Origin of the sequence: Streptomyces sp. Root1310 (assembly GCF_001426425.1) — a bacterium.
Taxonomy (GTDB): Bacteria; Actinomycetota; Actinomycetes; order Streptomycetales; family Streptomycetaceae; genus Streptomyces.
The window spans coordinates 1-57,047 of the sequence record NZ_LMEQ01000031.1; the positions used below are offsets into that span (position 1 = coordinate 1).

At 72.6% G+C, this 57,047-nt stretch carries 51 protein-coding genes and 1 pseudogene (1 of these 52 running past the window's edge); 33 read left to right on the top strand and 19 right to left on the bottom strand.

The features are described 5' to 3' along the window. The 6 genes from ASD48_RS30700 to ASD48_RS30725 form a co-directional block, all read left to right on the top strand. The coding region (locus ASD48_RS30700; protein WP_199876056.1) for an alpha-glucosidase C-terminal domain-containing protein at positions 1-327 on the top strand (327 nt) is incomplete at its 5' end. 28 nt (positions 328-355) lie between these two features. Continuing rightward, entirely contained in the window at positions 356-1,717 is a 1,362-nt protein-coding gene (locus tag ASD48_RS30705; protein ID WP_057605071.1) for a hypothetical protein, read from the top strand. Between the two features lie 5 nt (positions 1,718-1,722). Further along, on the top strand, positions 1,723-3,927 hold the full coding sequence (gene glgB / locus ASD48_RS30710) for a 1,4-alpha-glucan branching enzyme (RefSeq protein WP_057605072.1): 2,205 nt from the start codon (positions 1,723-1,725) through the stop codon (positions 3,925-3,927). Positions 3,928-3,984: 57 nt separating this feature from the next. Beyond that, positions 3,985-5,073, top strand: a complete 1,089-nt coding sequence (locus tag ASD48_RS30715) for a glutamate--cysteine ligase (protein WP_057605073.1) — start codon at positions 3,985-3,987, stop codon at positions 5,071-5,073. Positions 5,074-5,487: 414 nt separating this feature from the next. Next, on the top strand, positions 5,488-7,392 hold the full coding sequence (locus ASD48_RS30720) for an AMP-dependent synthetase/ligase (RefSeq protein WP_057605074.1): 1,905 nt from the start codon (positions 5,488-5,490) through the stop codon (positions 7,390-7,392). A gap of 206 nt (positions 7,393-7,598) precedes the next feature. Then, entirely contained in the window at positions 7,599-8,045 is a 447-nt protein-coding gene (locus ASD48_RS30725; RefSeq protein ID WP_057605075.1) for an ATP-binding protein, read from the top strand. Between the two features lie 55 nt (positions 8,046-8,100). Here ASD48_RS30725 and ASD48_RS30730 read toward each other — a convergent pair whose 3' ends face one another. Beyond that, complete coding sequence (locus ASD48_RS30730) at positions 8,101-8,559, bottom strand: ATP-binding protein (protein WP_057605076.1); 459 nt, start codon at positions 8,557-8,559, stop codon at positions 8,101-8,103. Continuing rightward, complete coding sequence (locus ASD48_RS30735; protein WP_057605077.1) at positions 8,556-8,927, bottom strand: hypothetical protein; 372 nt, start codon at positions 8,925-8,927, stop codon at positions 8,556-8,558. The genes ASD48_RS30730 and ASD48_RS30735 overlap by 4 nt, the downstream gene beginning before the upstream one ends. A 287-nt stretch (positions 8,928-9,214) precedes the next feature. Here ASD48_RS30735 and ASD48_RS30740 point away from each other — a divergent pair, with 287 nt between their 5' ends. From ASD48_RS30740 to ASD48_RS30760, 5 genes and pseudogenes are all read left to right on the top strand, one after another. Then, positions 9,215-10,009 carry an RNA polymerase sigma factor SigF gene (locus tag ASD48_RS30740; RefSeq protein WP_057605078.1) on the top strand — a complete coding sequence of 265 codons (795 nt, stop codon included), beginning with the start codon at positions 9,215-9,217 and terminating at the stop codon, positions 10,007-10,009. A 299-nt stretch (positions 10,010-10,308) separates the two neighbouring features. Next, positions 10,309-11,312: HAMP domain-containing protein (locus ASD48_RS44935; protein ID WP_242432788.1), on the top strand; the 1,004-nt coding region annotated here is incomplete at its 3' end. Position 11,313: 1 nt separating this feature from the next. Further along, a pseudogene (locus ASD48_RS30750) lies at positions 11,314-14,749 on the top strand (HAMP domain-containing protein); the annotation flags it as partial. Positions 14,750-14,896: 147 nt separating this feature from the next. Next, the gene (locus ASD48_RS30755) at positions 14,897-17,254 is read left to right on the top strand and encodes a SpoIIE family protein phosphatase (RefSeq protein WP_242432806.1); all 2,358 of its coding nucleotides are present in this window, start codon (positions 14,897-14,899) and stop codon (positions 17,252-17,254) included. A gap of 225 nt (positions 17,255-17,479) precedes the next feature. Next, a complete protein-coding gene (locus tag ASD48_RS30760; protein WP_057605080.1) occupies positions 17,480-17,869 on the top strand; it encodes an STAS domain-containing protein in 390 nt (129 codons plus the stop codon). Between the two features lie 177 nt (positions 17,870-18,046). Here ASD48_RS30760 and ASD48_RS30765 read toward each other — a convergent pair whose 3' ends face one another. Beyond that, positions 18,047-18,520 (bottom strand): MarR family transcriptional regulator, encoded by a 474-nt coding sequence (locus ASD48_RS30765; protein ID WP_199876080.1) that lies wholly within the window; start codon positions 18,518-18,520, stop codon positions 18,047-18,049. A 108-nt stretch (positions 18,521-18,628) separates the two neighbouring features. On the opposite strand from ASD48_RS30765, the gene ASD48_RS30770 reads away from it, so the two are divergent. The 6 genes from ASD48_RS30770 (at position 18,629) to ASD48_RS30795 (ending at position 24,459) form a co-directional block, all read left to right on the top strand. After that, positions 18,629-19,795 (top strand): PP2C family protein-serine/threonine phosphatase, encoded by a 1,167-nt coding sequence (locus tag ASD48_RS30770; RefSeq protein WP_057605542.1) that lies wholly within the window; start codon positions 18,629-18,631, stop codon positions 19,793-19,795. Between the two features lie 75 nt (positions 19,796-19,870). Then, the gene (locus ASD48_RS30775) at positions 19,871-20,770 is read left to right on the top strand and encodes an STAS domain-containing protein (protein WP_057605082.1); all 900 of its coding nucleotides are present in this window, start codon (positions 19,871-19,873) and stop codon (positions 20,768-20,770) included. Beyond that, positions 20,767-21,174 (top strand): STAS domain-containing protein, encoded by a 408-nt coding sequence (locus tag ASD48_RS30780; RefSeq protein ID WP_020126259.1) that lies wholly within the window; start codon positions 20,767-20,769, stop codon positions 21,172-21,174. The genes ASD48_RS30775 and ASD48_RS30780 overlap by 4 nt, the downstream gene beginning before the upstream one ends. Next, on the top strand, positions 21,171-21,617 hold the full coding sequence (locus ASD48_RS30785; protein ID WP_057605083.1) for an anti-sigma regulatory factor: 447 nt from the start codon (positions 21,171-21,173) through the stop codon (positions 21,615-21,617). Before ASD48_RS30780 ends, ASD48_RS30785 begins: the two co-directional genes overlap by 4 nt. Continuing rightward, on the top strand, positions 21,614-22,720 hold the full coding sequence (locus ASD48_RS30790; RefSeq protein WP_057605084.1) for an ATP-binding SpoIIE family protein phosphatase: 1,107 nt from the start codon (positions 21,614-21,616) through the stop codon (positions 22,718-22,720). The genes ASD48_RS30785 and ASD48_RS30790 overlap by 4 nt, the downstream gene beginning before the upstream one ends. After that, on the top strand, positions 22,717-24,459 hold the full coding sequence (locus ASD48_RS30795) for a GAF domain-containing SpoIIE family protein phosphatase (protein ID WP_057605085.1): 1,743 nt from the start codon (positions 22,717-22,719) through the stop codon (positions 24,457-24,459). The genes ASD48_RS30790 and ASD48_RS30795 overlap by 4 nt, the downstream gene beginning before the upstream one ends. A 7-nt stretch (positions 24,460-24,466) precedes the next feature. Here ASD48_RS30795 and ASD48_RS30800 read toward each other — a convergent pair whose 3' ends face one another. Further along, the gene (locus ASD48_RS30800) at positions 24,467-24,964 is read right to left on the bottom strand and encodes a MarR family transcriptional regulator (RefSeq protein ID WP_242432789.1); all 498 of its coding nucleotides are present in this window, start codon (positions 24,962-24,964) and stop codon (positions 24,467-24,469) included. A gap of 228 nt (positions 24,965-25,192) precedes the next feature. On the opposite strand from ASD48_RS30800, the gene ASD48_RS30805 reads away from it, so the two are divergent. Then, positions 25,193-26,569 carry an NAD(P)/FAD-dependent oxidoreductase gene (locus tag ASD48_RS30805; protein ID WP_057605087.1) on the top strand — a complete coding sequence of 459 codons (1,377 nt, stop codon included), beginning with the start codon at positions 25,193-25,195 and terminating at the stop codon, positions 26,567-26,569. A gap of 29 nt (positions 26,570-26,598) precedes the next feature. After that, on the top strand, positions 26,599-28,845 hold the full coding sequence (locus ASD48_RS30810; protein ID WP_063887528.1) for an FUSC family protein: 2,247 nt from the start codon (positions 26,599-26,601) through the stop codon (positions 28,843-28,845). A gap of 18 nt (positions 28,846-28,863) precedes the next feature. Here the strand turns inward: ASD48_RS30810 and ASD48_RS30815 are convergent, their stop codons facing one another. The 5 genes from ASD48_RS30815 to ASD48_RS30835 all read right to left on the bottom strand — a co-directional run bounded on the left by ASD48_RS30815 (position 28,864) and on the right by ASD48_RS30835 (position 32,086). Continuing rightward, on the bottom strand, positions 28,864-29,295 hold the full coding sequence (locus ASD48_RS30815; protein WP_020126252.1) for a hypothetical protein: 432 nt from the start codon (positions 29,293-29,295) through the stop codon (positions 28,864-28,866). A gap of 28 nt (positions 29,296-29,323) precedes the next feature. Continuing rightward, positions 29,324-30,160 (bottom strand): DUF1206 domain-containing protein, encoded by an 837-nt coding sequence (locus ASD48_RS30820; protein WP_057605089.1) that lies wholly within the window; start codon positions 30,158-30,160, stop codon positions 29,324-29,326. A gap of 144 nt (positions 30,161-30,304) precedes the next feature. Beyond that, positions 30,305-30,559: a DUF5133 domain-containing protein gene (locus ASD48_RS30825; protein WP_057605090.1), complete on the bottom strand. Its 255-nt coding sequence runs from the start codon at positions 30,557-30,559 to the stop codon at positions 30,305-30,307. 43 nt (positions 30,560-30,602) lie between these two features. Beyond that, positions 30,603-31,424, bottom strand: coding sequence for a SigB/SigF/SigG family RNA polymerase sigma factor (locus ASD48_RS30830; RefSeq protein ID WP_057605091.1), 822 nt, complete (start codon positions 31,422-31,424; stop codon positions 30,603-30,605). A gap of 221 nt (positions 31,425-31,645) precedes the next feature. After that, positions 31,646-32,086: an ATP-binding protein gene (locus ASD48_RS30835; protein ID WP_057605092.1), complete on the bottom strand. Its 441-nt coding sequence runs from the start codon at positions 32,084-32,086 to the stop codon at positions 31,646-31,648. Positions 32,087-32,278: 192 nt separating this feature from the next. On the opposite strand from ASD48_RS30835, the gene ASD48_RS30840 reads away from it, so the two are divergent. From ASD48_RS30840 to ASD48_RS30850, 3 genes are all read left to right on the top strand, one after another. Then, entirely contained in the window at positions 32,279-32,509 is a 231-nt protein-coding gene (locus ASD48_RS30840; protein ID WP_057605093.1) for a hypothetical protein, read from the top strand. A 112-nt stretch (positions 32,510-32,621) separates the two neighbouring features. Continuing rightward, positions 32,622-34,109: an ornithine decarboxylase gene (locus ASD48_RS30845; protein WP_057605094.1), complete on the top strand. Its 1,488-nt coding sequence runs from the start codon at positions 32,622-32,624 to the stop codon at positions 34,107-34,109. 271 nt (positions 34,110-34,380) lie between these two features. Beyond that, a complete protein-coding gene (locus ASD48_RS30850; RefSeq protein WP_057605095.1) occupies positions 34,381-34,836 on the top strand; it encodes a cyclic nucleotide-binding domain-containing protein in 456 nt (151 codons plus the stop codon). 13 nt (positions 34,837-34,849) lie between these two features. Here ASD48_RS30850 and ASD48_RS30855 read toward each other — a convergent pair whose 3' ends face one another. Together ASD48_RS30855 and ASD48_RS30860 are read right to left on the bottom strand one after the other, a co-directional pair. Next, positions 34,850-36,154 carry an MFS transporter gene (locus ASD48_RS30855; RefSeq protein WP_057605096.1) on the bottom strand — a complete coding sequence of 435 codons (1,305 nt, stop codon included), beginning with the start codon at positions 36,152-36,154 and terminating at the stop codon, positions 34,850-34,852. 127 nt (positions 36,155-36,281) lie between these two features. Continuing rightward, complete coding sequence (locus tag ASD48_RS30860; protein ID WP_057605545.1) at positions 36,282-36,896, bottom strand: LysE/ArgO family amino acid transporter; 615 nt, start codon at positions 36,894-36,896, stop codon at positions 36,282-36,284. A 77-nt stretch (positions 36,897-36,973) separates the two neighbouring features. Between ASD48_RS30860 and ASD48_RS30865 the strand changes: the two genes are divergently transcribed. Beyond that, on the top strand, positions 36,974-37,876 hold the full coding sequence (locus tag ASD48_RS30865) for a LysR family transcriptional regulator ArgP (RefSeq protein WP_057605097.1): 903 nt from the start codon (positions 36,974-36,976) through the stop codon (positions 37,874-37,876). Here the strand turns inward: ASD48_RS30865 and ASD48_RS30870 are convergent. After that, complete coding sequence (locus ASD48_RS30870) at positions 37,866-38,573, bottom strand: TetR/AcrR family transcriptional regulator (protein WP_057605098.1); 708 nt, start codon at positions 38,571-38,573, stop codon at positions 37,866-37,868. The genes ASD48_RS30865 and ASD48_RS30870 overlap by 11 nt on opposite strands. Positions 38,574-38,800: 227 nt before the next feature. On the opposite strand from ASD48_RS30870, the gene ASD48_RS30875 reads away from it, so the two are divergent. Together ASD48_RS30875 and ASD48_RS30880 are read left to right on the top strand one after the other, a co-directional pair. Then, a complete protein-coding gene (locus ASD48_RS30875) occupies positions 38,801-40,015 on the top strand; it encodes a saccharopine dehydrogenase C-terminal domain-containing protein (protein ID WP_057605099.1) in 1,215 nt (404 codons plus the stop codon). A gap of 103 nt (positions 40,016-40,118) precedes the next feature. Continuing rightward, the gene (locus ASD48_RS30880) at positions 40,119-40,370 is read left to right on the top strand and encodes a WhiB family transcriptional regulator (protein ID WP_057605100.1); all 252 of its coding nucleotides are present in this window, start codon (positions 40,119-40,121) and stop codon (positions 40,368-40,370) included. 284 nt (positions 40,371-40,654) lie between these two features. Here the strand turns inward: ASD48_RS30880 and ASD48_RS30885 are convergent, their stop codons facing one another. The 4 genes from ASD48_RS30885 to ASD48_RS30900 all read right to left on the bottom strand — a co-directional run bounded on the left by ASD48_RS30885 (position 40,655) and on the right by ASD48_RS30900 (position 45,514). Next, positions 40,655-42,526, bottom strand: a complete 1,872-nt coding sequence (locus ASD48_RS30885) for a HAMP domain-containing sensor histidine kinase (RefSeq protein ID WP_057605101.1) — start codon at positions 42,524-42,526, stop codon at positions 40,655-40,657. Continuing rightward, positions 42,523-43,221: a response regulator transcription factor gene (locus ASD48_RS30890; RefSeq protein WP_057605102.1), complete on the bottom strand. Its 699-nt coding sequence runs from the start codon at positions 43,219-43,221 to the stop codon at positions 42,523-42,525. Before ASD48_RS30890 ends, ASD48_RS30885 begins: the two co-directional genes overlap by 4 nt. Positions 43,222-43,238: 17 nt before the next feature. Then, positions 43,239-43,994 carry a L,D-transpeptidase family protein gene (locus ASD48_RS30895; protein ID WP_057605103.1) on the bottom strand — a complete coding sequence of 252 codons (756 nt, stop codon included), beginning with the start codon at positions 43,992-43,994 and terminating at the stop codon, positions 43,239-43,241. A gap of 101 nt (positions 43,995-44,095) precedes the next feature. Further along, a complete protein-coding gene (locus ASD48_RS30900) occupies positions 44,096-45,514 on the bottom strand; it encodes a M1 family metallopeptidase (protein ID WP_057605104.1) in 1,419 nt (472 codons plus the stop codon). A gap of 161 nt (positions 45,515-45,675) precedes the next feature. On the opposite strand from ASD48_RS30900, the gene ASD48_RS30905 reads away from it, so the two are divergent. Next, the gene (locus ASD48_RS30905; RefSeq protein WP_057605105.1) at positions 45,676-46,035 is read left to right on the top strand and encodes a DUF488 family protein; all 360 of its coding nucleotides are present in this window, start codon (positions 45,676-45,678) and stop codon (positions 46,033-46,035) included. Positions 46,036-46,218: 183 nt separating this feature from the next. Here the strand turns inward: ASD48_RS30905 and ASD48_RS30910 are convergent, their stop codons facing one another. Together ASD48_RS30910 and ASD48_RS30915 are read right to left on the bottom strand one after the other, a co-directional pair. Next, the gene (locus tag ASD48_RS30910) at positions 46,219-47,892 is read right to left on the bottom strand and encodes an FAD-binding dehydrogenase (protein ID WP_057605106.1); all 1,674 of its coding nucleotides are present in this window, start codon (positions 47,890-47,892) and stop codon (positions 46,219-46,221) included. A 28-nt stretch (positions 47,893-47,920) separates the two neighbouring features. Next, a complete protein-coding gene (locus tag ASD48_RS30915) occupies positions 47,921-48,565 on the bottom strand; it encodes a TetR/AcrR family transcriptional regulator (protein ID WP_057605107.1) in 645 nt (214 codons plus the stop codon). A 205-nt stretch (positions 48,566-48,770) separates the two neighbouring features. Here ASD48_RS30915 and ASD48_RS30920 point away from each other — a divergent pair, with 205 nt between their 5' ends. The 4 genes from ASD48_RS30920 to ASD48_RS30935 are packed head-to-tail and all read left to right on the top strand — an operon-like array spanning position 48,771 to position 52,706. Then, positions 48,771-49,400, top strand: coding sequence for an alpha-ketoglutarate-dependent dioxygenase AlkB (locus tag ASD48_RS30920; protein ID WP_057605108.1), 630 nt, complete (start codon positions 48,771-48,773; stop codon positions 49,398-49,400). Between the two features lie 55 nt (positions 49,401-49,455). After that, positions 49,456-50,661: an acyltransferase family protein gene (locus tag ASD48_RS30925; protein WP_057605109.1), complete on the top strand. Its 1,206-nt coding sequence runs from the start codon at positions 49,456-49,458 to the stop codon at positions 50,659-50,661. 50 nt (positions 50,662-50,711) lie between these two features. Further along, a complete protein-coding gene (locus ASD48_RS30930; RefSeq protein WP_057605110.1) occupies positions 50,712-51,461 on the top strand; it encodes an MBL fold metallo-hydrolase in 750 nt (249 codons plus the stop codon). Positions 51,462-51,470: 9 nt separating this feature from the next. After that, positions 51,471-52,706, top strand: a complete 1,236-nt coding sequence (locus tag ASD48_RS30935) for a DUF4032 domain-containing protein (protein ID WP_057605111.1) — start codon at positions 51,471-51,473, stop codon at positions 52,704-52,706. Between the two features lie 15 nt (positions 52,707-52,721). Here the strand turns inward: ASD48_RS30935 and ASD48_RS30940 are convergent, their stop codons facing one another. Next, positions 52,722-53,594: a universal stress protein gene (locus tag ASD48_RS30940; RefSeq protein ID WP_057605112.1), complete on the bottom strand. Its 873-nt coding sequence runs from the start codon at positions 53,592-53,594 to the stop codon at positions 52,722-52,724. Between the two features lie 61 nt (positions 53,595-53,655). On the opposite strand from ASD48_RS30940, the gene ASD48_RS30945 reads away from it, so the two are divergent. The 3 genes from ASD48_RS30945 to ASD48_RS30955 form a co-directional block, all read left to right on the top strand. After that, complete coding sequence (locus tag ASD48_RS30945) at positions 53,656-54,012, top strand: VOC family protein (protein ID WP_057605546.1); 357 nt, start codon at positions 53,656-53,658, stop codon at positions 54,010-54,012. Between the two features lie 145 nt (positions 54,013-54,157). After that, positions 54,158-55,834 (top strand): FAD-dependent oxidoreductase, encoded by a 1,677-nt coding sequence (locus ASD48_RS30950; RefSeq protein ID WP_057605113.1) that lies wholly within the window; start codon positions 54,158-54,160, stop codon positions 55,832-55,834. Next, positions 55,831-57,047, top strand: the 5' portion of a protein-coding gene (locus ASD48_RS30955) for an ATP-binding protein (RefSeq protein WP_057605114.1). 277 nt of this gene lie beyond the right edge of the window; only the first 1,217 of its 1,494 coding nucleotides appear in the window; it begins with the start codon at positions 55,831-55,833; its stop codon lies off the right edge, out of view. Before ASD48_RS30950 ends, ASD48_RS30955 begins: the two co-directional genes overlap by 4 nt.

Below are 57,047 nucleotides of genomic sequence, written 5' to 3' on the forward strand. Positions count from 1 at the left end.
ATCCGCAAGCAGAACCCCGCCTTCGGCCTCGGGACCTACACCGAACTCCAGTCCTCCAACCCGGCCGTCCTCGCCTTCCTGCGCGAGGCCCCCCTGACGGCCGACGGAGGGGACGACGTGGTGCTGTGCGTGCACAACTTCTCGCGCTCCGCGCAGCCCACCGAACTCGACCTGCGCCGGTTCGACGGCCGCCACCCCGTCGAGCTGTTCGGCGGGGTCCGCTTTCCCGCCATCGGGGAACTGCCCTACCTGCTCACTCTCGCGGGACACGGCTTCTATTGGTTCCGGCTCACCAGAGCCGCGTCCCGGATCGGCCGCCGCCTGTGAGCGAGCGCCGGGGAAAGGATGGGTCACCGTGACGAAGACCGCACCCCTGCGACCGAGCAGCGCGAGCGGCGTCCGCACCGTCGGGCCGCTCGCCGCGCTGCTGTGCGAATGGCTGCCGCGGCAGCGCTGGTTCGCCGGCAAGGACCGGCCCCTCACCGACCTGCGCATGCTGTCGATGACCGAGCTGTACCCGGGCTGTCTGCATCTGCTCGTGCACGCCGATCAGTCGGGCGTCCCGACTCCCGGGGGCACTCCCCCGGCCGGCGACTGCTACCAGCTGCTGCTCGGCGTCCAGGAACACCTGTCGCCGCGGCTGGGACGGGCACTGATCGGCAGGGTGGAGGACGGGCCGATGGCCGGCCTGACGGTCCACGACGCGCTGCAGGACCCCCGGTCCGCTCATCTGCTCCTGGAGCGGATGCGGCATCCCGGCACGCTGGGGCCGCTGTGCTTCGAGTCCGACCCGTCCGTGTCGCTGCCCCCGGGGCTCGCGCCGCGGCTGCTGGAGGCCGAGCAGTCCAACACCTCGCTGGTGTACGGGGACGCGTTCATCCTGAAGATCTTCCGGCGTATCCAGCCCGGGGTGAACCCCGACCTGGAGGTACCGGTCGCGCTGGCCGGGCAGGGGTGCGGGCGGGTGCCCGCGCCCGTGGCCTGGTTCCGCACGACGCATCCGCAGGAGGCGACGCTCGGTGTGCTCCAGCCGTTCCTGCCCGACGCCTCGGACGGCTGGACGCTGGCGCTGCGCGCCCTCGCCCGCGGGGAGGACTTCACGGCGGAGGCCGAGGAACTGGGCCGGGCCACGGCGGACGTCCACCTGGCGCTGGCCGCCGCGCTGCCGGCCGGTCCGGACGCCGAGGACGGGCGGACGGCGGCGGCGATGACGGAGCGGCTGGAGGCGGCCGCGCACCATGTGCCGGCGCTGCGCCCGTTCGTGCCGGGTCTGACCACCGCCTTCGGCGCGCTCGCCGTGTGCGACGCCGGCCCGCCCGCCCAGCGCATCCACGGGGACCTGCACCTCGGGCAGGTCCTGCGCGCCGGACGCGACTGGTTCGTCATCGACTTCGAGGGCGAACCGTCCCGTCCGCTGGCCGAGCGGCGCAGCGCCCACTCCCCGGTCCGGGACATCGCCGGGATGCTGCGCTCGTTCGACTACGCCGCCCGCCAGCGCCGTCCGTGGCGGCCGGAGTGGGCGCGCCGCTGCCGGGAGGCCTACTGCGCCGGCTACGCGGCCCGCGCGGGCTGGGACCCCCGCAAGAAGCATGCCCTGTTGCGTGCCTACGAGACGGACCGAGCCGTGTACGAAGTGCTGTACGAGGCCCGTAACCGTCCCGACTGGCTGCCCGTACCCATGGCGGCGATCGAACGACTCGCCGTCCGAGGAGGCTGACCCCTGTGGCCCTGCGTGACACCTCTCCGCCCGAGTCGGCCGGTCCCCGCCCGCGCACGGCGCCCGCGCTCGATCCGGCCGACCGTGGGCGCCTGCTCTCGGGCGCGCACCACGATCCGCACGCCCTGCTGGGCGCGCACCCGGTGCCGGGCGGAATCGTCTTCCGGGCGCTGCGGCCCTTCGCGGACGCCGTGAGTGTCGTGATCGACGGCGATCCCACCCCGCTGGTCTCGGAGGGCGACGGTCTCTTCTCCGTCGTCCTGCCGCTCGACGCGGTGCCCGCGTACACGCTGCTGGTGTCGTACGAGGGCACCGAGAACAAGGTGGACGACCCCTACCGTTTTCTGCCCGCCCTCGGCGACCTGGATCTGCATCTCATCCGGGAGGGGCGGCACGAGGAGCTGTGGAAGGCGCTCGGCGCCGAGCCGATGGCCCACCAGGGTGTGACCGGCACCCGGTTCACCGTGTGGGCGCCGAACGCCCAGGGGGTGCGCGTCGCCGGGGACTTCTGCTTCTGGGACGGGACCGCCTTCCCCATGCGGTCCCTCGGCTCGTCCGGCGTGTGGGAGCTGTTCCTGCCCGGTATCGGCGAGGGCACCCGGTACAAGTTCGAGATCACCTCGCGTCACGGCCACCGCTTCCTCAAGGCCGACCCGATGGCCCGGCGCGCGGAGGTGCCGCCGGACACCGCGTCGATCGTCCACGCCTCGCACTACGAGTGGGCGGACGAGGAGTGGATGGCGCACCGGGGCGACGTCCCCGTGCATGTGGCGCCGTTCTCCGTGTACGAGGTCCATCTGCCCTCCTGGCGACCGGGACTGACGTTCCGTGAGCTCGCCGAGGAGCTGCCGCCGTACGTCAAGGACCTCGGCTTCACGCATGTGGAGTTCATGCCGGTCGCCCAGCATCCGTTCTCCGGTTCCTGGGGCTACCAGGTCACCGGGTTCTACGCGCCGGCCTCGCGCCTGGGCAGCCCCGACGACTTCAAGTTCCTGGTGGACGCCCTGCACCGGGCCGGGATCGGTGTGATCGTGGACTGGGTGCCGGCGCACTTCCCCAAGGACGACTGGGCGCTGGGCCGGTTCGACGGGGAGCCGCTGTACGAGCCCGGCGACTCCCGGCGGGCCGAGCACCCGGACTGGGGCACGTACGAGTTCGACTTCGGGCGCGTCGAGGTGCGCAACTTCCTGGTGGCGAACGCCACTTACTGGTGCGAGGAGTTCCACGTCGACGGGCTGCGGGTGGACGCCGTCGCCTCCATGCTCTACCTCGACTACTCGCGGGACTCCGGACAGTGGTCGCCCAACGTGTTCGGTGGCCGGGAGGACCTGGACGCCATGGCGTTCCTCCAGGAGATGAACGCGACGGTCTACCGCCGCAACCCGGGGGTCGTGACGATCGCGGAGGAGTCCACCGCGTGGGAAGGGGTGACCCGGCCGACCGACAGCGGCGGTCTGGGGTTCGGGCTGAAGTGGAACATGGGCTGGATGCACGACTCGCTGGAGTACATCGCCAAGGAGCCGGTGCACCGCAAGTACCACCACAACGAGATGACCTTCTCGATGGTGTACGCCTACAGCGAGAACTACGTGCTGCCCATCTCCCACGACGAGGTCGTCCACGGCAAGCAGGCGCTGGTCTCCAAGATGCCCGGCGACTGGTGGCAGCGGCGCGCCAACCACCGCGCGTACCTGGGGTTCATGTGGGCCCACCCGGGCAAGCAGCTCCTCTTCATGGGCCAGGAGTTCGCCCAGGGCGCGGAGTGGTCCGAGGCGCACGGACCCGAGTGGTGGCTGCTGGACCCGGGATACGCCTCGGCGGGCGATCACCGGGGGGTGCGGGACCTGGTGCGTGATCTCAACACGGTCTACCGGGCCACCCCGGCTCTGTGGGAGCGGGACACCGATCCCGCCGGTTTCCGGTGGGTGGTCGGCGACGCGGCGGAGGACAACGTCTTCGCGTTCCTCCGCCACGACGCCCAGGGCGCTCCGCTCCTCGCCGTCAGCAACTTCTCCCCGGTCGTGCGTCACGACTACCGGCTGGCCGTGCCCGACGGGGTGCCGGCCTGGCGCGAGGTGCTCAACACCGACGCCGAGTGCTACGGCGGCAGCGGCCTCGTCCGTCCCGCCCCCGTCGCGGCGCGGGACGGGGAGATCGCTCTCACCCTGCCGCCCCTGGCCACGGTGTGGCTGGCGCCGTCGTCCGTGTGAACCGCCCCGGGCGGGGCATTCGGGTGCGTACCACCCGCCAGAGAGAGGCCGCATCCCGTGCGCACCGTCGGAGTGGAGGAAGAACTCCTCCTGGTCGACCCGGAGACCGGGGAGCCCCAGGCCCTCTCGGCCGCCGTCCTCGCCCGCGCCTCCCGGCGCGGGGCGGAGGACGGCGTCTTCGAGAAGGAACTGCACAACCAGATGCTCGAGTTCAACACCCACCCGCAGTCGGTCATGGGCGAACTCGGCGCGGAGATCGTCCGGATACGCGGCGAGGCGGCCCGGCATGCGCGGGCGGCCGGGTGCGCGGTCGCCGCGCTCGCCACGTCCCCGCTGCCGGTGCGCCCCACCGTGAGCATGAACCGGCGCTACCAGTGGATGGCGGAGCAGTACGGCATCGCGACGCGTGAGCAGATGGTGTGCGGCTGCCACGTCCATGTGTCCGTCGACTCGGACGAGGAGGGCGTCGCCGTCCTCGACCGGATCCGGCCCTGGCTGTCGGTGCTGACGGCCCTGAGCGCCAACTCGCCCTTCTGGCAGGGCGCGGAGACGGACTACAGCAGCTATCGCAGCCGGGTGTGGCAGCGCTGGCCGTCGGCGGGCCCGACCGAGCTGTTCGGGTCGGCGGAGAGGTACCACCGGCGGGTGGCGGCCATGGTGGACACCGGAACGATCCTCGACGAGGGCATGGTCTATTTCGACGCCCGGCTGTCGGCGCACTATCCGACGGTGGAGGTGCGGGTGGCGGACGTCTGTCTGCACGCGGACACCGCCGTGCTGATCGCCACGCTGGTGCGGGGGCTCGTCGAGACCGCCGCCCGGGACCGGGAGGCCGGCCGGGAGCCGCTGGACCACAGCGTGAGCCTGCTCCGGCTGGCCGGCTGGCGGGCCGCCCGCTCGGGGCTGACCGAGGATCTGCTGCACCCCGAGACCATGCGGCGCGCGCCCGCCGAGACGGTGGTCCGGGCGCTGCTGGGGCATGTCGAGGACGCGCTGGCGGACAGCGGCGACCTGGAGCGGGCCCGCGCTTCCTGCGACGCACTGCTGCGCGACGGCAACGGCTCCCGGATCCAGCGCGAGGTGTGGGAGCGCACCGGCAGTCTGCGCGAGGTGGTCACCACCTGCGTGCAGCACACCCAGGCCTGAGGTCGTCTCCCGCACACCCGGCGGATCCCGGTCGGTGCGCCGACGCGATCGGCATGGGCACCGGTCGCCTGCGCCGGAAGCGGGCGGCGCACGGGGACGGCCATGACGATGATCAGGGTGAGCGGGGCCTCGGCCCGGCGCCCGGACGGGTCGCGCGTCTCCCGAGGGCCGGCGCCGGACACGCCGCTCCCCACGGTGGGGAACGACCTGGCTCGCGCTCTCCGAGTCCCCCGGGCCGCCGGCTTCGACGGCGGCGAACCGTCGGAAGGGACGGGGGCCCGGCAGGCCGAGATCATCAACGCGGATTACTTATTCGTTCCAGGCCACAACCGGTCCCACCTGGGCTACATTCGGGCACCGTCGATAACAGTTCCCGTCGGCGGAGTCACAGCCCGTACACCTCAGGAGCAGCGCATGCGCGACTTCGCCCTCGCTCCCCCGCCCACCACGCCCCTGACCGGAGGCCTCGCCGACACCGTCTTCGAGACTGCCGCCCGCACCCCCACCCTTCCCGTGCTCTCCCGCCGTCCGGACGGCGCCTCCGGCGACTGGGAGGAGGTGACGGCCGTCGAGCTGCGGGACGAGGTGGTCGACCTGGCGAAGGGGTTCGTGGCCTCGGGGATCTCGCCCGGGCACCGCGTCGCGATCATGGCGCGCACCCGGTACGAGTGGACGGTCCTGTGTCACGCGCTGTGGGCGGTGGGCGCCGAGGTCGTCCCGGTCTATCCGACGTCCTCGCGCGAGCAGGTCGAGTGGATCCTGCGGGACTCGAACTGCGTGGGCGTCATCGTCGAGGACGAACAGAGCGTCATGACCGTGGGATCGGTGTGCGCGGCCCTGCCCTCGCTGCGCAACGTCTGGCAGTTGGACGCCGGGGCGTTCGAACAACTCACGCAGCGCGGCGAGTTGGTGCCGATCACCACCGTGGACTCGCTGCGCCGGATCGTGCTGCCCGACTCCACCGCCGTGATCGCCTACACCTCGGGGACCTCCGGCCGGCCGCTGGGCTGCGCGCTGAGCCACCGCAGCCTGGCCAGCCCCTGCGACACGCTGCTCGCAGGCTGGGGGCACACGGCCGCGCCCGCCGGCCGGCAGCCGAGCGTTCTCGCCTTCCTGCCGTTCTCCCACGTGTACGGGCTGATGATCCAGGGCCTGTGTCTGCGCGGCGGCATCCTGATGGGCCACCAACCCGACATCGGCGCGGAGGCCCTCGCGGAGGCGCTGCGCACCTTCCGCCCGACGTATCTGTACGCGGTGCCTTCGGTGTTCGAGAAGATCTACAAGAACTTCCTGCGGGCGGCCCAGGAGGCCGGCCGCGGCGCCCTGTTCGAGCGGGCGGCGGAGACGGCCCGGGATTTCGCGGCCGCCGTCGAACGGCAGCGGCTGGGCCGTGGCTCGGGGCCCGGTTTCGACCTGCGGCTCCAGCACGCCCTGTTCGAACGGACGGTGTACCGCAGACTGAGGGCGGCGCTCGGCGGCCGCGTCCACCGCGCCACCTCGGGCGGCTCCCCGCTCCACCGCGATCTGTCCCTCTTCTTCGAGGGCATCGGCATCTACGTGCACGACGGGTACGGCCTGACCGAGACCAGCGGCGGGATCACGATGCAGCCGCTCGGCCGGGAGAAGTCGGGCACCGTCGGACAGGCCCTGCCGGGTGTGGACATCCGGGTGGCGGACGACGGGGAGATCCTGGTGCGCGGCCCGTCGGTGTTCCAGGGGTATGTCAACGACGACGCCGCGACGCGGGCCGCGCTGTGGGGTGGCTGGCTGGCCACGGGTGACCTCGGGTTCCTGGATTCCGACGGCTATCTCACGATCACCGGCCGCAAGAAGGACGTGATCATCACCAGCAGCGGCAAGAGTGTGGCGCCGGCCTCACTGGAGCAGCGGCTGCGGATGCATCCGCTCGTCCACCAGGCCGTGGTCGTGGGTGACAACCGGCCCTGCGTGGGCGCGCTGATCACCCTGGACCCCGATTTCCTGGCGCACTGGCGCGGGAACCTGATGCTGCACGGCGACACCCAGAGCCGGGAGGCGCGCGAGGAGAACGCCCTGCGGGAGGAGGTCGGGCGGGCGGTGGCCGCCGCCAACAGCACGGTGTCCCGCTCGGAGTCCATCCGCGCCTTCCGCATCCTGCCGCAGGCGTTCGACCAGACCAACGGCCTGCTGACGCCGTCGATGAAGCTGCGCCGCGACTCGATCGTGGCGCACTACGCGGCGGCGATCGAGGCGATGTACCAGGCCCGGGCGCGGCTGCCCCGGCAGAGCGCACCGGAGGAGGTGCTGGGCTGGGACGACGCCGACGACGTCTTCCGGTGATCCGGACGGCGCGTGCCGGACGGCCCGTACCCGGGGCCGGACACACTGCGTGGCCGGGAAACCGGCGATCGCGATCCGCCGCGACCGTATGCCGTCGGACAACGGACGCGTAGCCTGGCGGCCCTCGGGAACCCTGTAGGGGCGACGCCAGAGAGCCGTACGAGAAAGGACGACGGTCCCGGAGACTCAGGGACTGCACTGACGACATGGCAACCGAGCCGCGTGGAAACGACGCACTGTCCTCCTGGGCGATTCCCAGCCGTACAGCCCGCTTCGAGGGCGAACCCCAGGACGTGACGGGTGCACGGCTGGCCACGGAGGAGTTCCTCCATGAGCTGGCCGGCACCGTGCCGCCCACGGCACCGGAGTGCTGGCACGACATCGTGCTGATCGTGACGGAGCTGGCGGCGAACGCCGTCCAGTACGCGCCGGGCCCCTTCGACCTGTGCCTGCGCCCCACCTTCGACGGCGTGCATGTGACACTGCACGACACCAGCAGCACTCCGCCGTCACCCCGGCCGTTCCACCCCGACAGCGGGGGCGGCGGTATCGGCTGGTACCTGGTGCACACCCTGTGCAGTCAGGTCAGCGTGGTGCCGAACGCGGCCGGGCAGGGCGAGGGCAAGGACGTGCACGTCTTCCTGCCGTGGTGAATCGGGCGGCGGGGACGGAGCGCGGTGACGGGAGCGGAGAGCCCGCGCCGTCGCGTCAGTCCGGCCGGTCGGCGGTGCGGATCGGCACGAACAGGGTGATCGTCTTCCCGCCGCCGTTCTCTTTCTCGATGGTGATGTCCCGGGCCAGGCGGACGACCAGCGGCCAGCCGTAGCCGCCCACCCGGTGGCCGGCCGGGCCAGGGCCCGGTCCGCCCACCGGGGCGGGCACCGCGTCGCTGTGATCGCGCACGGCCAGCCGGATCCCGTCCCGCACCGGAGTCATCTCGAACCCGGCCAGTCCGCCGCCGTGCCTGAGGGCGTTGGCCACCAGCTCAGACACGACCAGCAGCAGGTCGATGACGTCCTCCTCGCGCGCCGGCCGGGTGGACGGATCCCACCGGGCGTCCACCACCGTGCGGGCGTGGGCCCGGGCCGCGGCGGCGGTCTTCACCGACGCCGCGGCCGTCTCCCGGACGGGCGCCGAGCGCGCGGGCGCGAGTCCCTCTTCCCTCATACCGATGGCGTTCCCCGTGGTGTCAACCGGCGATAGTGGTCACCGACGGCGGTGAGGTACGCCGGGTCCGTCGTCTCGCTGTCGGTGCGGAACCGAGGCGCGTCCTTGACCTCGTCCCCGGTGCAGCCCAGGATCACCTTGCGTTCCGTGTGGTCGACACCCGCCACGACGCCCACCGGGACGACGGCGCTCCTGCCGAACAGCCACACGCCGGTGTCGACGACCAGGTGCCGCATTCCGAGCGGGTCGGCCTCGCGTTCCACATGCCCGAGGGTGCCGTCGGCCGTCATGACGGCGTAGTCGGTCAGGTCCTGTCCTTCGGCGTGTCCACTGTCCGGCGTGTACGACCAGATTCCGTCGATGGTCACACTGCTCCCTTCTCGCGCTCCACAGCTGCCATTACCCGCCCGCGGCGCCCGCATTCGGGGGCATGTCCGTCCGTTCCTGACCGAAGAGAGGGGGTATCGGCCCGCGCTGAAGAAGTTTGTGCGAAACAACGGGCATGAGATGCGGAACCCGGGGCAGACGCACTCCGTCATCGACGGGCTCGACGAACGGAGTGAGCGGCATGAATGCCGTGACGGCACACGCAACGACGGCCACGGCAGCGCGGGCGGGCACGGAGAGCCCGCAAGGAGGGGTTCCGCTCATCGAGATGCCCACCCAGGTGAGCCCGAAGGACGCGCGGGAGCTCTCGCGCCGCTTCTTCGACCGGCTGGCCGTCGTGGAGGAGGGCACCCACGAGTACCAGTACGTCCGCAACACCCTGATCGAGATGAACCTGTCGCTGGTGCGGTACGCGGCGTCCCGCTTCCGCGGCCGGGGCGACTCCATGGAGGACATCGTCCAGGTCGGAACGATCGGGCTGATCAAGGCCATCGACCGGTTCGAGCTGACCCGCGAGGTCGAGTTCACCTCGTTCGCCATTCCGTACATCGTCGGCGAGATCAAGCGGTTCTTCCGGGACACGAGCTGGGCGGTGCACGTGCCGCGCAGGCTCCAGGAGGCACGGGTCGAACTGGCCAAGGCCACCGAGGAGTTGCAGACGCGGCTGGGCCGGATGCCCACCACGCGTGAGCTCTCGCAGCTGATGTCGCTCTCGGAGGAGGAGGTCATCGAGGCGCGCAAGGCGTCCAACGGCTACACCTCCGCCTCCCTCGACGCGGCCCTGACCTCCGACGGCGGTTCGGACGGCGAATCCGTGCTGGCCGACTTCCTCGGCGCCGAGGAGCCGGCTCTGGAGCTGGTGGAGGACTTCCACTCGTTGGCTCCGCTGATCGCCGAACTCGGCGAGCGGGAGAAGCGGATCATCCACATGCGGTTCGTCGAGGAGCGGACCCAGGCGGAGATCGGCAGGGAGCTCGGCATCTCCCAGATGCATGTGTCACGGCTGATCAGCCGCATGGTGCAGCGGCTGCGGACCGGCCTGCTGGGGGCCGAGATCGCCTGACCCCGCACCTCCGGTCGTGACGTCGCCCGGGACGGCTTTCGCCGTCCCGGGCAAAGTCGTGCGTGTACCCCGCTTCCGTTCGTGTATGCGCGGTGCCCGACTTCTGGAATTCCTGTGTGCGCAAAGTCGGCGATGCTTTGTTGCGCCGGGCCCCTGTGGGTTAGCCTGCGGCGGATTTCTCTCATCGCGCACATCCGTGAACTGCGGAAATCCATGCATCACAGACAGGGCCGTCCACCCGGGTGGCCCGGTTCCGAGTCCCCGCCCGGGGGCTCCAGGGGAGCGGAACGAGGGTAGGCATGACCAGCAACGCGACCGAGTCCGTGGACACGGTTCCCGGCGACCACGAGCTCAGGCAGCTTCTGGCAGGCCTGACGGCCGTACGGGACGGGGACTTCGGTACCCGGCTGCCCACCGACGGGGACGGTCTGCTGGGTGACATCGCCACCGTTTTCAACGGCATGGTCGACCAGCTCTCCGTCTTCACCTCCGAGGTCACCCGGGTGGCGCGCGAGGTGGGCACCGAGGGCACCCTGGGCGGTCAGGCGGAGGTGCCCGGCGTCTCCGGGACCTGGGCCGACCTGACGGACTCCGTGAACGCCATGGCGGGCAACCTGACGACCCAGGTGCGGGACATCGCCCAGGTGGCGACCGCGGTCGCCAAGGGCGACCTGTCCCAGAAGATCGACGTGCCGGCCCGGGGCGAGATCCTTCAGCTGAAGGAGACCGTCAACACGATGGTCGACCAGCTCTCCGCCTTCGCCGACGAGGTCACCCGCGTCGCCCGCGAGGTCGGCACCGAGGGACGGCTCGGCGGCCAGGCGCAGGTGCCCGGGGTCGCCGGGGTGTGGCGGGACCTCACCGATTCGGTCAACTTCATGGCCGGGAACCTCACCAACCAGGTCCGCAACGTCGCCCAGGTGACCACGGCGGTGGCCAAGGGCGACCTCTCGCAGAAGATCACCGTCGACGCCCGCGGCGAGATCCTCGAACTCAAGAACACCATCAACACGATGGTCGACCAGCTCTCCGCCTTCGCCGACGAGGTCACCCGCGTCGCCCGCGAGGTCGGCACCGAGGGCAGGCTCGGCGGCCAGGCCGACGTCAAGGGTGTCAAGGGCACCTGGCGGGACCTCACCGATTCGGTCAACTTCATGGCCGGGAACCTCACCAACCAGGTCCGCAACGTCGCCCAGGTGGCGACCGCGGTGGCCAAGGGCGACCTCTCGCAGAAGATCACCGTCGACGCCCGCGGCGAGATCCTCGAACTCAAGAACACCATCAACACGATGGTCGACCAGCTNGCGGCGCGCCCGGTGCACGAGCTCCACCGGGGACAGGGTGCCGAAGTGCAGATGCCAGGTGGCGACCGCGGTGGCCAAGGGCGACCTCTCGCAGAAGATCACCGTCGACGCCCGCGGCGAGATCCTCGAACTCAAGAACACCATCAACACGATGGTCGACCAGCTCTCCGCCTTCGCCGACGAGGTCACCCGCGTCGCCCGCGAGGTCGGCACGGCGGGCAACCTGGGCGGCCAGGCCACCGTCCGCGGGGTGTCGGGCACCTGGAAGGACCTCACCGACAACGTCAACGTCATGGCGTCGAACCTGACGGGCCAGGTGCGCTCCATCGCCCAGGTCGCCACCGCCGTGGCCCGCGGCGACCTCTCGCAGAAGATCACCGTCGAGGCCAAGGGCGAGGTCGCCGCGCTGGCGGACGTCATCAACACGATGGTGGACACCCTGTCCGCGTTCGCCGACGAGGTGACCCGCGTGGCCCGCGAGGTCGGCACCGAGGGACGCCTCGGCGGCCAGGCCCAGGTGCCGAACGTGGCCGGCACCTGGAAGGACCTCACCGACAACGTCAACTCGATGGCCAACAACCTCACCGGCCAGGTCCGCAACATCGCGCTGGTGACCACGGCGGTGGCCCGAGGCGACCTGTCGAAGAAGATCGACGTGGACGCCCGGGGCGAGATCCTCGAACTCAAGACGACCATCAACACGATGGTCGACCAGCTCTCCGCCTTCGCCGACGAGGTCACCCGCGTCGCCCGCGAGGTCGGCACCGAGGGACGCCTCGGCGGCCAGGCCGAGGTGGAGGGCGTCTCGGGCACCTGGAAGCGCCTCACGGAGAACGTCAACGAACTGGCCGGGAACCTGACCCGGCAGGTGCGCGCGATCGCGGGGGTCACGAGCGCCGTCGCGGAAGGTGATCTGACCCGGTCGATCACCGTGGTCGCCTCCGGCGAGGTCGCCGAGCTCAAGGACAACATCAACTCGATGGTGGAGTCCCTGCGCGAGACCACCCGGGCCAACCAGGAGCAGGACTGGCTCAAGACCAACCTGGCGCGGATCTCCGGTCTCATGCAGGGCCACCGGGACCTGCCCGTGGTCGCCGAGCTGATCATGGACGAGCTGGTGCCGCTGGTGTCGGCCCAGTTCGGTGCCTTCCACCTCGCCGAGGACGGCGAGCAGGGCCCGGAACTGCGGCTCGTGGGGACGTACGGCTACCCCGCGGACGACGACCGTCCCGCCCGCATCCCGTTCGGCCGCTCGCTGGTCGGCCAGGCCGCGCGCAGCCGCCGCACGATCATCGTCGACGAGCTGCCGGCCGGCTATGTCACCATCTCCTCCGGGCTCGGACAGGTGGAGCCCAGCGCCCTGGTGCTGCTGCCCATCGTCTTCGAGGGGTCGGTGCTCGGCGTCATCGAACTGGCGTCGGTCGGCGCGTTCACGCAGATCCACCGGGACTTCCTGGAACAGCTGAGGGTGACCATCGGCGTCAACGTCAACACCATCGTGGCGAACGCCCGCACGGACGAGCTGCTCGACGAGTCCCAGCGGCTGACCGCCGAACTCCAGGCCCGGTCCGCCGAGTTGCAGTCCCAGCAGGAGGAGCTCCAGCACTCCAACGCCGAACTGGAGGAGAAGGCCTCCCTGCTGGTGGCGCAGAACCGTGACATCGAGGCGAAGAACCTCCAGATCGAGCAGGCCCGGCAGGAGCTCGAGGCGCGGGCGCAGCAGCTGTCCCTGGCGTCGAAGTACAAGTCGGAGTTCCTGGCGAACATGAGCCACGAGCTGCGCACCCCGCTCAACAGCCTGCTCATCCTGGCCCAGTTGCTGGCCCAGAACCCCTCGCGCAACCTCACTCCGAAGCAGGTCGAGTACGCGGGCATCATCCACTCGGCCGGCTCGGACCTGCTCCAGCTGATCAACGACATCCTGGACCTGTCGAAGGTCGAGGCCGGCAAGATGGACGTCTCGCCGGAGCAGGTGTCGCTGCGGCAGCTCATCGAGTACGTCGAGGCGACCTTCCGTCCCATGACGACGCAGAAGAGTCTCGAGTTCTCGGTGAGCACGGCCACCGGCGCCCCCGCCGACCTGCTCACCGACGACTCCCGGCTGCGCCAGGTGCTGCGCAATCTGCTGTCCAACGCGGTGAAGTTCACCGAGCAGGGCGGTGTGGAACTGCGCATCGAACCGGCCTCCGACGAGGAGGTGCCGAGCAGCGTGGTCCGCGGCAGCACCGTGGTGGCGTTCCGGGTGAAGGACACCGGCATCGGCATCCCGGAGCAGCAGCTGGAGACCATCTTCGGGGCCTTCCAGCAGGCGGACGGCACCACCAGCCGCAAGTACGGCGGCACGGGCCTGGGGCTGTCCATCACCCGGGAGATCGCGCATCTGCTCGGCGGCGCGGTCACCGTGGACAGCACACCGGGCCGGGGCAGCACCTTCACGCTCTACCTGCCGGTCGCGCGGCGGGACTTCCAGGAGGTCGTCGGAGGCGTCCGGCCGGTGGAGCGCGCCCTCGCCGGGCCGCCCGCGGCGATCCCCCTCGGCTCCCCCGGTACGCCCGCGGCCACCGGAACGGCCCGGCGGCCGCGCCGGCTGCTGGTGGTGGAGGAGCGGCCCCGCGGTCTGCTGACCCTGGTCGCCGAGAGCGTCGTGGCGGACATGGCGCGCGGCCGGGAGGACGGCACGTCGGCGGCGCCGGTCGACATCGTGACCGCCGTCGGGGCGCACGAGGCCGCGGGCGCGCTGGCCGCCGAGCCCTGCCACTGCGTCGTCCTGGAGCTGGGCATGCCCGACGCGGAGGCGTCCCGGTTCCTGGAGGCCCTGCACGACGACTCGGTGCTGACGGGCGTGCCGGTGCTCGTGCACAGCGGGCACCGCGCCGACCTCGCCCAGGAGGAGAGCCTGCAGTCGCGGGCGGCCGGCAAGCCGATGGAGTTCCTGTCCAGCCTGGACGAGCTGCGCGAGCGCATCACCCTGCATCTCTCGGCCGAGCAGCCGGGCGACGTGCTCGCCCTGGTCCGTCCGGACGAGCCCCAGCACGTGGCGCCGCATCTGCCGGACGACGCCGTCGTGGGCCGGACGGTCCTGGTGGTCGACGACGACGCGCGCAACCTGTTCGCGCTCAGCGGGATCCTGGAGCTGCACGGCATCCGCGTCCTGCACGCGGAGAACGGGCGCGAGGGGATCGAGACGCTGCGCAACAACCCGGACATCGCGTTGGTGCTGATGGACGTGATGATGCCCGAGATGGACGGGTACACGGCCACGGCCGAGATCCGCCGCATGTCCGAGTACGCCGACCTGCCCATCGTCGCGGTGACCGCGAAGGCCATGCCCGGGGACCGGGAGAAGAGCCTCGACTCGGGGGCCAGCGACTACGTCACCAAGCCCGTCGACACCCATGACCTCATGTCCTGCGTCCGACGCTGGCTGACCGTCTGAGGACGTTCGCCCCGCCCGAGCCACCAGGCGTCCCAGCCGAGGAGTCCGCACACCGTGAGCATTCCCGCACAGCCCACCAAGCCCGGCGAGGGCAGGGCGCTGCCCGCACCGACCGGAGAGCAGCCCGGATCCGAGGAGGGCGCGAACCTGCCGGAGCCGGAGGGCGCCGCCACGCCCTCACCCGTGGGCCGGCTCGCGGCCACCGTGGACCGGCTGCGCCGGGAGGTCATGGAGGCCCAGGCGGAGGCCGACGGACGCGCCCTGGTCGAACTCGCCAAGGGCATCCTGGTGGAGCGCCTCGGTTGTGGCCCGAGCGAGGCGGCACAGCAGCTGTCCGCGCTGGCCGGGCAGGCCGGCCTGAGTCCGCTGGAGTTCGCGGTGGACGTCATCAACCAGGCGGCCAAGGACCGCGTGTCGGAGGTGACCGAGGCGTTCCTGGCGGCCGTGGGCAGGCCGGACGATCCCGCCGAGCAGTCGGCGGCCGTACGGCTGCGGGCCGCGGAGAGCGGGGCGCTGGCGGCGGCGCACGACACCCAGGCGGTCGCCGACTCCCTGCTCCAGCACGCGCTGGGCCCGCTGGGCGCGGTGGCCGTGGCGATCTGGGCGGCGGGCTCCGACGGTTCGCTGACCCTCGCCGGCAGCGCGGGGTTCCCTCCCGGCGAGGCCGAGCGCTGGCGGTACGTGCCGCCGGAGGTGGCCACGGTGGCCCGCAGCGCCCACAGCGCGGGGACGACCCAGTGGATCGATTCGCTGGCCGGGACCGGGCTGCCCACCATAGGGCGGCATCTGCACCCGGACGGGGGCCGGGCGGCCGTGCCCGCCGGAACGGCCGGACGGGTGGACGGGATCCTGGAGATCGCCTGGCCGTCCCCGCTGGACCGGCAGCCGCCCGCGGTGGTGCGCCAGGTGGAGGCCCTGGCCGACCTGTGCGCCCACACGCTCCAGGCGTACGCGCATGTCCGGAGTTCCGATCAGGAACCCCCGGTCCTGCCGGACGCGCTGGAGCTGATGGACCTGACGGACGGGCTGCACGACCCGGCCCTCGTTCTGGTGCCGCACGTCGACCCGGCGGGAAAGCTGGCGGACTTCCGCATCCAGCACGTCAACGACCGTTTTCTCGACCCGGCGGGCCGGCCGCGTGCCGTGATCAACGGGGCCCTGCTCCTCGAGGCCTATCCGATGGCCGCCGGAGGCGGTGACCTCTTCCAGCGGATCGAGCGCGTGCACGCCACCGGCGAGCCCTTCCGCGCCCGCCGGATGAGCCTGACCGCGCTGGTCGGCGAGGTGCCGCTGGCCGCCGTCGCGGACGTCAGCATCAGCCGGCACGGCAACAGCGTGCTGCTGATCTGGCGGATCGAGGACGAGGCCGCCCGCCTGGCGAGTCTGTTGCAGAACGCCCAGCGTCTCGGCCGGATCGGCGGCTTCGAGGAGGACCTGCTCACCGGCGAGACGACCTGGAACGGCCAGCTGTTCACCCTGTACGGGCGGCCCGAGTCGAGCCCGCCGGTGCCGCTGGAGGACCTGGCCGCGCACACCCACCCCGATGACGCGGTCGTCGTCGGCAGGCTGCTGCGCACGCTGCTGCACCGCCGGCGTCCGGCGTCCGCCGCCTTCCGCCTGCAGCGGCCGGACGGGGTGACCCGGCACATGCGGATCGTCGCCGAGCCGGTGCTCGACACCGACGAACGGCTGGTCGCCGTGCGGGGCGCGTACCAGGACATCTCCTCGCAGCACTGGACGGAGGTGGCCCTCGCCGCCACCCGCGACCAGCTCGCGCAGAGCGAGCAGCACGCCAGCGAACGCAGCCGGCTGGCTCTCCAGCTCCAGCACGCCATCATGCCGCCCACCCGGGCGCCCCTGGAGGCCCCGGGCCTTCAGGTGGCGGTCCGCTACCGGCCGGCCGAGGAGGAGCACCTGGTGGGCGGCGACTGGTACGACGCCGTCGTCCTGCCCTCCGGGCTGGTGATGCTGTGCGTGGGTGACGTGGCCGGGCACGGCATCGAGGCGGCGACCAGCATGGTGGTGCTGCGCAACGCGCTGCGCGGTCTGGCGGTGACCGGGGCGGGTCCCGGTCAGCTGCTGTCCTGGCTCAACATCGTCGCCCACCATCTGACGGGCTCCATCACGGCGACGGCCGTGTGCGGCCTCTACGACCCCTCCCGGCACACCCTGCGCTGGGCGAGGGCGGGCCATCTGCCGCCGGTGCTGGTGCGGGACTCCCAGGCGGCGCCGTTGCCCGTGCTGAAGGGGATTCTGCTGGGCGCCGTGCCGGAGACGGTGTACGAGGAGGAGGAGGTCCAGCTGGCGGCCGACGACACCCTGCTGATGTACACCGACGGCCTGATCGAGCGGCGCGACCGGTCCGTGGAGGAGTCGCTGACCCAGTTGCTGGTGCAGGCCCGCACGGTGCCGCCGACGCTGGACCAGCAGCTGGACCGGCTGCTCACCTACAGCAGGTCCGACACGGACGACGACACCTGCATCGTGGGCATCCGGCTGCGCTAGACGGCCTTCTTGCGACGCTTCTCCGTCGTGTGTGCATGGTGGAGAGGTTCTGGGGTATTCGCCTGTGCGCGACACCAGGTCGGGGATCCGCAGACGGAAGGGCAGGACACAGGGCACATGACGACCGTCCCGTGCGGCCTCCCGCGCGTCCTCGCCGGCCGTCGCCGCGCATCGAAGTCGCCCACCGGGGTAGACGCTCCCGACCGTCAGCTTTCGGAGGTACGTGTGTCCATTGCCCAGAACCCCCTGTCCGTCGAGGTCACCCTGCCTCGCGAGGACGTCGCCCTGGTCACGGTCGAAGGCCATCTCGACCTCGACACGGCGACCGATCTGCAGGCCCATCTGGCCAATCAGCTGCACCACGGCCGACGGCATTTCCTCCTCGACCTCTCGGCGGTTCCGTTCATGGACTCCTCCGGCATGAACATCATCCTGCGGGTGTACCAGGAGGCCCGGGGGCTGCCGGGGAGCGTGCACGTGATCGCTCCCACACCGGCCGTGCGCCGGGTCCTGGACCTCACCGGGGTCAGCCTCACGGTGCCCATATCGGAGAAGGTCGACGAGGCTCTGGAGCTCGTCGACCGGCAGCAGCTCCCGGAGGAGCCGCAGGGCTGACCGGCGGCCTGCCGGCGACCGTCCGGCGGACGTCGGAAAGCGGGCGGCGGGGGCCGATTGCGGTCCAATACTTGTCATTTGACAACTGTGTACGTAAGGCAACAGAGTGAGCGGGACAGTGATGCGGGAGGGAAGACGGATGTGCCTGTGGGCGAACCCGGTCCCCCGGGGACACCGTCAGGCGGTACGCGCGTCCGTGGCGTCGGAGTCGTGGATCTGTTCGGCCGCGGCCGAACAGAACGCCTCCAGCCCCCTCAGCAGCGCGGCGCGCTGCACGGCGGGCATCTGCTCCAGCACCCTTTCCAGCGCGGCCTCCCGACGTGATCTGAGGTCCGCGAGGAAGGCACTCCCGCGACGGCTCAGGAAGAGCTCCACCTCCCGGCGGCTCTCGGCGGCGACCCTGCGGTCGACGAAGCCGACGGCCTGGAGCCGGTCGCACAGGCGGCTGGTGGACGGCGGCGTGGATCCGAGGAACTCGGCGAGGGTGCGCAGGTTGATTCCCTCGTGGTGCTCCAGGATGAACAGCACGCGCAACTGGGAGGCGGAGACCGGTGCCGTCGAGGCACGGCCCCAGAGGACTTCCAAGAGCTCCGCCGCCTCTGAGGTCACACGCGCCACCTGGAGTGGCTGCGGACGCGAGGAGGGGGACATCACGGTCACACTCTCGCAGGCTTCTGGACGGCTGTCAGCCCACCCCCGTCGCCGGGGGCACCGCGGGCCCGACGCCACGGCATCCCGGAGAACGTCGTGACCGACCCCGTGAACAGACTCGTCGCCGCCGCGCGGGCCCTGCGCTCCGCCGCCCCGCACCAATTGCCCGACGTCCTGAGCCAGGTGCTGCGCACCCGGTACGGGGCGCAGGCCGTGGAGCTGCGGCTGGCCGACTACGGCCTGACGGTGCTGCTGCCCGTGCCGCCCGCGCCGAGCGGCACCAAGTCGGCGCCCGTGCAGGGCAGCGCGCCCGGGCGGGCCTTCGGATCGCAGCAGCCGTACGTCGAGGAGCCGGCCGACGGCCGGGTGCGGGCGCATCTGCCGGTGACCGTGCGCGGTGACCGGCTGGGCGTGCTGTCCCTGACGCTGCCCGCGCGGACCCGGGAGTCCCTCGCCGAACTCACCGAGCTGGCCGAGCTCCTGGGGCACGAGCTGGTGGTCGCCGAACGCGACACCGACCTGTACGCGCGGGCCCGGCGCAGGGAACGGCTGACGCTGGCGGCGGAGATGCAGTGGCAGTTGCTCCCGGCCCGCTCGTGCGCCCGGGAGGAGTACGCCCTGGGTGCCCAACTCGAGCCCGCCTACGCCGTCTTCGGCGACAACTTCGACTGGGAGGCGTCCGCCGACCATCTGATGGTCTACGTCACCAACGGAATGGGCGAGGGCATCGAGGCCTCGCTGCTGACCAGCCTCGGCATCAACGCGCTGCGCAACGCGCGCCGGGCCGGCATCCCGATCGAGGACCAGGCGGCCCTGGCCGACCAGGCGCTGTACGCCCACTACCGGGGCGAGGCGCACCTGTCGGTCCTGCTGGTGGACATCGAGCTGTCCACGGGACGGATGCGGATCGTCGACGCGGGCTCACCGCAGCTGCTGCTCCTGCGCGACCGGGTGCTGTCCCTCGTGGACCTCGACGCGCAGCTGCCGCTGGGCATGTTCGAGGAGACCGACTACGTCGCCCAGGAGCTGACCCTGCTGCCCGGCGACCGGCTGCTCTTCGTCAGCGACGGCGTCCACGGGGTCGCGGCGCCGGGCGGCGAGTCGTACGGCGAGCACGCCCTCGCGCGGGCGCTCGGCAACGCCTCCCTGCTGCCGGCGGCGGACGTCCCGGCCGCGGTGCTGCGCGGGCTGACCGGGCACCGGGGAAGGCCCGAGCCGGACGACGACGCGCTGGTCGTGTGTCTCGACTGGTTCGGGAAACGGCCCGCACCGTAGCCCGCCGCCCACCGCCCGCCTTCGGCGGGCCCGCGGTGGCGAGACAGAAACCGATCAGGACGAGGAGAGAAACACGTGCCGGAGCACGAAACGGCCGCAGAGCACACCACGCCGGCGAGCGAGGTCGGGAGGTTCCTGCACCGCCGCCGTGAGCAGATCGCCCAGCGCTGGGCGGACGAACCCCTGTTCCGCACGGTGTTCACCGTCTCGCGGGACGAGGCCGTGGAGGCGGGCCGGGTCGTCGTCGACGCGCTCGCCCAGGTCGCCGAGTCCGGCCGGGTGGCCGACACGGACGCGGCCGGATTCACCGCGGTCCGCGAGCAGCTGGCCAGGATGGTGGCCTCCCGCGCCCGCTTCGGTCTCACCTCCGGCCAGGTGTCCACCGAGGTGGACGGCCTCCGCCCGCCCGCCGTGAACCTGCTGGTGGCCGATCTGCCCGAGGCGGTGCCCGAGCACCTCAGGGAGTGCACGACCCTGCTGACCGTGCTCATGGGCACCCTGCGGCTGGTGGTCCTGGAGACCTCGCTGAGCGAGGGCCAGGCGCTCATCGACCGACAGCACCTGGAGCTGCTGGAGGCCGCCACCCCCGTCATCCGGCTGTGGGACGGCATCGTCGCCGTACCGCTCATCGGGACCCTCGACAGCGCCCGCAGCCAGGTCGTGATGGAGACGCTGCTGGAGTCGGTCGTCGACCAGCAGGCCCGCTTCGCGATCCTGGACATCACCGGGGTGCCGATGGTCGATTCGCTGGTCGCGCAGCACCTGATGAAGACCGTCGCGGCGGTCCGGCTGATGGGCGCGGAGTGCGTCGTCTCCGGCATCCGGCCCGCCATCGCGCAGACCATCGTGCACCTCGGCCTGGACCTGGGCACGGTGGTGACCAGGGCGAGCCTCGCCGACGCCCTGGGGTACGCCCTGAAGCGGCTGGGCGCCGACATCGTGCTCGCGACGCCCGGCGGTGCGGGTCCCCGGTGAACCACGACCTCTCCCTCTCGGGCACGGCCCACGTGCCGGTGCTCCGGCTCGGCGACGTCCTGCTGATCACCCTCCAGGGCGACCTGCACGACGGTACGGCGGAGCAGCTCCAGCAGGACATCGCCGAGCAGATCGTCCGCAACCGGGTGACCGGCGTGGTCATCGACATCTCCGGGGTGGAGATCGTCGACTCGTTCCTGGGGCGTGTCCTGGCCGAGATCGCGGCGAGCTCCCGGCTGCTGGCCGCGCGGACCGTGGTGGCCGGCATGCGCCCCGCGGTGGCGATCACACTGGTGGAGCTGGGGCTCTCGCTCCCCGGCCTGCGGACCGCTCTCAACACCGAGGCGGCCCTCGAACTCCTCGCCATGACGGCTCCGGGCGGCCCGCGCCGGGAGCCTCGGTGAGCGGGACGGTCGCGGGCGTCGAGGCCCGCCTGCCGATCCGCTCGGACCTGGACCTGGTGTGGGTGCGGCAGCACGTGCGCCAGGCCGCCGCGGCGCTCGGCTTCGGCCTGGTGGACCAGACGAAGCTGGTCACCGCGGCCAGCGAACTGGCCCGCAACACCCTGGTGTACGGCGGTGGCGGCGAGATGGCCGCGGAGCACGTGTGCGACGGGCGGACCGACGGGCTGCGGCTGACGTTCCGGGACCAGGGTCCGGGCATCGCCGACCCGGAGCGGGCACTGAGCGACGGCTACACCTCCGGCGGCGGGCTGGGTCTCGGCCTGGGCGGTGCGCGTCGTCTCGTGCACGACTTCTCCCTCGACAGCACGCCCGGCGTCGGCACCACGGTCACGGTGACCTCCTGGGCCGCCCGGCCGCCGCGGCAGCGTGAGGAGCCACGATGACGCAGGTGTGGGACGTCCCGGTGCACGACTCGACGCGGGTGCGCGACGCCCGGGTGGCCGCGGAGGGCGCGGCGGCGCTGGCGGGCCTGGACCGGTCGCGCACCGCCGACGCCGTGCTCGTGGCGACCGAGCTGGCGACGAACCTGCTCAAGCACGCCCGCGGCGGACAGCTTCTCGTCGAGGCGGTCACCCCGCCGGGCGGACGGCCGGGAGGCCTCGTCGTGCAGGTCGCCGCCGTCGACCACGGGCCGGGCATGTCCGACGTCTCCACCGCCCTCGGCGACGGATTCTCCACGGCGGGCTCGCTGGGCGCCGGCCTGGGCACCTGCCGGCGGCTCGCCGACGACTTCGACCTGCACAGCGTCCCGGGCCGCGGGACGGTCGCGCTGGCCCGGATCGGCGGCCCGGCCCGCAGCCGCGGCCGCCGTGAGCCGGCCCCCGGACCGGCCGGGACCGCGGCGCCGGACCACTCCTCGGTCGCGTCCCCCGCGTTCTCCGCGCGGGTCGGTGGCGTCAACATCCCCTTCCGCGGCGCCGCGTGTTCCGGGGACGCCTGGACCTGCGTCCGTGACGGGGACCGGCTGACCCTGATGCTGGCCGACGGGCTGGGCCACGGCCCCGAGGCGGCCCGTGCCTCGATGACGGCGGTCGACGAGGTACAGCGCTCACCCCACCTGCCGCCGGCCGAACTGCTGCGCCGGCTCGACACCGCGCTGCGCGGCACGAGGGGCGCCGCGGTCGCGGTGGCCCAGCTCGACCTGCGGTCCGGACGGCTGCTGTTCGCCGGCGTCGGCAATGTGGGGGCGCGGCTGCGCGAGGGCGACTCCTGGCGCCATCTGCTGTCCCGGCCGGGGATAGTGGGCGCGCACCGGCCGACGAGACTGCCCGAGACCGAGGCGGTCTGGGCCCCGGACCGTCTGCTCGTCCTGCACAGCGACGGGCTGTCCAGCCGCTGGGCGCCGCCGGTCGATCCCCGCCTGCTGTCCTGCGACCCCGCCGTCACCGCCGCCGTGACGGTCCGCGACGCCGGTAGTTCCGCCAGCCCGGTGCGTGACGACACCGCCGTGGCCGTCCTGTCCCCGACGCCGCCGGATGGTCCATGAATCACACCTGGCCGATCAGCACCCTCAGCGACGCGGCACGCGCGCGGATCACCACCGCGCGGGTGGCCGCCGCGTACGGAGTACCGCCGCTCGAACGCACCCGGATGGCCGCCGCCCTCAGCGCGCGGCTGCGCCTGTGTCTGGCCAAGGGCGGCAGCTGGCGGTTCGTCCTGACGGTGGCGAAGGGCTCGCTGCGGGTCGAGGTCTCCCCCTCCCCCGGCGACGGCGAGCGGCCGTGGTGCGTCACGGCGGCCTGCCCGGAGTCGGCCGCGGGCCCTGATCTCGACGCCGCGGCGGACGACGCGACCGCCCTCGCGGAGGCCCTGCTCGGCGCCGACGAGGACACCGCCCTGGTGCTGGAGCGACTCGCCCAGCAGGAGGAACTCGTCGCCTTCCACCGGGAGGAACTGCACCAGACCAACCAGGGCGTGCTGGCGCTGCACGCCGAACTGGACGCCGCCGGGCGCGCGCAGCGCGAGGCCTTCGCGGCGGAGCACGCCGCCCGCCGGGAGGCGGAGGACGCCCGGCGCAGGCTGACGTTCCTCGCCGACGCCAGCGCGACGCTGACGGCCTCCCTCAACCACGAGGAGATCGCCCGCCTGCTGCCCGAGCTGCTAGTGCCGGAGTACGCCCGCACGGCCGACGTCTGGCTCTTCGACGCCGAGGACGAGCGGGCGTCGTCCGTTCCGCGTGCGGCGGCGGCCGTGATCGCGGCCCGCACCGGACGGCCGCAGTACGCGGCCGAGCACCCCGGGGGGCTGCCCGGGGTGGACGACCAGCCGCCGTCGGCCCTGCATCCCGGCCGGCCCCTGCTGTGCGTGCCGCTGCCCACCCGCAGCGCGCCCCTGGGCGTCGTGACGCTGACCGCGCCCGGCGAGCGCTGGGACCCGGACGACGCCGTCATGCTCGTGGAGCTCACCCGGCGGGCCGGCGGCGCGCTCGACAACGCCCGCCGTTTCGAGCACAACCGGGACATCGCCGAGACCCTCCAGCGGGCCCTGCTGACCGACCTGCCGACCACCCCCGGCCTGCGGCTCGCGGCCCGCTATCTGCCGGCGACCTACGGGCTGAACGTCGGCGGCGACTGGTACGACGCGTTCCGGCAGCCCGACGGCAGCCTGATCACCGTCATCGGCGACGTGACGGGGCACGGGCTGCACGCGGCGGTGATGATGAGCCAGCTGCGGACCGCGCTGCGCGCCTACGCCGTGGACGGCGGGAGCCCGGGGGAACTGCTGACCCGGCTGCACATGTTCCTGCACCATCTGCAGCCCGACCTGTACGCGACGGCCGTGATCGCCCGCTTCCAGCCCGGCGAGCCGGTGCTGACGTGGGCGGCGGCGGGTCATCCGCCGCCCGTGCTGCGCGGCCCGGACGGGCGGGTGCGCACCCTGGACGCCAAGCCGGGGGCGATGCTCGGCATCCCGCTGCACCAGGAGATCGCCGACCACACGGTGCCGTTGGAGCCCGGGTCCACGCTGGCGCTCTACACCGACGGGCTGGTCGAGCGGCGGGCGCAGGGCATAGACCCGGGCATCGATCGGCTGGCGGCGGCTCTCGGCGCGTTCCGGGCCGAGGAACTCGACGCGGACCTGGACGGGTCGGCCGAGCGCATCCTGGAGCCGATGCTGAGCGACTCCGAGCGGGACGACGACGTCTGCCTGCTGCTGTGTCACGTGGGTCACGCGGACGGCCACACGGACGGCCGGCCCGACAGCCGTCCCCGGCCCGGCTCCTGAGGAGCGGTCAGCCGTCCGCCGGGTCCTCGGATCGCCGGCCCGCCGTGTGGGCCTGGTGGAAACCGGAGAGCCCGTGTTCCAGTGCGGTGCGCTGGGCCGGGGTCATCGCCTCGAACACGGAGGCGAGGCGCCGTACGCGGCGCTCGGCGACGTCGGTGAGCAGGCGTTGTCCGTAGACGGTCACCACGAGCTGCACCTCGCGCCGGTCACTGGGCTGCACGGTCCGCTCCAGCAGTCCGGCGGCCTCGAGCCGGTCGCAGAGGCGGCTCGCGGTGGGCAGACCGACGCCCAGGTCCTCGGCCAGGGCCGTCATGTTGAGTTCCGGACGGCTCTTCACCGTCCGCAGCGCCAGCAACTGCCGAGCGGGCAGCCGGGGTCTGGTCTCCTCCGCGGCCGTGAGCCAGCAGGCCACCAGGCTCTCCACCGCTTCGGCGAGTTGCCCGGCCTGTGTCCGACGACTGTCCCACCGGCCGTCGTCGGTGCCGTCCGCGCACCACACCGCCACTATCCTCCGGCCTCCGCAATTGTCATGTACGACGGCCTACCCGAAGGCAACGGGCGTACACAGGCCCGGAGGGGGGTACGTCGGTCACCTCAGGAGAAACGTTCGTCTGCATGCCTCGCCCGGCTGGCGGAACCAGTCCGGGCGCGGTGGGATCGACGAGGTGCGAGACGCCCGCGGGCGGGGCACGCGCATGACGTCGGGGCAGACCGCCTGGAGCCGCAGAAAGGGATGGACATCGTGACACGACCCAGGATCCTGGTGGTGGGCGCGGGCTTCGCGGGAGTGGGGTGCGTTCGACGTCTGGAACGCGCGCTCTCCGCCACGGAGGCCGACGTCACTCTGGTGACGCCGTTCGCCTACCAGCTCTATCTGCCGCTGCTGCCACAGGTCGCCTCCGGGGTGCTGACGCCCCAGTCGATCGCCGTTTCGCTGCGCCGCAGCAAGAAGTACCGCACCCGGATCATCCCGGGCGGTGCCATCGGCGTGGACCTCAAGTCGAAGGTCTGCGTCATCCGGACGATCACCGACGAGATCGTCAACGAGCCCTACGACTACATCGTGCTCGCTCCCGGGAGCGTGACCCGCACCTTCGACATCCCGGGGCTGACCGAGCACGCCTTCGGGATGAAGACCCTCGCCGAGGCCGCGTACATCCGCGACCACGTCATCAGCCAGCTCGACCTCGCCGACGCCAGCCGCGATCCCGCCGAGCGCACCTCGCGGCTGCAGTTCGTGGTCGTCGGCGGCGGCTACGCCGGCACCGAGACCGCCGCCTGTCTCCAGCTCCTCACCCACAACGCGGTCAAGCGCTATCCGAACCTGGACCCGAGCCTGATCAAGTGGCATCTGATCGACATCGCGCCGAAGCTGATGCCGGAGCTCGGCGACAAGCTCGGGCGCAGCGCGCAGGAGGTGCTGCGCAAGCGGGGCATCGACATCTCGCTGGGCGTGTCGATCGCCAAGGCGGGCCCGGAGGAGGTCACCTTCACCGACGGGCGGGTGATCCCGACCCGGACCCTGATCTGGACGGCGGGCGTCGTCGCGAGCCCGCTCATCGCGACCCTCGGGGCGGAAACGGTCCGCGGACGGCTCGCCGTCACCGCGGAGATGAACCTGCCCGGGAACGACGGGGTGTTCGCGCTCGGGGACGCCGCCGCCGTGCCCGACGAGGCCAAGGGCGAGCAGGGCGCGATCTGCCCGCCGACGGCGCAGCACGCGATGCGGCAGGGCAAGGTCGTCGCCGACAACGTCATCGCGACGCTGCGGGGCCGGGAGATGCGGCCGTACGTGCACAAGGACCTCGGTCTGGTCGTCGACCTCGGCGGTACCGACGCCGTCTCCAAGCCGCTCGGCATCGAGCTGCGCGGGCTGCCCGCGCAGGCGGTGGCCCGCGGCTACCACTGGGGGGCGCTGCGCACGGGGGTGGCCAAGGCGCGGGTGCTGACGAACTGGACGCTCAACGCGATCGCGGGCGACGACTTCGTGCGCACCGGCTTCCAGGCGCGCCGGGCGGCGAAGTTGAAGGACTTCGAGTACACGGACAGCTATCTGACGCCCGAGCAGGTGCGGGCGCAGGTCGAGGGGCCCGGGTCGGAGACCGCCTGAGGTCGGAAGGCGGAAGAGAGTACGGCGGCGTGAGGGCGGCGGCACGGTCGTTGGGCGCACGGTGGCGGGATCGGATCGCGGCATCCGACCCCGGGCTGCTGCGGCTGGCGGCCGGGCTGCGCACGGTCGGGGCGATCTCCCTCACGCTGGCCGTGCTCTCCCTGCTGGGCGCGGACGTCTCGCATCTGGTGGCGGGGGCCATCGCCGCGATGGTCGCCACGTTCGCGATCCGGGAGAAGCAGCGCGACCGGCAGGCCGTCACGCTGGCGCTGGGGCTGCCGGTCGCGTTCGCTTCGATGTCGCTGGCGGCGCTGCTCAGCTCCCGGACGGTGGCCGGTGACCTCTTCTTCGTGGCGCTGATCTTCTGCGCCGTCTACGGCCGCCGGTTCGGTGACCGGGGCACGGCGCTCGGTCTTGTCGGCTTCCAGGTCTACTTCCTGTCCCTGTTCGTCGGGGTCACCGGTTCGAGTCTGCCGGGGTTCTACGCGGTGCTGGCGGTCGCCTTCGGGTGCAGTGCGGTGGCGCGCTTCGTGCTGGTGCCGCAGACGCCCACCGGTATTCTCCAGCGGCTGCGCGGGGCCTTCCGGGCGCGGCTCGCGCAGCTGCTGGCCGCCCAGCTCGATCTGCTGGACGCCGGTCCGGACGAGGTGGAGAAGGCCCTGGCCCATGTGCGTGAGGGCACCGCCCGGCTGCACGAGACGGCCATGCTGATCCAGGGCCGGCTGGAAGAGGGCACTCCTGACCAGGCGACGGCGCGGCTGGTGCAGCGCCGGATCGCCGACGCCGAGATCGCCGCCGAGCGGCTCGGCCTGCTGCTGCTGACCGCCCGCAGCGCCGAACGGGCCGAGACCCTGACCCTGCACCTGCCGGGCGCACCGCTGCCGGAGGGCGGCCACCTCCCCGTACGGGACGAGGCCCTCGCCGCCCTGCGCCGCGATCTGGGGGCCCTGCGGCTGCTGGTACGGATCCCCGTCGCGGAGGGCGCGGCCACGGCTCACGTCCGCAACCGGCTGCTCGGCTACCGGGACGAGGAGAACCTGCCCAAGGCGTCGCCCGCCGTCCAGGACGTCTTCCGGGGCGTGGGCGAGGCGGCGCGCGCGGTGCTCGGGCTGCGGATCGCGCTCGACGGGCCGCAGGACGAGTCCGAGGACAGCCCCGAGACGGCGCGCTCCCGCGAGGAACTGGACGCGGAGGACGCCGCGATAGGCGCGGGCGAGGAGGACGAGGACTCCGGCACGGCCGGGAAGGAGACCGGGTTGCGGCGGCCGACCACCCGGGCCGCCGTGCAGGTCGCCGTCGGATCGGCACTGGCCATCGTCGGCGGCGAGCTGCTCTCCTCGCACCGCTGGTACTGGGCGGTGCTGACCTGCTGGATCGTGTTCATCAACACCGCCTCCACCGGGGAGATCCTGGTCAAGGGCTACCGGCGGCTGCTGGGCACCGTGCTCGGGGTGGTCGCCGGCATCCTGCTGGCGGGGGTCGTCGGTCACCACACCTGGACGGCGTTCGCGGTGGTGCTGCTGTGCGTGTTCGCGATGTTCTACACGGCTCCGCTGTCGTACACGCTGATGTCGTTCTTCGTGACGGCCGCGCTGGGTGTGCTGTACACGCTGCTGCACACCTACAGCATGTCGGTGCTGGTGCTGCGGGTGGAGGAGACCGCGCTGGGGGCGGCCTGCGGAATCGTCGCGGCGGCGCTGGTGCTGCCGGTGCACACCGACCGGCGGACGAACGAGCTGCTGACGACCGTCCTGGACCGGCTGACCGAGGTCACCGAGGCGGCCGTGGAGCAGCTGAGCGGCGGTCCCCCGGCCGAGCTGCTGGACCAGGCCCGTGATCTGGACCAGGCACTGGCCGATCTGCGGGCGGCCACCCAGCCCCTGACCCACCCGGTGACGCCGTTGCGGACCCGGCGGGACACGGCCCGGTACGTCGTCGCGCTGCTGGAGACCTGTGCGTACCACGCGCGGACCCTGGCGGCCATGGCAGAACTGCTGCCGACCCAGCGATCGATCGTGGCGGACCCGGGGCTGCGCCGCGCCGGGCAGCGCATCCGGCACAACATCGGGGCGATCTCCGCGCGCGTGGCGGGCGAGCGGAGCACCGCCGAGGTGCTGACCGGGCCGAGCATCGCCTCGCTGCTGATGCCGGGCGGGCCGGGGACGCCGCGCTACGGCCGGGTGACCGACCGCGTACTGCGCCACCTTCAGCGCCTGGACGAAGCGGTGGTCGGCCTGGCCCGGCCGCTCGGCGTGCCGGTGTCTCCGCCGAAGTGACGGCGGGACCTTCCACGGTCAGAAGTCCGTGGACATGTCGCTCGCCGCCGCGATACCGCGCAGCTCCTCGGTGTCCTGGTGGCGCTGCCGGATGCAGCCGGCGATCTCGGCGAGGCGGGTGGGGTCGGACGCGGTGCCCGCGTCGGTGACCACCCTGACCGGGCCGGTGCCGTCGACGTCTATCTCCACCAGCTGGTTGTCCAGCCGGCCGGTCACCGCGGTGGCGATGACCAGGGCGGCTTCGTCACGGATCTCCTGGGGCAGTTGCTGGGTGTCCTCGGGATCGAGGGCGAAGTCGAGACTCTCGGGTCGTTGTTCCTCGAGTGCGCGCAGCGCGGGTGCGACGACCTTCAGCAGCAGCTGATAGTCCTCGCTGTCCATGCGGACGCGCAGAAGGTCGAGGTACATGTCCACGGGCCGTCCGTCGCGCGGGAACTCTGATTCGTTCATCTGGTCCGTGTTCCCACACAGCCGGACGTCAGACCTTGCGCCAGCGGGCCATGGCGAACGAGAAGAGTCCGAAGAGCACGAGTCCGGCGGCGACGCAGGCCAGGAGGCCGGGCCCCGCGGGCGTACCGGCGAAAGAACGCAGGGTGTCGTCGATCCCCTTGGCCTGGTCCGGCTGGTACTCGACGGCGGCCCGCACGGCGAAGACTCCCGCGGCGGCGAACACCGCGCCACGGGCGGCACCGCCGCCCACCCCGGTGATGTCCACCAGCCGCCGCATGCGCGGGGACATCTCCCCCAGCCGCAGGTGCTTGCGGTAGGACCGCATGACGGCGCGAGCGGCGATCCACACGCCCGCGACGATGATCCCCGCGCCTCCCGCGCCGACGATCCACTGGCCCGCGGGCAGCTCGAGGGCCCGGGCGGTGACGTCCCGGGACTGCTCGTCACCGGAACCGCCGCCGCTGCCCGATCCGGCGGCGAAGGCCAGCACGGAGTAGGCGACGAAGGAGTAGAACCCGCACCGGACGATGGCGACCAGACGCTTCTTGGCGCTGCGCCCGTCGGGGCCGGCTCCGCCGAAGACGGTCTCCGACAGCCGCCAGAGCGCCATCCCGACGAGTCCGATGCCCAGGGCCCACAGCAGTACGGCGCCGAACGGCTTGTGCGAGATCTCCTCCAGGGCCCCCTGGCGGTCCGCCTGCCGGCTGCCGTCGCCGAAGGCGATCTGCAGGGCCAGCAGTCCCACCAGCAGATAGATGACGCCTCGCGCGGCGAGCCCCGCCTTGGCGGCGCCCTTCGTCACCGAGCCCCGTGCGGCTCGCTCCGCCCCTGCCCTGCCGTTGCGCGCCAGTGCACTCGTGTTCATGTCGCCCTCCCCGGTGTCTCCCCGATTACCTGCGGGATCCGCATGCCCCGGCACTCGGGGTACACACGTCCGGCGCTCCTGGACCGTGCCCCGGGCGAAAGAGCGACGGGGTGGACGCGGGATCCGTCGCGTCCACCCCGCCCCTCAGGCGTACACGTGGGGGTCTTTGCCGGTCGGCGGGCGTACCGCGGCGTCGGCGGCCGACGCCGCGTCGAGCCATTGACGTGCCGTCTCCAGGGCGTGCCGCACGTCGCGCGTGCCGGTGGACACGCACAGCGTGTAGGCGAGATCACGGGCCTGCGCCTGTGCCTGGGGCTGTTCCTCGGTGGCTCCGGATCGGGTCAGCGCCTCGTACTCCTCGACGAGTCTGCGCAGGACGGCGGGGTGCGGCATGAGCATCGGTCTTCTTCTCCTCCGTTCGGAACAGGTGAATGTCGTGCCGTCAGCGCAGGGCATCCTGGCGGACCCGCTCGCAGCTGCGGCTGATGAGCCGGGAGACGTGCATCTGGGAGATGCCCAGCCGGTCGGCGATCCTGCTCTGCGTCATGTCTTCGAAGAACCGCATGTAGAGGATGGCGCGCTCGCGTTCCGGCAGCCTGCGCAGGCCTTCCTTGGCGGACTCGCGGTCGACCACGACGTCGAAGGAGGCGTCGGAGTCGCCCAGGGTGTCGGCGAGGCTGTAGCCGTCGTCACCGGCCGAGGTCTCGGCGTCCAGCGAAAGGGTGCTGAAGCTCTCCAGGGCCTCCAGACCGGCGTTCACCTCGTCCTCGGTGAGTCCGGTGTGGGCGGCGATGTCGGCCACCGAGGGTTCGGCCGCCCCGGGATTCTGGGTGAGTTCCCGGCGGGCGACGCGCACCTTGTTGCGCAGTTCCTGTACCCGGCGGGGCACGCGCAGCGCCCACATCCGGTCCCGGAAGTGGCGCTTGATCTCCCCGGTGATGGTGGGCACGGCATAGCTCTCGAAGGCCCCGCGCTCGGGGTCGAAACGGTCGACGGCCTTGACCAGTCCCAGCGCCGCGACCTGCCGCAGGTCCTCGATCGCCTCACCACGGTCGCGGAAGCGGCCGGCGATGCGGTGGGCCATGGGCAGCCAGGCGGTGACGATCTCGTCGCGTACGGCGTCCCGCTCGGGGCCCTCCTCCAGGGTGACCAGCCGGGCGAACCGGCTCATGGTGTCGGGCGCGTCGGCGTGGGTGCGCCGTAGCTGCGCGGTGGTGGCGGGGGCGGAAGCGGAAGGACGGCTTGTCGACATGTCGATAGGCATGCGGTATCGCTCTCCTGAACGGTGTTTTCAGGGACTGGCGACGAGAACTCCTGCCGTCCGGAACGCGTGCGACGCCCCGGAGCGACAACTCGCTCCCGTCGGCGCGCCTCCGGTCCGAAGCACGAACCTCCGTCTGCCCTGCCCCCGGAGGAACAAACTCCGCCTTCGCGAAAGGCGTTCACAGGTGCGCGGTCCACGGCCCGGTCCGGTCGGCGCCGGGTTCAGAGCACGGGGACGACGGCGGTGATGCGCTTACCGCCGGAGGGCAGACAGGCCACCCTCACATTGCGGGCCAGCCGGCAGACGATCGGCCAGCCGCGACCGCCGGTGCGCTGCCGGCCCTGTTCGTCGAGCGGGTCGGTGGTGACCGGCAGCCGGTCGCTGCGGTCGCTGACGGAGACACGCACGGCCCGCCCGTCCATGTCGACGTCGAATCCGGTGATGCCGCCGCCGTGCAGGATGGCGTTGCTCGTCAGTTCCGAGGCCACGAGCAGGGCGTCCGAGAGCCCGTCCTCGTCGTACGGACAGCCGAGGGTCCCGCAGCGCCCGGTCACCGCCCGCCGTACGGCACTGCGGACGTCGGCCGGCCCGCACTCGTGACCTCCGTGGCCCGGGACGCCGTCCCGCGCGTCCTCGCGGTCGGTCGAGTCGTTCGTACGCATCCCTTCGCTCCCCTGGCTGGTCCCGGCTGGTCGGACGGCCGCACCTCCGCGGCGGGTTCGGCTTCTCCTCCGCACCCGGCGCCCTGTTCCGCCGGACGGTGCGGTCGTCTCCTTTGCGGCTGGCCGCCCCCGCGGCGGCCAAACCTCCCGGACGGGGAGCATTCGTCCCGGCGATCCGGGTAGGCGGAACAGATGACGGATGTGGTGGACTCGGACGAACTGCTGCGGCGCATCCAGCGGGCGAGGGCCTGCGCCCACGAGGAACTGCTGGCCTGGCGGGCCCGGAGCGCGGACCTCGCCAGGAGCGACACGGAACGCGCGGACGACGCACGGGACGCCAGGACGCGGGGTCTCGCCTACGAAGCCGTGCTCAAGGTGCTGGACGAGATCGTGACGCCGGGCCGGAGCGCCGGGGCACGCTGACCCCGGGCCGTGGCCGCCGGGGCACGCTGACCCCGGGCCGTGGCCGCCGGGGCACGCTGACCCCGGGCCGTGCGCGCCGATTGGCACCGCCCGTCGCGGGCACCCGGAACCCATGGCAGCCGATCACACGCGAGCGCCCGTTCTGGAAGCCCTGGTCGACTACCGTCGTCAAGGCCGGTTGTCGTTCACCCCGCCGGGGCACAAGCAGGCCCGCGGCGCCGATCCCGAGGTAAGGGCGGTGCTGGGGGACGCGGTCTTCCTGGGCGATGTGCTGGCGTCGGGCGGACTCGACGACCGGCTCACCCGGGGCCGGGTGCTGGAGCGCGCCGAGGAACTGATGGCGGACGCCGTCCACGCCGAGCACACCTTCTTCTCGACGTGCGGGAGTTCGCTGTCCGTCAAGGCCGCCATGCTGTCGGTGGCCGGGCCGCACGAGAAGCTGCTGATCGGGCGGGACGCGCACAAATCGGTGGTGTCGGGGCTGATCCTGTCCGGGATCGAGCCCGTGTGGGTCGAGCCGCGCTGGGACGCCGAGCGGCGCCTGGCCCATCCGCCGTCGGCGGAGGGGTTCGAGAGGGCCTTCGATATGCACCCCGACGCGAAGGGAGCCCTGGTCACCAGCCCCACTCCGTACGGCGCCTGCGCGGATCTGCGGGCGATCGCCGACGTCTGCCATCGCCGGTCGGTGCCCCTCGTCGTGGACGAGGCCTGGGGAGCGCATCTGCCCTTCCATCCGGACCTGCCGTCCTGGGCGATGGACGCGGGCGCGGACATCTGCGTGACCAGCATCCACAAGATGGGCAGCGGCCTGGAGCAGGGTTCGGTGTTCCACCTGCAGGGCGGACTCGTCACCCCGGAACTGCTGAACATGCGCGCGGATCTGCTGGGTACGACGAGCCCCTCGGTGCTGCTGTACGCCGGACTCGACGGCTGGCGCCGCCAGATGGCGCTGCAGGGCGAGCAGTTGCTCGGCTCGGCTCTCGGACTGGCGCGGGAGGTGCGGTCCGCGATCGAGGAGATCGACGGGATGCACGTCGAGGGCCGGGAGGACCTCTGCGGCCCCGGGCTCGCCGACGACTTCGATCCGCTGCCCGTGGTGATCGACGTCCAGGGGCTCGGGATCACCGGCTTCCAGGCCGCCGACTGGCTGCGCGAGCACCAGCTCATGGACATGCACCTGTCCGACCACCGGCGGATCGGCGCGCAGCTGACCCACGCCGACGACCGCGGAACGACCGGTGAACTGCTCGCCGCCCTCAAGGACCTCGCCCATGCCGCGCCCGAGCTGGGCCCGGCCCCGCGGGTCGAGGTGCCGGGCCCGGCCGAACTGCGCATGGCGCAGGGGATGCTCCCCCGGGACGCGTTCTTCGGACCCGCCGAGAACGTGGCACTGAGCGAGGCCGCCGGGCGGATCGCCGCCGAGATGATCACGCCCTACCCGCCCGGGATCCCGGCCGTCCTGCCCGGCGAGCGGCTCAGCGAGCCCGTGCTGCGCTATCTGGGCACCGGCCTCGCGGCGGGCATGAACCTCCCCGATCCGACCGATCCGGAACTGCGGACGATCAGGGTCGTCGCCCGGGAGACACCGCACGCCGAGTGAAACAGGTCACGTGACCGGGTCTCGGGGGCACAAAATCTCCGCGAATGGTTTACGGTTCATTCATACCTGGTGAGCGGGGTCGTGGCCACTCCTCCTCCGCGCACCACCCCCTTGCTGCCCTGGCTGGCCTCCCCCGTCCAGCCAGGGCTTTTCCATGCCCGCGTGGCCCTCGCGGCGAAAGTGCGGCCCGCCGAGGTGCCCGGGGCGTCGACAGCGGCTGAAATGGGAAGGGGAAGCACCCCTACCGATCGTCGGCGAGGAGCTCCGGGCCATGACCAAAGCGACGAAACTGCTGACCGCGCTTCCCCCGCCCCAGCGTCAGCGTCTGATGACGCTCGCCCGTGAGGTGTCCTTCCCCGAGGATGCCCGGATCTTCGACGCGGGCGGCACCGCCGACCGCTTCTGGGTCATCCGCTCCGGCGCGGTCTCGCTCGTCCAGCAGGTGACGTCCCTGCGGCGGGTCACTGTCGCGAGCCTCGGCGCCGGTGACCTGCTGGGCTGGTCCTGGCTGTTCCCGCCGTACCGGTGGGACTTCGGCGCGGAGGCCTTCAGCCCCGTACGCGCCTACGAGTTCGAGGCCCCGCCCGTGCTGGCGCTGTGCGACGAGGATCCGGCGCTCGGGATGTCGCTGATACGGATCGTGGCCGAGATCCTCGCGCACCGGCTGGAGACGACCCGGGGCAAGCTGATGGAGCAGTACGGGGCGCACCGGCGCGTGGACCTGTAGACCCGCGCCCGGCTCAGACGCGGTACCGGCGCAGCGCGGGCACGGCGACCGCCAGGCCCAGCATCGAGGCGACGACCAGCAGACCGCCGCCCGCGACCGCGACACGGGGCCCGAAGGCGGCGCCCGCCGTGCCGTGCAGGGCGTCGGCCAGCCGGGGGCCGCCCGCGACGACGACCGTGAAGACGCCCTGCATACGGCCGCGCATCTCGTCGGTGGCGGCGGACAGCAGGATCGCCCCGCGGAAGACCATCGAGACCATGTCGGCGACCCCGGCACAGACCAGGAACACCACGGCGAGCCACAGACTGCCGCTCAGCCCGAACCCGGCGATGGCGGCACCCCAGGCGACGACCGCCCCGATGACCATCCAGCCGTGCCGCCGGGCGCGGGAGAACGTGCCGGAGAACAGTCCGCCCAGCACCGCGCCGATGGGGATCGCCGCGAACAGCAGGCCGAGGGCGAGCCCTTCGCCGTAGGAGGCGTACGTCTCGGCGGCGAGCTGCGGGAACAGGGCCCGGGGCATGCCGAAGACCATGGCGATGACGTCGGCGAGGAAGGACAGCAGCAGGACCTTGTGCCGGGAGATGTACCGGAAGCCCTCCGCGATCTCCCGCACCCCGGCGCGCCGGGCGGTGGCGCTCGCCAGCGGCGGCAGCGCGGGCAGGCGGGCCACCGCCCACAGCGTCACGCACAGCGCGACGGCGTCGAGGAGGTAGAGCTCGGGCAGGCCGATGACGGGGATCAGGGAGCCCGCGAGAAGCGGCCCGGCCACCAGGCCGGTCTGCATGACGGTCGAGCCGAGGGCGTTGGCGGCGGCGAGCTCGCCCGCCGGCACCAGCCGGGCGATGGAGGCGTTGCGGGCGGGCGCGTTGAGGCCGAAGAACGCCTGCTGGGTGGCGAGCAGCACCATCAGCACGGCCACAGAGTCGAGCCCCGAGACCGCCTGGAGCCAGAACAGCACCGACGTGACGGCGATGCCGCTGTTGGTGACCAGCAGCAGCTTGCGCCGGTCGACGGTGTCGGCGACCGCGCCGCCCCACAGCGCGAACAGCACCATCGGCACCAGCCCGGCGAGGCTCGCGTAGCCGACCCAGGCGGAGGAGCCGGTGATGTCGTAGATCTGCTTGGGTACCGCGACGGCGGTGAGCTGGCTGCCCACCGCGGTGACGATGGTCGAGGACCACAGTCGCCGGTAGGCCGGGCGGCGCAGCGGCCGCGTGTCCATCGCCCAGCGGCGCCAGCCGCGCCGGGGCCGGTCCTGCGGACTCGGGTCGGCCTCCTCGGCCTCGGGTGCGGTGCTGCTCTCGCTCGTGTCCACGCGATTCCTGGTTGCTCGTTACATCTTTCGGGTCCGGGGGTCACTATCCCAGCACCTGCTGTGCTTTCACCGCTCCGTGGACGCGAGATCTCAGAATCCGGACGACATATGACGAGCCCTCAGCGGGTCAGGCCCCGGCCACGAGCGTCACGCCGAGGACGATCATCGTGGCGGCGACCAGACCGTCCAGGACGCGCCAGGCGGCCGGCCGGGTCAGGAACCGGCCGAGCAGCCGGGCTCCGAAGCCCAGCGCGGCGAACCAGCACAGGCTGGCCAGGGCGGCGCCGAGACCGAAGGTCCAGCGCAGTGGGCCGCGGTCGGCGGCGACGGAGCCGAGCAGGAACACCGTGTCGAGGTAGACGTGCGGGTTGAGCCAGGTCAGCGCGAGACAGGTCAGCACGGCGCGGCGCAAGGAGCCCGCGCTCTCCCCCTCGGCCGCCAGAGCACCCGTGGGCCGGAACGCCCGCCGGGCCGCCAGCGCCCCGTAGCCGAGCAGGAACAGTCCGCCGATCCAGCCGACCGCGGTCAGCGCCCCGGGCCAGGCCACCACCAAGGCCCCCACTCCGCCCACACCCAGGGCGATGAGCAGGGCGTCGGACAGAGCGCAGATGCCGACGACGGCGAGGACGGCGTCACGGCGGACGCCCTGACGCAGGACGAACGCGTTCTGGGCGCCGATGGCGACGATGAGCGACAGGCCGGTGCCGAATCCGGCGACCGCGGCGGTGAGGGTGTGGGACATGACGTCCACGCTAGGGAAGCGATCACTGCCCGTACAGCTAAAGATTCTTACGTATCATTAGCTCTCGTGATGATCGGATGATGACGGACCTCCCGCTCGACCAGGTGCGCACCCTGCTCGCGGTGGTGGACGAGGGCACCTTCGACGCGGCGGCCGCCGCCCTGCATGTGACGCCTTCGGCGGTCAGTCAGCGCGTCAAGGCGCTGGAGCAGCGCACGGGCCGGGTGCTGCTGCTGCGCACCAAGCCGGTGCGGCCCACGGAGTCCGGCGAGATCGTGGTCCGGTTCGCCCGCCAGCTGGCCCGCCTCGAGCGCGACACGCGGTCCGAGCTGGGCATGAGCGGCGAGGGCGAGCCGGCCCGGGTGACGGTCGCGGTGAACGCGGACTCGCTCGCCACCTGGTTCCTGCCGGCCCTGACCCGGGTGCCGCGGGAGCCGCAGCTCTGCTTCGAACTGCACCGCGAGGACGAGACCCGCACGGCGGAACTCCTGCGGGAGGGACTGGTGATGGCCGCGGTGACCTCGTCGCCCGAGGCCGTGACCGGCTGCACCGTGCGGGCCCTCGGCACCATGCGCTATCTGGCCGCCGCGACCCCGGACTTCGCCGCCCGCCACCTGGCCGGCGGCCCGCTGCACGAAGCGCTCGGCCGGGCGCCGGTGATGACCTTCGACCGGAGCGACGACCTCCAGGACGCCTTCGTGCGCAGGCTGCGCCCGGGCGCCGGCGGCGCGAGTCAGGTACGCCAGGCCGTGCCGACCTCCGAGGGGTTCGTGGCCGCCGTGGTCGCGGGTCTGGGCTGGGGCATGGTGCCCGAGGTGCAGGCGGGCCCGCTGCTGCGCTCCGGCCGCCTGGTCTCCCTCGCCCCCGAACACCCGCTGGACGTACCGCTGTACTGGCAGCAGTGGAAGCTGGACTCCCCGGCGCTGGCGGTGGTGGCGGACGCGGTGACGGCCACGGCGGCCGAAGCGCTCAGGAGCTGAGCCGGTCCAGCGTCGCCTGCGCGCTGTCCAGCAGCATCTCCAGCGCCGTGGGATAGGCGCTGGTCACCATGCGGGTGGACAGCAGCGGGGCCGCCTCGGCGATCCGGGGATGGGTCTCGGCGGGCAGCCGGGCGTACGTCGAACGCCAGACCGCGTCGTCCGCGCGCCGGGTGGCCCGGGGCAGGGCCAGGGACGCGGCCTCCAGGGCCGCGAAGGCCAGCGTCTGGTCGATGAAGGCGTGGTAGATCCGCACGGTGTCCGCCAGCGGGAACCCGGCGGTGCGCAGCACGTCCAGGACGGCCTCGTCGGCGGCGAGTTCGTTGGCCCGGCCGGTCACCCGGCTCGCGGTGAGCTGGGCGGCCTGCGGGTGGGCGACGTAGGCGGCGTGGATGCGCAGCCCGACGGCGTGCAGGTCCGTGCGCCACTCCCCCGTCGGCCGCCAGCCGCGCAGCGCCTCGCCGACGAGCGCGTCGCCGATGGCCAGGGTCAGCTCGTCCATGCCCCGGAAGTACCGGTAGAGGGTGCTGGGGTCGCAGTCGAGGGCGATGCCGAGACGGCGGGCGGAGAGGCCGGCGCTGCCGTGCTCGCGCAGCAGGCGCAGCGCCGCCTCGACGATCAGCCGCTCGGAGAGCACGGTGCCGCTCCTGGTGGGCCGGCGCCGGCGCCGCTTCTCCTCGGGTACGACCTGCTTGGCCACGGTCCTTCGCCTCCTCGCCCGTCCGCGGGGCCTGCGGACGGGCTGCCCGCGAGCAGGCTTGCCTGCGGGCCCTCGCTCTTATGCCAACACCATTGACCTTACGCGGACGCACGGCGTTGTATCTCCCCCAGGGCCCCCAGCACGCTTTCGCACAGCTTCGTTCAGCTTGTTCCTGTCCGTCAGCTTTTCCACCTTCGTTCGCATTCTCAGCCGAGGGAGTTCTCGTCATGCGTGTCCTTCTCGTGGGCGCCGGCGGTGTGGGCACCGCCATCACCCGGATCGCCGCCCGCCGTCCGTTCTTCGAGGCGCTGGTGGTCGCCGACTACGACCCCGCCCGCGCCGCGGCCGCCGTCGCCGCGCTCGACGACGACCGCTTCCAGGCCGAGCGCGTCGACGCCGGCGACGAGGCGGCGGTGGCCGACCTGCTCGCCCGCCACCGCTGCGACGTCCTGCTCAACGCCACCGACCCACGGTTCGTGATGCCGCTGTTCCACGCGGCGCGCGCCGCTGGTGCCACCTATGTCGACATGGCGATGTCGCTGTCGCGGCCGCACCCCGACCGGCCGTACGAGGAGTGCGGGGTCCGGCTCGGCGACGCGCAGTTCGCCGAGGCCGACGAGTGGGCCGAGGCCGGCGCCCTGGCCCTGGTCGGCATGGGGGTCGAACCGGGTCTGTCGGACGTCTTCGCCCGGTACGCCGCCGACGAACTCTTCGACGAGATCGAGGAGATCGGCATCCGCGACGGCGCGAACCTCACCGTCGAGGGCCACGACTTCGCACCCTCCTTCAACATCTGGACCACCATCGAGGAGTGCCTCAACCCCCCGGTGGTCTACGAGGCCGACCGGGGCTGGTTCACCACCGCGCCCTTCAGCGAACCCGAGGTGTTCGACTTCCCCGAGGGCATCGGGCCGGTGGAGTGCGTGAACGTCGAGCACGAGGAGGTGCTGCTCGTCCCGCGCTGGGTGAAGGCGCGCCGGGTCACCTTCAAGTACGGCCTCGGCAACGAGTTCATCGAGACCCTGAAGACGCTGCACCTGCTCGGGCTGGACCGTACCGCGCCCGTGACCGTGCCCGGCGCGTCGGGACCGGTGTCCGTGTCGCCCCGGGACGTGGTGGCCGCCTGTCTGCCCGACCCGGCGACCCTGGGCGAGCTGATGCACGGCAAGACCTGCGCGGGCACCTGGGTGCGGGGCGTGAAGGACGGCGCGCCGCGCGAGGTGTACCTGTACCACGTGGTCGACAACCAGTGGTCCATGGCCGAGTACGGCAGCCAGGCCGTGGTGTGGCAGACGGCCGTCAACCCCGTGGTCGCCCTCGAATTGCTCGCCACGGGCGCATGGTCCGGCGCGGGCGTCCTCGGACCCGAGGCGTTTCCGCCCCGCCCGTTCCTGGACCTGCTCACGGCGTACGGCTCCCCGTGGGGGCAGCGGGAGCAGTGAACGCTTTTCCGGGCCCATCCTGTTTCACCGCCGCCCCTCCGGTGACCCGAGCGGGAGCAACTCATCCGGAAAAGCGCATACGACGAGATCGCAGGTGACTTCGATGGACAACTGGCGAGAGCACGCCGAATGCCGCAACGAGGACCCCGACCTCTTCTTCCCGATCGGTACGTCCGGTCCGGCACTGCTCCAGACGGAGCAGGCGAAGGCGGTCTGCCGACGCTGCCCCGTGCGGGAGCAGTGTCTGGAGTGGGCCATGGAGACCGATCAGACCCTCGGGGTCTGGGGCGGCACCAGTGAGAACGAACGACGCGCCCTCAAGCGGCGGACCAGGGCCGCCCGACGCAGTTCGTGAGCGGTGCCCGAGCCGGGTGGGCCCAGGAGCCAGGACAGCGGGCGCCGCGGGCCGCGGGCCGTGACGGCAGGCCGCAACGGCAGGACCACGGATCCGTGCGCGGACCGGCCGCGCACCGGCCGGTCCGACGCGACGGCCCTCACCCGCCGGCCGTCGCTCCCCGTCGGCCGGCGGCCGCCTGCCGGAACATCCCTGTGGGTTGCACCGCCTCGGTCCCCGGGTCGTTCCCCGGGCCGTCCCCGGGCCGGCCGGTCCAGGGCCGCGGCGCCCTCGGCCGTGCCGCCTCAGCCGTCTCCGGGCGCCGTCGCGGCGGGCAGTCTCAGCGTGAAGACGCTGCCCGCGCCCGGGGTGCTCGCCGCCCGCGCCGTACCGCCGTGGGCGACCGTCAGATGGCGGACGATCGGCAGGCCCAGGCCGCTGCCGCCGGTACGGCGGCTGCGTGACTTCTCCGCCCGCCAGAAGCGTTCGAAGACCAGCGGCAGGTCCTCTGCGGCGATGCCCGTGCCGGTGTCGGCGACCTCCAGGAGGACACGCTCCCCGTCGCCCCGGGCGGTCAGGGTGACCGTGCCGTCGGGCGGGGTGTGACGCACCGCGTTGGTGACGAGGTTGCCGAGCGCCTGCCGCAGCCGCACCGGGTCGGCGTCCAGCCAGGGAGCACCCTCGGTCTCGGTGCGCAGACGCACACCGGCCGTGTCGGCGGCGACCCGGTGGGCGGCGGCGACCTGGGCGAGCAGGTCGTCGGCGGGCACCGGTTCGCGGTGCAGACGCAGGGTGCCGGCGTCGGCGGCCGCGAGGTCGCGCAGGTCGTCGATGACACGCTGGAGGATCAGGGCCTCCTCGTGCAGGGCGCCGAGCAGTTCGGTGTCGGGTTCCACCAGGCCGTCGCGGGTGACCTCCAGCCAGCCCCGGATGTTGGTGAGCGGGCTGCGCAGTTCGTGGGCCACGTCGCTGACGAGGGCCTTGCGCTGGGCCTCCAGCCGCTCCCGGCGTTCTGCCAGGTCGTTGAAGGCCTCCGCGAGGATCCCGGTCTCGTCCTGCGTCGTGACGGGCACGCGGGCGTGCCGGTCCGGGGGCTGCTGCGCGGCCTCGGTCAGGGCGCGCAGGGGCCGGACCAGCCGGGTGGCGACGACGGCGGTGACGGCAACGGTGACGGCCAGCACCAGCCCGGCCGCGCCGGCCACCTTCGCCTTGTTGGCCGGGGACATGACCCAGCGGGGAGCCGCGCCGTCGTCCCCGACGCCGAGGAACAGTTCGGCGACCGGGGCGACGTAGGGGTCGAGCTGGGCGCGCCGGGCGGTCTCGAAGCAGGTCTGGGCCGCGCGCAGGGCCGCCTTGCCGTACGCCCTGTCGACGCCGTCCACCACCTTGGCGAACACGGGCGCCAGGGTCGGCGCCCGGCCGGAGGTGCCGGGCAGGCCGGTGAACATCAGGGGGACGTCGGGGTCCAGTCCCGCGCGGGTCAGGCAGCCCCCTGCGCGGCCCTGAAGCGCGGTCAGGGCCTTCTCCTCCGTGGACGCGGGCATGTCGAGCCGCCCGTCCCCGCACTCGTCGAACGCGTAACCGGAGACGGCGGTGGCGTCCGAGGCGGTGACCACCGGGCGCCCGCTCGGGGTGTGCGTCACGGTGGTGTCGACGCCGTAGCGGGAAAGGCAGCGTTGCCGCGCGCGGGCCACGGCGTCGAGCTTCGCGCGTTCGAGCGGGGTGAGCCGGTAGGGGCCCACCACGCGCGGGTCGGTTCCGCTCAGCTGCGCGCCCGGCTCGCTGTAGGTGTCGGTGCGCAACGGGTCGACGGTGGCGGCCGCAGTCGGCGGCAGGGAGGTGCCGCGCGGCGCGGAGTCGGCCAGGGGCCTGCGGTCGGCGGTGGTCAGGGCGATGCGCCGGCCGGTGCGCGCGGACAGCTCACGGACCGTCGCGCCGACGCCCGTCCAGTCGGGGTGGGTGGCGGCATAGCCGCTGAGCCGCGCGAGGATGCCCATGTCGTCGGCGAGGGCCTGGCCCTGTTCCTCGCGCAGCGCGCGGGTGGTGGTGGTGACGGCCAGCCAGGCGGTGGCGGCCACCGAGCACACGGCGATCAGGACGGACGCGATCAGCAGCCGGACCAGCAGGCGCTTGCGCAGGGGTATGCGGGTGCGCGCGCGGGCGCGGGCGCGGTTCACGCGGGGCCGCCGCTGAGCTTGTAGCCGACGCCGAACACCGTCAGCAGCCGCACCGGCCTGCGCGGGTCGTCCTCGATCTTCCGGCGCAGGTTCATGATGTGCACGTCGATCGCCCGCTCGGTCGAGGCCCGGTCGAACCCGCGGGTGCACTGGAGCAACTGCCGCCGGGAGAAGACCCGTTCGGGTTCGGCGGCCATGGCCAGCAGGATCTGGAACTCGGCCGGTGTGCACTCCACCGGCTCTCCTGCGCAGCGCACCTCGTGCCGCTGGGGATCGACGGCGAGCCCCGCGGCCCGGACGACGGGCTCGTCCCGCCGGCCGGCGTCGGCCCGTCCGCTGCGCCGCAGGACGGTACGGATGCGGGCCATCAGCTCGCGCGGGCTGTAGGGCTTGGTCATGTAGTCGTCGGCGCCCAGTTCCAGGCCGAGCAGTACGTCGTCCTCGCCGGCCCGGGCGGTCAGCATCAGCACGGGGACGTCGTCGTCGCGGCGCAGCACCCGGCACACCCCGAAACCGTCGATGACCGGCAGCATGAGGTCGAGGACGACGAGGTCGGGCCGGTTGCGCCGCACCGCGTCCAGCGCGGCCGCGCCGTCGTGCACGACGGTGGCGGTGTGCCCCTCGGCGAGCAGCGAACGGCGGATGAGTTCGGCCTGCATCGCGTCGTCCTCGGCGACCAGTACATGAGCGCACACGCGACAACTCCGTTTTCTCAGCGGGCCAGTGAGGCATGGTCACCCATGACGACCACGGGGTGCAGGGCGGGGTCCAGGACGAGGAGCAGCTCCTTCATGTGCTGCTCGGCGATGCTCACGCAGCCGTGGGTGGGGCCGCCGTGGTCGACGTGCAGCCAGATGCCGCCGCCGCGTTCCGCGCCGAGGGGGCGGGTCCAGTCGAGGGGCGAGGTGCCGGGCTCGCGGTTGTAGTCGATCGCGATCACGTAGTCGAAGGAACCCCGCAGCGGTTCGCCCTCGAATCCGGTACCGGGCGAGGTGAAGCCGACGCCGTGGTCGTAGGAGAGGCGGGTGCCGGGGTCGCGCAGCAGGCCGCCGGCGTCGGTGAGGCCGTGGACGCCGATGGGCGAGCGCAGGTCGCCGCTCATGTGGTGGTCGCTCCAGCCGCGCAGCGCGTTGTGCGCGGGCCAGTTCTCCCCCGCCTGCCAGCCCGCCGCGGTCCGCCGGTACAGGACCACCGTGGAGAGCGGGGAGTCGCGGCCCCGGCCGGTCACCACGACCACCTGTGCCGCGTCCTGCGGCACGGCGGCCCAGGTCCTCGTCCCCAGGCCGGGTATCCGCCGCGGTGCCGCCTCGACGGAGACCGTCGGGGCGGGTGTGCCGGACGCCGCCGGTGTGTCGGTGGCGGCGACGGCGGCGGGCCGGTGCTCCGGCGTGGCCGCGGCGCCGCCACCGCATCCGGTGAGCAGGAGGGATGCGGCGAGCAGCGCGGCCCGGCGACGAAGGGTGATCATCCTTCGACCTTCTCCGACGGGTATGTGGAACTCGTCAGGTTCCGGGGCCTGTTCGCGATCCGGGCCCGACTGTGCGGACGGACTCCACGGACACGGCGCCCTTAAGGCTTGGCGGGCTTGCCCCGGCCGTACAGCCAGGTGCGGAAGAGGGTGCCGAGGTCCTGCCCGGACTCCCGTTCCGTGAGCCGTTCGAACCGGGCGGTGGTGCCGTGGCCGTAGCGGTGCTCGGCGGCCCAGGCGCGCAGGACGCGGAAGAAGGCGCGGTCGCCGACGGTGGTGCGCAGGGCGTGCAGGGTCATGGCGCCGCGGGCGTAGACGGGGGTGTCGAAGATGTTCGCGCCGCTGCCGGGGTCGCCGGGCGGGAACGCCCACAGCCCGTCGGTGGCGGGGCGGGCGTACAGGGCGTCGAAGGTCTTCTGTGCGGTGCTGCCGCCGTGCTGCTCGGCGTAGAGCCACTCGGCGTAGGTGGCGAAGCCCTCGTTGAGCCAGATGTCCTTCCAGGAGGTGAGGGAGACGGAGTCGCCGAACCACTGGTGGGCGCTCTCGTGGACGAGGGTGCTCAGGTCGGGGGCCCGGTCGTACACGGGCCGCGACTGGGTCTCCAGGGCGTAGCCGACGTCCGGGGCGTGGTCGACGATGGAGCCGGCGGCGCGGAACGGGTAGGGCCCGAACAGCCCGCTCTCCCACTCCAGCACGGCGGGCAGCTGCTTGACGACCGGCGCGGCGGCCGTGGCCTCGCGCGGGTCGACGGCGTCGTAGACCTTGAGGCCGTCACGGGTCGTGTACTGCTTGATCTGGAACTTTCCCACGGTGGCGGTGGCGAGGTAGGCGGCCATGGGTTCGGTCTGGCGCCAGCGGAAGGTGGTCCTGCCATGGGCGGTGCGCCGGCCGAGGAGGACGCCGTTGGCGACGGCCGCGCGGTCCTCGGGGACGGTGATCGTGAAGTCGTAGGAGGACTTGTCGAGGGGGTGGTTGTTGGCCGGGAACCAGGTCATGGCCCCCTGCGGTTCACCGGCGGCGAAGGCCCCGTCGTCGGTGGGGATCCAGCCGTCGAGGGAGCCGTCGGGGTCGGTGACCGGGCGGGGGGTGCCGTTGTAGGTGACGGTGACCTGGAACCGCTCGCCCTTGCGCAGGGCGCGCCGCGGGGTGACGACGAGTTCCTGGCCGTCACGCCGGTGTGCGGCCTTGACGTGGTCGACGGTGAGGCCGGTGACCTTCAGCCCCTGGAAGTCGAGGTCGAAGCGGGTCAGGGGCCGGGTGGCGCGGGCGGTGAGAACCGCCCTGCCGTCGAGGTGCCGGCCGGCCGGGTCGTAGCGCAGGGTCAGGTCGTAGTGGGTCACGTGGTAGCCGCCGTTGCCGGCGAGCGGGAAGTAGGGGTCGCCGACGCCTGCGGCGCCCACCGGTCCGGCCGCGGTGGCGGGTCCGGCCGCCGCGAGCAGCGCGGCCAGGGCGACGGGGGCGGTGAGGGCGACGGTTTCGCGGCGGAGAAGGGTGGTGGCGCGTCTGCGGGGGTGTGTCACGTGCGCTCCTGGGGGGTGGCGTGTGATCAAACGCCCTCAGACTAGGGACCGGGAGCCCGGGTCCTCCCCCTCATTCAGGTCAAGCCGAGCGGTGTCGGCGGGCGTCCGGGGCCTACGCTCGGCAGGACCTGCCCACCCGATGACGGACGGAAGGCCCGCCCATGAGTGTCCGCGTGCGTCGTGTCTACGACCCGCCCGAGCCCGAGGACGGGGTGCGGGTCCTGGTGGACCGGCTGTGGCCGCGCGGGGTGTCCAAGGACGCGGCCCGCGTGGACGAGTGGCCCAAGGGCCTCACCCCGTCCACCGAGCTGCGCCGCTGGTACCACGCGGGCGAGGGGTCGTACGAGGAGTTCGCACAGCGCTACGAGGCGGAGCTGACCGAACCGGGGGCGGCCGGGCTCCTGGACCGGTTGCGCGCGTCGGTCCGCGAGGGGCCGGTGACGCTGCTGACGTCCGCGAAGTCCCCGGAGCAGAGCCATACGGCGGTGCTGGTCCGCCTGCTGGAGGCGGACGGGCACTGACGGCAGGTCCGCCGGCCGGAGGCGGACCTGCCGCCGGCGGCCGGGACGGCCTGTCCGCCGTCGGCCCGTCAGCCCGTCCGTCGGGCCGCGGGCGGACCGCCCTCAGCCCGTCCGTCGGGCCGTCGGCGGACCGCCCTCAGCGCGTCTTTCCGGCCGTCCCCGCCGTCCCCGTCGTCCCCTCCCTCAGGCCGTCTGCCGGGCCGCGGCCCGGCCTGCGGCCCGTCCGGAGAAGAGGCAGCCGCCGAGGAAGGTGCCTTCGAGGGCGTTGTAGCCGTGCACGCCGCCGCCGCCGAAGCCGGCCACCTCGCCCGCCGCGTACAGGCCCTCGACCGGCTGTCCGTCGGCGCCCAGGGCGCGCGAGTCGAGGTCGGTCTGGATGCCGCCGAGGGTCTTGCGGGTGAGGACGTGCAGCTTGACGGCGATCAGCGGGCCGGCCTCGGGGTCCAGGACGCGGTGCGGGGTGGCGACCCGGCCGAGCCGGTCGCCGATGTAGCGGCGCGCGTTGCGGATGCCCTGGACCTGGGAGTCCTTGGCGTAGGGGTTGGCCATCTGGAGGTCGCGGGCCTGGATCTGGCGGCGCAGGGTGTCCACGTCGAGCAGCGCCTTCCCGGTCAGCCCGTTCATCTTCTCGACGAGCTTGTCGAGGGTGTCGGCGATGACGAAGTCCGCGCCGCGGTCGAGGAACGCCTGCACCGGCGCCGGGGCGCCCTTGCCGAGCAGCCGGTCGCGCAGGACTGCCTTGCGGTCCTTGGCGGTGATGTCGGGGTTCTGCTCGGAGCCCGACAGCGCGAACTCCTTCTCGACGATCTTGCGGGTGAGGATGAACCAGGAGTGGTCGTGCCCGGCGATGTCCTCGGTCGTCCGCAGGTGCTTGAGCGTGTTGAGGGTGTCGTAGCCCGGCAGGCACGGGTCGGGCAGGCGGCGGCCGAGGGCGTCGAACCACAGGGAGGAGGGGCCGGGCAGGATGCGGATGCCGTGCCCGGGCCAGATCGGGTCCCAGTTCTGGATGCCTTCGGTGTAGTGCCACATCCGGTCGCGGTTGACCAGCCGCACGCCGGCCTCGGCGCTGATGTCCAGCATCCGGCCGTCGACGTAGGCGGGGACACCGGTGACCATCTCGGCGGGCGGCGTGCCCAGCCGCTCGGGCCAGTAGCGCCGCACGATCTCGTGGTTGGCGCCGATGCCGCCGCTGGTGACGACCACGGCCTGGGCGGTCAGCTCGAAGTCGCCCGTGCGGTCGCGGTTGGAGGCGACGCCTCGCGCACTGTCGTCGGGGGCGAGGACCGTGCCGCGCACCCCGCGGGCGGCGCCGTCCTCGAGCACCAGCTCGTCCACCTGGTGCCGGTGGTAGAAGGTCAGCAGCCCGTCCTTCGCGGCCTGCTTGGCGTACCGGACGAACGGCTCGACGACGCCCGTGCCGGTGCCCCAGGCGACGTGGAAGCGGGGCACGGAGTTGCCGTGTCCGTCGGCGCGCAGATCGCCGCGCTCCGCCCAGCCGACGGTCGGCACGAAGGAGATCCCGTGCCCGGCGAGCCAGGGCCGCTTCTCCCCCGCCGCGAACTCGACGTAGGCGCGCGCCCAGCGCACCGCCCAGGAGTCCTCGTCGTCGGCGCGGTCGAACTGCGCGCTGCCCTGCCAGTCGTTCCAGGCGAGGTCGAAGGAGTCCTTGATGCCGAGGCGGCGCTGCTCCGGGGAGTCGACGAGGAAGAGCCCGCCGAAGGACCAGAACGCCTGGCCGCCGAGGTTGGCGGCGTTCTCCTGGTCGACCAGGGCGACCCGCCGACCCCTGCTGGTGAGTTCGTGCGCCGCGACCAGGCCCGCGAGGCCCGCTCCGACGACGATGACGTCCGCGTCCATGGCGTCCGCTGCCTTTCTCCTGAGGATGTCATTCCGGGGTGCCGCCGCCGTCGGTCAGCAGCGCGGTGAGCAGTTGCTTCAGCCAGACACGAGCACCCTCGACGTCCTTGTCCAGCAGCAGTTGGGCGGTGACTCCGTCGTAGGCCGCGACCACGGCGTGCGCCGCGCTGTCGACGTCCCCGAGCACGGCCGGCGGGGCGGCGAGGCCCCGGGCCCGGGCCAGCCGGTCGGCGATGGCCCGCCGCAGCCGCGCCCGGTGCTCCAGCAGGGTCTGCGCGACGTCCGGGGCGCGCGCGGCGTGCACCAGGAAGTCCGTCTTCACCAGGAGCCAGTCCAGGTCGAGCAGGAGCACCTCGGTGACCCGGTCGACGGCCGCGGGCACGTCGAGGTCGGGTCCGTCGAGGGCCAGGGCCCCGGACACCTGCTCGGCGATCAGGTCGGCCCGTTGCCGGTAGAGGGCGAAGAACAGCTCGTCCAGGCTGTCGAAGTTGGAGTAGAAGGCGCCCCTGCTGTAGCCGGCGGCCTCGCAGACCTCCTCGATGGAGACCCGCCCGAAGCCCTTGGCCGCGAACACCTCGAAGGCGGCGTCGAGCAGCCTGGCCCGCGTGCGGACCCGGCGCCTGGTGACGCGCCCGGTCGCCCGCTCGGTCTGCTCGGTCTGCTCCGCCGCCATCTCGGACCTCCGTTCGATACGGGAATGTATCCGATACACCGATGTATCGAAAGCCCTCCCGAAGCACACCGAAACCCGCCCCGGCACCGCGCAGGGACGCCACAGGAACACCGCAGGGACGGCGGGGGACGGCGGGGGACGCCGCAGGGACACTCACGAAAACAACCGAGGGGAACATATTTTCGATTAGGCGTACGCTGGAGCCATGACCGCGCACCACCTGCAGGGCTCTCTCTTCGACCAGACCGACGAACTGCGCCTCGGCTCCCTCGACGGGATCCGCCGGACCACGCTCGGCGCGGGCGCCTGGATCGACGTGCTGCCGGGCTGGCTCACCGGATCGGACACCCTGTTCGAAGAGCTGGCGACCGGGGTTCCCTGGCGTGCCGAGCGCCGGAAGATGTACGACAACGTCATCGACGTCCCGCGCCTGCTGGCGTTCTACGGAGCGGGTGAGGAGCTGCCCCACCCGGTGCTGGCCGAGGCGCGTCGCGCCCTGTCCGCGCACTACGCCGAGGAGCTGGGCGAGCCCTTCGTCACCGCCGGACTGTGCCACTACCGCGACGGCCGGGACAGCGTCGCCTGGCACGGCGACCGGATCGGCCGCGGCGCCCAGGAGGACACCATGGTGGCGATCCTCTCCGTGGGCTCCCCGCGCGACCTGCTGCTGCGCCCGGCGCGCGGGGGCGAGACGGTACGGCGCCCGCTGGGACACGGCGACCTGATCGTGATGGGCGGCTCCTGCCAGCGGACCTGGGAGCACTGCGTCCCCAAGTCCACCCGGGCCGCCGGACCCCGCATCAGCGTCCAGTTCCGCCCGCGCGGGGTGCGCTGAAACGGAGCCGGCGGTACCTGTGTCCCTCCCCCTCGGGGATACGTAGTTTGACCGCATGAGCGACCCACCGGAGCCCGCGTCCACCACCGGGGCCCGGACGAGCGCGCGGCCCCGGCGGACGGAACTGGACGTCCTGCGCGCTCTCGTGGTCGTCGGCCTGGTGTTCTTCCACGCCGCCCTGGTCTTCTCCCCGGACGACGACTTCTACGTCAAGAACCGCGACACGACCGAGGCCGTCACCGTCGTCGCGGGGCTCGGGGTGGTGTGGGCGATGCCGATGCTCTTCGTGGTGGCCGGTCTCGGCGCCCGCCACTCGATCGGCCGGCGCGGCCCCGGCGGATTCGCCCGCGAGCGCCTGCTGCGCCTCGGCGTCCCCCTGCTCCTCGCGACGCTCACCATCGTCCCCGTCCCGCAGTGGCTGCGGCTGCGCGCCGCCGACCCCGGCTACGACGAGCCGTACGGACGTTTCTGGCTGCGCTTCCTCGACGTCCGCCCCGACCCCGGCGACTTCCCCTTCGTCCTGCGCGGGGAGTACTTCGAGACCGGCCACCTGTGGTTCGTGGTCCTCCTGCTCGCCTTCTGCCTGCTCCTCGCCCCGGTAGCGGGCCCGCTGGCCTCCGGGGCGCCGCGCATCGGCGACGCGGTGGCACGCCGACCGGGCCTGCTGCTCCTGCCCGCGCTCCCGCTCGCCGCGATCGACTCCCTGCTGGGCATGGAGGAGAGCTACGCCGGCTGGAACCGCTGGGCCTACCTGGTGTTCTTCGTCCACGGCTACGCGCTGTCCGACGACGACCGGATCCGGGCGGCGACGCGCCGCGTGGCCGTGCCGGTCGGGGTGCTCGGACTGGCGCTGTTCGCGGCGACCGCCCCCGGGTTCATGAACGCGGACGACCCGTTCACCGACCGGACGCCGCTCGCGCTGCTCACCCGGGCACTGTTCGGCGCGGCCGGCTGGGCCTGGGTGGTGGCGATCCTGGGAGTGCTGGACCGGCCCCGACCGCACCGCCGGCCGCCCGGCCGGGTCCTGGGGTATCTCGCCGTCGCCGCGCTGCCGTTGTACGTACTCCACCAGCCGGTGGTCGTCGCCTTCGCCTACGGCGTGGTCGGCCGGCCGGCGCCGATTTTCGTCAAGTACGCGGTGATCGTGGCCGCTTCGCTGACGGCGATCCTGCTGGTGTACGAGTACGGGGTGCGCCGGACGCGGGTGACGAGGTTCCTCTTCGGCATGCGTGGAACCCCACCGTCCACATCTGTCCGGTGATCTGCTTTGCTGTCCCCGTCGACGACGGATCTCCAGGACACGGGACGGCCATGCGGGCAGACGTACGGCAAGTGGCGGACGGCACCTACCTGGTGCACGGCAGCAACACCAACTGGGTGATCCTCACCGAAGGGGACGCCGCCACCCTGATCGACACCGGCTACCCGGGAGACCGGCAGCTGGTCCTGGACTCCCTCGCCTCCGTGGGCAGTTCACCGGAGGCGGTCGCCGCCGTCCTGATCACCCACGCCCACAACGACCACCTGGGCTCGGCCGAGCACCTGCGCTCCGTGTACGGCACCCCGGTGTATCTGCACGAGGCCGAAGTGCCGCACGCCCGACGGGAGTTCCTTCAGCAGGTGAGCGTGGGCGAGGTGCTCCGGAACGCCTGGCGGCCCGGCGTCCTGCCCTGGATGGTGCACGCGCTGCGCTCCGGCGGCACCGAGCAGCACCCGGTGACCACGCCCGAGGCGTTCCCCGGCGCCGGCGGCCCGCTCGACCTGCCCGGCCGGCCCGTCCCGGTGCACACCCCCGGCCACACCGGCGGCCACGCCGTCTTCCACCTCCCGGAAGCGGGCGTGGTCGTCTCCGGCGACGCCCTGGTCAGCGGCCATCCGACCTCCCGGCTGAAGGGGCCGCAGCTGCTGCCGGACATGTTCCACCACGAGCGCGCCCGCGCGGTGGAGTCCCTCGGCGTGATCGAAGGTCTCCCGGCCGACCTGCTGCTGCCCGGGCACGGCCCGCTGCACCAGGGGTCCGTGAAGGCGGCGGCCCAGCAGGCTCGCGAACGCGCCGTCTAAGGTCAGGCCATGGCTTTGCAGATCAGCGCCACCAACCCGGAGCATCCGGCACTCCTGCTGGAGCTGCCCTGGCACCTGCCCCTGGAGGAGTGGCCCGAGGAGGTCCTCGTCCCGCTGCCGCGCGGCATCTCCCGCCACGTGGTGCGCTACGCCCAGGCCGGCGACGAGGTGATCGCCGTCAAGGAGCTCGCCGAGCGCCCCGCGCTGCGCGAGTACGAGCTGCTGCGCGACCTGGACCGGCTCGGCATCCCCGCCGTCGACCCGCTGGCCGTGGTCACCGGCCGCGCCGACCAGAGCGGCGGCCCGCTGGAGTCGGTGCTGGTCACCCGGCATCTGGGCGGCTCGATGCCGTACCGCTCGATGTTCGAGACGACCATGCGCCCGGCGACCATGCACCGGCTCATGGACGCCCTCGCCGTGCTGCTGGTGCGGCTGCATCTGGCCGGGTTCGCGTGGGGCGACTGCTCGCTGTCCAACACGCTCTTCCGCCGGGACGCGGGCGCCTACGCCGCCTACCTCGTCGACGCCGAGACCGGCGACCTGCACCCCCAGCTGAGCCCCGGCCAGCGCGACTACGACCTCGACCTCGCCCGCGTCAACATCAGCGGCGAACTGCTCGACCTGGAGGCGTCCGGGGCACTGCACCCCTCGGTGGACCCGATCGAGTTCGGCACGGAGATCTGCGCCCGTTACGGGGCGCTGTGGCAGGAGCTGACCCGTACCTCGGTCTACCCGGCGGGCAAGTACCACTACATCGAGCGCCGGATCCGCCGGCTCAACGAGCTCGGATTCGACGTCGCCGAGATGCAGATCGAGCACTCCCCCAACGGCGACACGGTCACCTTCGTCCCCAAGGTCGTCGACGCGGGCCACCACCAGCGCCAACTGCTGCGCCTGACCGGCCTGGACACCGAGGAGAACCAGGCCAGGCGGCTGCTGAACGACCTGGAGAGCTGGATGGCCACCCAGGACGACTACGCCCCGGGCGACCCGCTGGCCGCCCGTCCGGAGGTACTGGCGCACCGCTGGGTACGGGACGTCTTCCGGCCCACCGTGCGCGCGGTCCCGCTCGAGCTGCGCGGCTCCATGGACGCGGCGGAGATCTACCACGAGCTCCTCGAACACCGCTGGTACCTCTCGGAGCACGCGCAGCACGACATCGGGCTCGACACGGCGGTCGAGGACTACATCACCAAGATCCTGCCCAAGGCCCGGGAGACCCTGGAGCCGACGATCCCGGAGTGAGCCGGCCGCAGTGACTCAGTCGTGGGGCACGACGGCGACCGGGCAGTCCGCGTGGTGCAGGACGCCGTGCGCCACCGAGCCGATCCGGGCGCCCACGGCCGTGCGGTGGGCCCGCCGGCCGACGACCATCAGCTGTGCCCGCCCGGACACCGACAGCAGCACCTGCCCGGCGCTGCCCATCTCCACGTGCTCCACCACGGGCACGTCGGGGAACCGCTCCCGCCACGGTTCCAGGGCCTCGGCCAGCGCCTTCTTCTCGTACGGCTCCAGACCTCCGGCGTCGTCGGCGAGCTTGAGCGAGCCGGGGCTGTAGGCGAACACCGGCGGGAGCGTCCAGGCCCGTACCGCACGGACGCCCGCGCCCCGGGCGGCCGCCGTCTCGAACGCGAAGCGCAGCGCGGGGGCGCTGTCCTCGGGCTCGCCCTGCTGGCCGACGACGATCTCGTGGCCGGCCACCTCGGAGGACGGCCGGTCACCTGCGCGGACCAGCACGACCGGGCGCGCGGCCTCGGCGATCACCTGCTGGCCGACCGAGCCCAGCAGGAATCCGACCACGGGCCCGTGCCCGCGCGAGCCGAGCACCAGCAGTTCCGCGTCCGCCGCGGCGGCGACGAGCGTCTCGACCGGGCCGCCCTCCCGGACTTCGGTGGTGACGGCGAGCGCCGGGTGCCGCTCGGCGACCGTCGCGACGGCCCGCCGCACGGAGTCCCGCACCCATCGCTCCTGGGCGTCCCGGTCCGCCACGTCGGCCGCCGCGTCCGGCTGGAACCGCCAGGCGTGCACCACCCGCAGTTCCCGGTCGCGCCGGACGGCCTCGCGGGCCGCCCAGGCGAGCGCCGCGAGGCTCTCGTCCGTCCCGTCGACCCCTGCCGTGATCGGGACCGTCATCCCGCCGCCTCCTCGTGTCGTGATCACATCCGTCGGGCCCAGTCTTCACTACGCTTCGGCCATGGCACTCGAGTGGGAGCAGGTGGTCGTCGACTCGGCCGACCCGGTGGCGCTGGGCCGCTGGTGGGCCGCGGCCCTCGGCTGGGTGGTGATCAACGACGCGTCCGACGAGTACGAGATCCGACCCGGGCGGGACCGGCTGCCCGGCCTGATCTTCGTCCCGGTGCCGGAGGGCAAGGCCGTGAAGAACCGGCTCCACCTGGACTTCCGCCCCGACGACCAGCACGCCGAGGTGACCCGCCTGCTGTCCCTGGGCGCCCGCCGCACGGACATCGGACAGGGCGAGCGGCCCTGGGTGGTACTGGCCGACCCCGAGGGCAACGAGTTCTGTGTGCTGGGAGCGCGGCACCCGTCTTGACCGCCTGTGCCCGGTCCTGTCCTCAGAGCGCACGGTCCGCGGTATCCCGGAGCGGAGCGGGGCGAACGAACATACGATGGGCGGAGCCGGCGCGCGGGCTTCGCCGTGCCGCCGTGAGTGACGACCCTCTCGGGGTGGGAGACGTATGGCACAGGCCGCCGATTCGGCGCGGACCGTCATCCTGACCGTGGACGACGACCCGGGGGTCTCCCGTGCCGTCGCCCGTGACCTGCGGCGCCGTTACGGCGGCACGTACCGGATCGTGCGCGCCGAGTCCGGGGAGTCCGCGCTGGAGGCGCTGCGGGAGCTGAAACTCCGCGGCGACCTGGTGGCCGTCATCCTCGCCGACTACCGGATGCCGCAGATGAACGGCATCGAGTTCCTCGAACAGGCCCTGGACGTGTATCCGGGCGCCCGTCGCGTGCTGCTGACCGCGTACGCCGACACGAGTGCCGCGATCGACGCGATCAACGTCGTCGACCTCGACCACTATCTGCTCAAGCCGTGGGACCCGCCGGAGGAGAAGCTCTACCCCGTCCTGGACGACCTGCTGGACGCCTGGCGGTCCAGCGACCACCGGCCCGTGCCCGCCACGAAGGTGGTCGGGCACCGCTGGTCGGCGCGATCCTCGGAGGTGCGGGAGTTCCTGGCCCGCAACCAGGTGCCGTACCGCTGGTACTCCGCCGACGAGCCGGAAGGACAGCGTCTGCTGGCCGCGGCCGGGGTCGACGGACAGCGGCTGCCGCTGGTGGTCACCGCGGACGGCACGCCCCTGGTCGAGCCGGACGCGCCCGAGCTGGCCGCCCACGTGGGGCTGGCGACGACGCCGACGGCCGACTTCTACGACCTGGTGGTGATCGGCGGCGGCCCGGCCGGGCTCGGCGCGGCGGTGTACGGGGCCTCCGAGGGCCTGCGCACCGTGCTGGTGGAGCGCTCCGCGACCGGTGGACAGGCCGGGCAGAGCTCCCGTATCGAGAACTACCTGGGCTTCCCGGACGGTGTGTCCGGCGCGCAGCTCACCGACCGGGCGCGGCGGCAGGCCACCAAGTTCGGCGCCGAGATCCTCACCGCGCGCGAGGTGACCGGGCTCGAGGTCAACGGCTCCGCGCGCGTCGTGCGGTTCTCGGACGGCTCGGCGGTGGCCGCGCACAGCGTGATCCTCGCGACCGGCGTGTCCTACCGGCAGCTGGCGGCGCCGGGCTGCGACGACCTGACCGGCTGCGGGGTGTTCTACGGGTCGGCGCTCACCGAGGCGGCTTCCTGCCAGGGGCAGGACGTCTACATCGTGGGCGGCGCCAACTCGGCCGGCCAGGCGGCCATGTACCTGGCGCGAGGCGCCAAGTCCGTCACGCTGCTGGTGCGCGGGGAGTCCCTGGCGGCGTCGATGTCGTACTACCTGATCCAGCAGATCGACGAGTCGCCCAACATCTCCGTGCGCCCCGGCACCGTCGTCGAGGCCGCGCACGGGGACGGCCACCTGGAGCAGCTGACGCTGCGGGACGTGACGACCGGCGAGACCGAACTCGTCGACGCGCAGTGGATGTTCGTGTTCATCGGCGCGGCCCCGCTGACCGGCTGGCTGGACGGCACGGTCCTGCGCGACGAGCGCGGGTTCATCCTCGCCGGCCCCGACCTCACGCCGGACGGGCGGCCGCCCGCGGACTGGGCGCTGGACCGGCCTCCGTACCACCTGGAGACCAGTGTTCCCGGCGTGTTCGTGGCGGGCGACGCGCGCGCCGAGTCGGCGAAGCGCGTCGCGTCCGCCGTAGGAGAGGGAGCCATGGCCGTGATGCTCGTCCACCGGTATCTGGAGCAGTCATGAGCGGGCAGTTGATGCCGTGCAGCCCGGCCGAGATCAGCTCGCTGTTCCTGTTCGAGAAGCTCTCCCCCGAGCAGCTCGGACGGCTGTGCAGCGAGGGCCGGGTGGAGAGGTTCGAGCCCGGTCCGGTGTACACCGAGGGTGATCCGGCGACCTGCTTCTACGTGATGGTCGAGGGCTCGGTCGTGCTGTACCGCCGGGTCGGCGGGGACGACATCGAGGTGAGCCGCACCTCCCAGCGCGGGGTGTACGCCGGGGCCATGCAGGCCTACCTGGGGGACCAGGTGCCGCAGGTCTACAACAACTCGATGCGGGTGACCGAGCCGACGCGGTTCTTCGTGCTGCCCGCCGAGTCGTTCTCGGCCATCATGCGGGAGTGGTTCCCGATGGCGGCGCACCTGCTGGAGGGGCTGTTCTTCGGCTCGAAGAACACCCAGCGGGCCGTCGGTCAGCGGGAACGGCTGCTGGCCCTGGGCTCGTTGTCGGCGGGCCTCACTCATGAGCTCAACAACCCGGCCGCGGCGGCCGTACGCGCCACCGCGACGCTGCGCGAGCGGGTGGCGAAGATGCGGCACAAGCTGGCCGTCATCGCCTCCGGGGCCTACGACGCGGAGGCGCTGACCCGGCTGATCGAGATCCAGGAGCGGACGGCCGAACTCGTCGCCAAGGCACCGGTGCTGAGCCCGCTGGAGGCCTCCGACCGGGAGGACGAACTCACCGACTGGCTGGACGACCACGGCATCCAGGAGGGCTGGCGAATCGCGCCGACCTTCGTGCAGGCCGGGCTGGACGTGGACTGGCTGGAGCAGGTCGCGGCCGCCGTCGACGAGGACACCCTGCCGGGCGCGATGGGATGGCTCAACTACACGGTCGAGACCGAGCTGTTGATGGACGAGATCGACGACTCCACCAACCGCATCTCGCACCTCGTCGACGCCGCCAAGCAGTACTCGCAGCTCGACCGCGCCCCCTACCGGGTCGTCGACGTGCACGAACTCCTCGACAGCACCCTGCTGATGCTGTCGGGCAAGATCGGGCAGCGCATCGAGGTCGTGAAGGACTACGACCGTGCGCTCCCGGCGATCCCGGCCTACCCCGCGGAGCTCAACCAGGTGTGGACGAACCTCGTCGACAACGCCGTCTTCGCGGTCAACAGCGCGGGCGGCGACGGCACGTTGACCGTGCGCACGGCACGCGAGGGCGACCGGCTGCTGGT

Bases quoted from the DNA above. Each gene is read 5' to 3' on its own strand.
- ASD48_RS30720 (WP_057605074.1), top strand. From the start codon at position 5,488: ATGCGCGACTTCGCCCTCGCTCCCCCGCCCACCACGCCCCTGACCGGA.
- ASD48_RS30725 (WP_057605075.1), top strand. From the start codon at position 7,599: ATGGCAACCGAGCCGCGTGGAAACGACGCACTGTCCTCCTGGGCGATT.
- ASD48_RS30730 (WP_057605076.1), bottom strand. From the start codon at position 8,559: ATGAGGGAAGAGGGACTCGCGCCCGCGCGCTCGGCGCCCGTCCGGGAG.
- ASD48_RS30740 (WP_057605078.1), top strand. From the start codon at position 9,215: ATGCCCACCCAGGTGAGCCCGAAGGACGCGCGGGAGCTCTCGCGCCGC.
- ASD48_RS30765 (WP_199876080.1), bottom strand. From the start codon at position 18,520: ATGTCCCCCTCCTCGCGTCCGCAGCCACTCCAGGTGGCGCGTGTGACC.
- ASD48_RS30790 (WP_057605084.1), top strand. From the start codon at position 21,614: ATGACGCAGGTGTGGGACGTCCCGGTGCACGACTCGACGCGGGTGCGC.
- ASD48_RS30795 (WP_057605085.1), top strand. From the start codon at position 22,717: ATGAATCACACCTGGCCGATCAGCACCCTCAGCGACGCGGCACGCGCG.
- ASD48_RS30805 (WP_057605087.1), top strand. From the start codon at position 25,193: ATGGACATCGTGACACGACCCAGGATCCTGGTGGTGGGCGCGGGCTTC.
- ASD48_RS30815 (WP_020126252.1), bottom strand. From the start codon at position 29,295: ATGAACGAATCAGAGTTCCCGCGCGACGGACGGCCCGTGGACATGTAC.
- ASD48_RS30820 (WP_057605089.1), bottom strand. From the start codon at position 30,160: ATGAACACGAGTGCACTGGCGCGCAACGGCAGGGCAGGGGCGGAGCGA.
- ASD48_RS30825 (WP_057605090.1), bottom strand. From the start codon at position 30,559: ATGCTCATGCCGCACCCCGCCGTCCTGCGCAGACTCGTCGAGGAGTAC.
- ASD48_RS30830 (WP_057605091.1), bottom strand. From the start codon at position 31,424: ATGCCTATCGACATGTCGACAAGCCGTCCTTCCGCTTCCGCCCCCGCC.
- ASD48_RS30835 (WP_057605092.1), bottom strand. From the start codon at position 32,086: ATGCGTACGAACGACTCGACCGACCGCGAGGACGCGCGGGACGGCGTC.
- ASD48_RS30840 (WP_057605093.1), top strand. From the start codon at position 32,279: ATGACGGATGTGGTGGACTCGGACGAACTGCTGCGGCGCATCCAGCGG.
- ASD48_RS30845 (WP_057605094.1), top strand. From the start codon at position 32,622: ATGGCAGCCGATCACACGCGAGCGCCCGTTCTGGAAGCCCTGGTCGAC.
- ASD48_RS30850 (WP_057605095.1), top strand. From the start codon at position 34,381: ATGACCAAAGCGACGAAACTGCTGACCGCGCTTCCCCCGCCCCAGCGT.
- ASD48_RS30860 (WP_057605545.1), bottom strand. From the start codon at position 36,896: ATGTCCCACACCCTCACCGCCGCGGTCGCCGGATTCGGCACCGGCCTG.
- ASD48_RS30865 (WP_057605097.1), top strand. From the start codon at position 36,974: ATGATGACGGACCTCCCGCTCGACCAGGTGCGCACCCTGCTCGCGGTG.
- ASD48_RS30875 (WP_057605099.1), top strand. From the start codon at position 38,801: ATGCGTGTCCTTCTCGTGGGCGCCGGCGGTGTGGGCACCGCCATCACC.
- ASD48_RS30880 (WP_057605100.1), top strand. From the start codon at position 40,119: ATGGACAACTGGCGAGAGCACGCCGAATGCCGCAACGAGGACCCCGAC.
- ASD48_RS30895 (WP_057605103.1), bottom strand. From the start codon at position 43,994: ATGATCACCCTTCGTCGCCGGGCCGCGCTGCTCGCCGCATCCCTCCTG.
- ASD48_RS30905 (WP_057605105.1), top strand. From the start codon at position 45,676: ATGAGTGTCCGCGTGCGTCGTGTCTACGACCCGCCCGAGCCCGAGGAC.
- ASD48_RS30910 (WP_057605106.1), bottom strand. From the start codon at position 47,892: ATGGACGCGGACGTCATCGTCGTCGGAGCGGGCCTCGCGGGCCTGGTC.
- ASD48_RS30915 (WP_057605107.1), bottom strand. From the start codon at position 48,565: ATGGCGGCGGAGCAGACCGAGCAGACCGAGCGGGCGACCGGGCGCGTC.
- ASD48_RS30920 (WP_057605108.1), top strand. From the start codon at position 48,771: ATGACCGCGCACCACCTGCAGGGCTCTCTCTTCGACCAGACCGACGAA.
- ASD48_RS30925 (WP_057605109.1), top strand. From the start codon at position 49,456: ATGAGCGACCCACCGGAGCCCGCGTCCACCACCGGGGCCCGGACGAGC.
- ASD48_RS30930 (WP_057605110.1), top strand. From the start codon at position 50,712: ATGCGGGCAGACGTACGGCAAGTGGCGGACGGCACCTACCTGGTGCAC.
- ASD48_RS30935 (WP_057605111.1), top strand. From the start codon at position 51,471: ATGGCTTTGCAGATCAGCGCCACCAACCCGGAGCATCCGGCACTCCTG.
- ASD48_RS30940 (WP_057605112.1), bottom strand. From the start codon at position 53,594: ATGACGGTCCCGATCACGGCAGGGGTCGACGGGACGGACGAGAGCCTC.
- ASD48_RS30945 (WP_057605546.1), top strand. From the start codon at position 53,656: ATGGCACTCGAGTGGGAGCAGGTGGTCGTCGACTCGGCCGACCCGGTG.
- ASD48_RS30950 (WP_057605113.1), top strand. From the start codon at position 54,158: ATGGCACAGGCCGCCGATTCGGCGCGGACCGTCATCCTGACCGTGGAC.